This window comes from Bradyrhizobium sp. SZCCHNR1043, from assembly GCF_032489675.1.
GTDB lineage: Bacteria > Pseudomonadota > Alphaproteobacteria > Rhizobiales > Xanthobacteraceae > Bradyrhizobium.
Genome location: NZ_JAUEYN010000016.1, coordinates 225678 through 272430 on the forward strand (window position 1 = coordinate 225678; position 46753 = coordinate 272430).

52 protein-coding genes and 2 pseudogenes are annotated in these 46753 nt (G+C 65.5%); 23 read left to right on the forward strand and 31 right to left on the reverse strand.

All coding sequences use genetic code 11. The features are described from left to right. Positions 1–29: 29 nt before the first annotated feature. Positions 30–764: a TetR/AcrR family transcriptional regulator gene (locus QX039_RS27320; protein ID WP_315739921.1), complete on the reverse strand. Its 735-nt coding sequence runs from the start codon at positions 762–764 to the stop codon at positions 30–32. Positions 765–873: 109 nt separating this feature from the next. Here QX039_RS27320 and QX039_RS27325 point away from each other — a divergent pair, with 109 nt between their 5' ends. The 4 genes from QX039_RS27325 to QX039_RS27340 all read left to right on the forward strand — a co-directional run bounded on the left by QX039_RS27325 (position 874) and on the right by QX039_RS27340 (position 3988). Beyond that, positions 874–2301, forward strand: a complete 1428-nt coding sequence (locus tag QX039_RS27325) for a carotenoid oxygenase family protein (RefSeq protein WP_315739922.1) — start codon at positions 874–876, stop codon at positions 2299–2301. Between the two features lie 116 nt (positions 2302–2417). After that, entirely contained in the window at positions 2418–3002 is a 585-nt protein-coding gene (locus QX039_RS27330; protein WP_315770669.1) for a hypothetical protein, read from the forward strand. Between the two features lie 25 nt (positions 3003–3027). After that, complete coding sequence (locus tag QX039_RS27335; protein WP_315739924.1) at positions 3028–3579, forward strand: septation protein IspZ; 552 nt, start codon at positions 3028–3030, stop codon at positions 3577–3579. A 112-nt stretch (positions 3580–3691) separates the two neighbouring features. Then, complete coding sequence (locus QX039_RS27340; RefSeq protein WP_315739925.1) at positions 3692–3988, forward strand: hypothetical protein; 297 nt, start codon at positions 3692–3694, stop codon at positions 3986–3988. A 921-nt stretch (positions 3989–4909) separates the two neighbouring features. Here the strand turns inward: QX039_RS27340 and QX039_RS27345 are convergent. Further along, the gene (locus QX039_RS27345) at positions 4910–5605 is read right to left on the reverse strand and encodes a DUF429 domain-containing protein (RefSeq protein ID WP_315770494.1); all 696 of its coding nucleotides are present in this window, start codon (positions 5603–5605) and stop codon (positions 4910–4912) included. Between the two features lie 537 nt (positions 5606–6142). On the opposite strand from QX039_RS27345, the gene QX039_RS27350 reads away from it, so the two are divergent. Continuing rightward, positions 6143–6415 (forward strand): hypothetical protein, encoded by a 273-nt coding sequence (locus QX039_RS27350; RefSeq protein WP_315770495.1) that lies wholly within the window; start codon positions 6143–6145, stop codon positions 6413–6415. A 107-nt stretch (positions 6416–6522) separates the two neighbouring features. Here the strand turns inward: QX039_RS27350 and QX039_RS27355 are convergent, their stop codons facing one another. Next, positions 6523–8178 (reverse strand): fumarate hydratase, encoded by a 1656-nt coding sequence (locus tag QX039_RS27355; protein WP_315738752.1) that lies wholly within the window; start codon positions 8176–8178, stop codon positions 6523–6525. 116 nt (positions 8179–8294) lie between these two features. Between QX039_RS27355 and QX039_RS27360 the strand changes: the two genes are divergently transcribed. The 4 genes from QX039_RS27360 (at position 8295) to QX039_RS27375 (ending at position 10413) form a co-directional block, all read left to right on the forward strand. Continuing rightward, positions 8295–8978 (forward strand): alpha/beta hydrolase, encoded by a 684-nt coding sequence (locus tag QX039_RS27360; protein ID WP_315770497.1) that lies wholly within the window; start codon positions 8295–8297, stop codon positions 8976–8978. Positions 8979–9085: 107 nt separating this feature from the next. Then, positions 9086–9403, forward strand: a complete 318-nt coding sequence (locus QX039_RS27365; protein ID WP_315770499.1) for a hypothetical protein — start codon at positions 9086–9088, stop codon at positions 9401–9403. A 143-nt stretch (positions 9404–9546) separates the two neighbouring features. Beyond that, the gene (locus tag QX039_RS27370) at positions 9547–10026 is read left to right on the forward strand and encodes a hypothetical protein (RefSeq protein WP_315770501.1); all 480 of its coding nucleotides are present in this window, start codon (positions 9547–9549) and stop codon (positions 10024–10026) included. Between the two features lie 162 nt (positions 10027–10188). After that, on the forward strand, positions 10189–10413 hold the full coding sequence (locus QX039_RS27375; RefSeq protein ID WP_315738755.1) for a hypothetical protein: 225 nt from the start codon (positions 10189–10191) through the stop codon (positions 10411–10413). A gap of 42 nt (positions 10414–10455) precedes the next feature. Here QX039_RS27375 and QX039_RS27380 read toward each other — a convergent pair whose 3' ends face one another. From QX039_RS27380 to flgB, 12 genes and pseudogenes are all read right to left on the reverse strand, one after another. Next, a complete protein-coding gene (locus QX039_RS27380; protein WP_315756547.1) occupies positions 10456–10896 on the reverse strand; it encodes an SRPBCC domain-containing protein in 441 nt (146 codons plus the stop codon). Next, positions 10896–11222, reverse strand: a complete 327-nt coding sequence (locus QX039_RS27385; protein ID WP_315756586.1) for a metalloregulator ArsR/SmtB family transcription factor — start codon at positions 11220–11222, stop codon at positions 10896–10898. Before QX039_RS27385 ends, QX039_RS27380 begins: the two co-directional genes overlap by 1 nt. Before the next feature lie 59 nt (positions 11223–11281). Continuing rightward, the gene (locus tag QX039_RS27390; RefSeq protein ID WP_315770502.1) at positions 11282–11986 is read right to left on the reverse strand and encodes a glutathione S-transferase; all 705 of its coding nucleotides are present in this window, start codon (positions 11984–11986) and stop codon (positions 11282–11284) included. Positions 11987–12046: 60 nt separating this feature from the next. Beyond that, a pseudogene (locus tag QX039_RS27395) lies at positions 12047–12149 on the reverse strand (lectin); the annotation flags it as partial. Positions 12150–12205: 56 nt separating this feature from the next. Beyond that, positions 12206–13177, reverse strand: a complete 972-nt coding sequence (locus QX039_RS27400; protein ID WP_315770671.1) for a Tim44 domain-containing protein — start codon at positions 13175–13177, stop codon at positions 12206–12208. A 167-nt stretch (positions 13178–13344) separates the two neighbouring features. Continuing rightward, on the reverse strand, positions 13345–15912 hold the full coding sequence (gene cckA, locus QX039_RS27405) for a cell cycle histidine kinase CckA (protein WP_315738758.1): 2568 nt from the start codon (positions 15910–15912) through the stop codon (positions 13345–13347). A gap of 155 nt (positions 15913–16067) precedes the next feature. Further along, a complete protein-coding gene (gene flhB, locus QX039_RS27410; RefSeq protein ID WP_315738759.1) occupies positions 16068–17147 on the reverse strand; it encodes a flagellar biosynthesis protein FlhB in 1080 nt (359 codons plus the stop codon). Positions 17148–17159: 12 nt separating this feature from the next. Then, the gene (fliR, locus tag QX039_RS27415; protein WP_315738760.1) at positions 17160–17927 is read right to left on the reverse strand and encodes a flagellar biosynthetic protein FliR; all 768 of its coding nucleotides are present in this window, start codon (positions 17925–17927) and stop codon (positions 17160–17162) included. Positions 17928–18130: 203 nt separating this feature from the next. Beyond that, positions 18131–18394 (reverse strand): flagellar biosynthesis protein FliQ, encoded by a 264-nt coding sequence (gene fliQ, locus QX039_RS27420; protein WP_008965881.1) that lies wholly within the window; start codon positions 18392–18394, stop codon positions 18131–18133. Between the two features lie 107 nt (positions 18395–18501). Then, positions 18502–18858: a flagellar hook-basal body complex protein FliE gene (gene fliE / locus QX039_RS27425; RefSeq protein WP_315738761.1), complete on the reverse strand. Its 357-nt coding sequence runs from the start codon at positions 18856–18858 to the stop codon at positions 18502–18504. A gap of 16 nt (positions 18859–18874) precedes the next feature. After that, the gene (gene flgC / locus QX039_RS27430) at positions 18875–19300 is read right to left on the reverse strand and encodes a flagellar basal body rod protein FlgC (protein ID WP_315738762.1); all 426 of its coding nucleotides are present in this window, start codon (positions 19298–19300) and stop codon (positions 18875–18877) included. Between the two features lie 29 nt (positions 19301–19329). Beyond that, positions 19330–19737 (reverse strand): flagellar basal body rod protein FlgB, encoded by a 408-nt coding sequence (gene flgB / locus QX039_RS27435; protein ID WP_315738763.1) that lies wholly within the window; start codon positions 19735–19737, stop codon positions 19330–19332. A gap of 356 nt (positions 19738–20093) precedes the next feature. Between flgB and QX039_RS27440 the strand changes: the two genes are divergently transcribed. Next, positions 20094–21158, forward strand: a complete 1065-nt coding sequence (locus QX039_RS27440) for a flagellar biosynthetic protein FliO (protein WP_315738764.1) — start codon at positions 20094–20096, stop codon at positions 21156–21158. Continuing rightward, a complete protein-coding gene (gene fliP / locus QX039_RS27445; RefSeq protein WP_315738765.1) occupies positions 21155–21907 on the forward strand; it encodes a flagellar type III secretion system pore protein FliP in 753 nt (250 codons plus the stop codon). The genes QX039_RS27440 and fliP overlap by 4 nt, the downstream gene beginning before the upstream one ends. Positions 21908–21971: 64 nt before the next feature. On the opposite strand, the gene QX039_RS27450 is transcribed toward fliP, so the two are convergent. Next, positions 21972–22634, reverse strand: a complete 663-nt coding sequence (locus QX039_RS27450) for a cation transporter (protein WP_315738766.1) — start codon at positions 22632–22634, stop codon at positions 21972–21974. A 66-nt stretch (positions 22635–22700) separates the two neighbouring features. Here QX039_RS27450 and QX039_RS27455 point away from each other — a divergent pair, with 66 nt between their 5' ends. Next, positions 22701–23108 carry a helix-turn-helix domain-containing protein gene (locus tag QX039_RS27455; RefSeq protein WP_315738767.1) on the forward strand — a complete coding sequence of 136 codons (408 nt, stop codon included), beginning with the start codon at positions 22701–22703 and terminating at the stop codon, positions 23106–23108. Positions 23109–23194: 86 nt separating this feature from the next. On the opposite strand, the gene QX039_RS27460 is transcribed toward QX039_RS27455, so the two are convergent. The 6 genes from QX039_RS27460 to fliL all read right to left on the reverse strand — a co-directional run bounded on the left by QX039_RS27460 (position 23195) and on the right by fliL (position 30296). Next, positions 23195–23428, reverse strand: coding sequence for a hypothetical protein (locus tag QX039_RS27460; protein ID WP_315738769.1), 234 nt, complete (start codon positions 23426–23428; stop codon positions 23195–23197). A 39-nt stretch (positions 23429–23467) separates the two neighbouring features. Further along, the gene (locus QX039_RS27465) at positions 23468–27232 is read right to left on the reverse strand and encodes a tetratricopeptide repeat protein (RefSeq protein ID WP_315738771.1); all 3765 of its coding nucleotides are present in this window, start codon (positions 27230–27232) and stop codon (positions 23468–23470) included. A gap of 103 nt (positions 27233–27335) precedes the next feature. Beyond that, positions 27336–28106, reverse strand: a complete 771-nt coding sequence (locus QX039_RS27470; protein ID WP_315716017.1) for a flagellar protein FlbB — start codon at positions 28104–28106, stop codon at positions 27336–27338. Further along, positions 28103–28582 (reverse strand): DUF6468 domain-containing protein, encoded by a 480-nt coding sequence (locus tag QX039_RS27475; RefSeq protein WP_315716016.1) that lies wholly within the window; start codon positions 28580–28582, stop codon positions 28103–28105. Before QX039_RS27475 ends, QX039_RS27470 begins: the two co-directional genes overlap by 4 nt. After that, positions 28579–29781, reverse strand: a complete 1203-nt coding sequence (gene fliM / locus QX039_RS27480) for a flagellar motor switch protein FliM (protein ID WP_315738772.1) — start codon at positions 29779–29781, stop codon at positions 28579–28581. Before fliM ends, QX039_RS27475 begins: the two co-directional genes overlap by 4 nt. 20 nt (positions 29782–29801) lie before the next feature. Beyond that, complete coding sequence (gene fliL, locus QX039_RS27485) at positions 29802–30296, reverse strand: flagellar basal body-associated protein FliL (RefSeq protein WP_315738773.1); 495 nt, start codon at positions 30294–30296, stop codon at positions 29802–29804. A gap of 377 nt (positions 30297–30673) precedes the next feature. On the opposite strand from fliL, the gene flgF reads away from it, so the two are divergent. From flgF to QX039_RS27515, 6 genes are all read left to right on the forward strand, one after another. Further along, entirely contained in the window at positions 30674–31438 is a 765-nt protein-coding gene (gene flgF, locus QX039_RS27490) for a flagellar basal-body rod protein FlgF (protein WP_315738774.1), read from the forward strand. 22 nt (positions 31439–31460) lie between these two features. Continuing rightward, positions 31461–32249, forward strand: a complete 789-nt coding sequence (gene flgG / locus QX039_RS27495; RefSeq protein WP_315738775.1) for a flagellar basal-body rod protein FlgG — start codon at positions 31461–31463, stop codon at positions 32247–32249. A gap of 19 nt (positions 32250–32268) precedes the next feature. Further along, the gene (gene flgA, locus QX039_RS27500) at positions 32269–33336 is read left to right on the forward strand and encodes a flagellar basal body P-ring formation chaperone FlgA (RefSeq protein WP_315739125.1); all 1068 of its coding nucleotides are present in this window, start codon (positions 32269–32271) and stop codon (positions 33334–33336) included. 5 nt (positions 33337–33341) lie between these two features. Beyond that, a complete protein-coding gene (gene flgH, locus QX039_RS27505) occupies positions 33342–34121 on the forward strand; it encodes a flagellar basal body L-ring protein FlgH (RefSeq protein WP_315738777.1) in 780 nt (259 codons plus the stop codon). 386 nt (positions 34122–34507) lie between these two features. Beyond that, positions 34508–34843, forward strand: coding sequence for a type II toxin-antitoxin system RelE/ParE family toxin (locus QX039_RS27510; protein ID WP_315738779.1), 336 nt, complete (start codon positions 34508–34510; stop codon positions 34841–34843). Further along, the gene (locus tag QX039_RS27515) at positions 34843–35136 is read left to right on the forward strand and encodes a helix-turn-helix transcriptional regulator (RefSeq protein ID WP_315738781.1); all 294 of its coding nucleotides are present in this window, start codon (positions 34843–34845) and stop codon (positions 35134–35136) included. The genes QX039_RS27510 and QX039_RS27515 overlap by 1 nt, the downstream gene beginning before the upstream one ends. A 54-nt stretch (positions 35137–35190) precedes the next feature. Here the strand turns inward: QX039_RS27515 and QX039_RS27520 are convergent, their stop codons facing one another. The 4 genes from QX039_RS27520 to QX039_RS27535 all read right to left on the reverse strand — a co-directional run bounded on the left by QX039_RS27520 (position 35191) and on the right by QX039_RS27535 (position 39785). Beyond that, a complete protein-coding gene (locus QX039_RS27520) occupies positions 35191–35982 on the reverse strand; it encodes a 2-keto-4-pentenoate hydratase (RefSeq protein ID WP_315738782.1) in 792 nt (263 codons plus the stop codon). A gap of 292 nt (positions 35983–36274) precedes the next feature. Beyond that, the gene (locus QX039_RS27525) at positions 36275–38374 is read right to left on the reverse strand and encodes a sensor histidine kinase (protein ID WP_315738783.1); all 2100 of its coding nucleotides are present in this window, start codon (positions 38372–38374) and stop codon (positions 36275–36277) included. 205 nt (positions 38375–38579) lie between these two features. After that, entirely contained in the window at positions 38580–38945 is a 366-nt protein-coding gene (gene dksA / locus QX039_RS27530) for an RNA polymerase-binding protein DksA (protein WP_170323279.1), read from the reverse strand. Between the two features lie 228 nt (positions 38946–39173). Continuing rightward, positions 39174–39785, reverse strand: a complete 612-nt coding sequence (locus tag QX039_RS27535; protein ID WP_315738784.1) for an NAD(P)-dependent oxidoreductase — start codon at positions 39783–39785, stop codon at positions 39174–39176. 143 nt (positions 39786–39928) lie between these two features. On the opposite strand from QX039_RS27535, the gene QX039_RS27540 reads away from it, so the two are divergent. Next, complete coding sequence (locus QX039_RS27540) at positions 39929–40303, forward strand: helix-turn-helix domain-containing protein (RefSeq protein ID WP_315716006.1); 375 nt, start codon at positions 39929–39931, stop codon at positions 40301–40303. Positions 40304–40317: 14 nt separating this feature from the next. Here QX039_RS27540 and QX039_RS27545 read toward each other — a convergent pair whose 3' ends face one another. Next, positions 40318–40731 carry a flagellar assembly protein FliX gene (locus QX039_RS27545; protein WP_315738785.1) on the reverse strand — a complete coding sequence of 138 codons (414 nt, stop codon included), beginning with the start codon at positions 40729–40731 and terminating at the stop codon, positions 40318–40320. A gap of 269 nt (positions 40732–41000) precedes the next feature. Here QX039_RS27545 and QX039_RS27550 point away from each other — a divergent pair, with 269 nt between their 5' ends. The 4 genes from QX039_RS27550 to QX039_RS27565 all read left to right on the forward strand — a co-directional run bounded on the left by QX039_RS27550 (position 41001) and on the right by QX039_RS27565 (position 43659). Beyond that, a complete protein-coding gene (locus QX039_RS27550) occupies positions 41001–42125 on the forward strand; it encodes a flagellar basal body P-ring protein FlgI (RefSeq protein ID WP_315738786.1) in 1125 nt (374 codons plus the stop codon). After that, a complete protein-coding gene (gene flgJ / locus QX039_RS27555; protein WP_315756568.1) occupies positions 42125–42511 on the forward strand; it encodes a flagellar assembly peptidoglycan hydrolase FlgJ in 387 nt (128 codons plus the stop codon). Before QX039_RS27550 ends, flgJ begins: the two co-directional genes overlap by 1 nt. Before the next feature lie 56 nt (positions 42512–42567). Beyond that, the gene (locus tag QX039_RS27560; RefSeq protein ID WP_315770503.1) at positions 42568–43053 is read left to right on the forward strand and encodes a hypothetical protein; all 486 of its coding nucleotides are present in this window, start codon (positions 42568–42570) and stop codon (positions 43051–43053) included. 219 nt (positions 43054–43272) lie between these two features. After that, on the forward strand, positions 43273–43659 hold the full coding sequence (locus QX039_RS27565; protein WP_315738790.1) for a hypothetical protein: 387 nt from the start codon (positions 43273–43275) through the stop codon (positions 43657–43659). 92 nt (positions 43660–43751) lie between these two features. Here the strand turns inward: QX039_RS27565 and QX039_RS27570 are convergent. From QX039_RS27570 to QX039_RS27585, 4 genes and pseudogenes are all read right to left on the reverse strand, one after another. Next, positions 43752–44119, reverse strand: a pseudogene (locus QX039_RS27570) (hypothetical protein). Positions 44120–44151: 32 nt separating this feature from the next. Beyond that, entirely contained in the window at positions 44152–44517 is a 366-nt protein-coding gene (flaF, locus tag QX039_RS27575; RefSeq protein ID WP_315738793.1) for a flagellar biosynthesis regulator FlaF, read from the reverse strand. Positions 44518–44882: 365 nt separating this feature from the next. Beyond that, positions 44883–46454 carry a flagellin gene (locus tag QX039_RS27580; protein WP_315738794.1) on the reverse strand — a complete coding sequence of 524 codons (1572 nt, stop codon included), beginning with the start codon at positions 46452–46454 and terminating at the stop codon, positions 44883–44885. A 51-nt stretch (positions 46455–46505) separates the two neighbouring features. Next, on the reverse strand, positions 46506–46753 hold a 248-nt coding region (locus tag QX039_RS27585; RefSeq protein WP_315799249.1), incomplete at its 5' end, for a hypothetical protein.

Consider the following 46753-nt stretch of genomic DNA (forward strand, 5'->3'; position numbering starts at 1 on the left):
CGAGCCGCTTTCTCTTGCATTCCTGGTCCTCATCCCGCGACTTGCGCGCCAGGCGGCAGCTTCGGCACGGTGGCCTTCAGCATCGCCTCGAGCAGCGATTCGGCGTTGGTGCCAGCAGGCGAGCGGCGCAGGATGTCGGCGAGACGGCCGTCGAGCAGCAGCATCGTGTAGCCGTGCACCAGCGACCAGGCGCGCGCGATCGCGGCGGCCTGATCGAGCGACAGCTCCTCGTTGCCGACCTGGCCTTCGCTGCGTGCGGCCACCGAGCCCGCCAGCCCGGCGAACGAGGCCTCGGCCGCCTCGTGCAGCGACGGCCGCGAATAGTCGAGCCGCTCGGTGCGGAACATCAGCCCGTACATGCCGGGATTGGCCTGCGCATAGGCGACATAGGCGCGGGCACGCGCCATCGCGCGCTCGATCGGCGTGCCCGGCTGCTCGCCCGCCGCCTTCATCGCGGCGTTGAAGCGCGTGAAGCCGATCGCGGCGAGCTCGCTGACGAGCCCGGTGAGATCCTTGAAATGATGCGTCGGCGCCGCATGCGACACGCCGGCCTCGCGCGCCACTGCGCGCAAGGTGAGTCCGGCGAGCCCGTCGCGCTCCAGCACGCGCTCGGCCGCCTCCAGCAGCGCATCACGCAGCGCGCCGTGATGATAGGGCGTCGCCGCCTCGCCCGCAGTGCCGGCCGCCCGCCGCACCCGCGCCCGTGCCGCCGATGTCGCGATGCGTCGAGGCTGCGCCCGGACTTTTTCAGTCTTGCTCGTCATGAGCCTCCTTATACAAGCAATTTTGACAGCGTAAAGATTTGGCTTGACCCCGCCATGTTCGCCCGCTAGCTTTATCTTTACAACGTAAAGATAAAGTGGAGGAACGACCATGAGCGACGCTACGTCGACGACCGCCCGGCAGACTCGGAAGGAGCGCAGCAATCTCGCGCCGATCCCGTTCGAATGCGACGCGCCGTTCCTCGCAATCACCGGCGAGCTGCCGCGTGAGCTGAACGGCACGCTCTATCGCAATGGCCCCAACCCGCAATTCGCTTCGCCCGGCTCGCACTGGTTCGTCGGCGACGGCATGCTGCACGCCTTCCATCTCGAGAACGGCCGCGCGTCCTATCGCAACCGCTGGATCCGCACGCCCAAATTCGAGGCCGAGCGCAAGGCCGGCCACGCCCTGTTCGGCGGCTTCGGCCGCCGGCTGGCGGACGCGCCCGCCGACGTCACCGATGGCGGCGTCGCCAACACCAACATCATCGCCCATGCCGGCCGCCTGCTCGCGCTCGAAGAGGCGCATCTGCCGACCGAGATCAAGCCGGGCACGCTCGCCACCCGCGGCTACCACGATTTCGGCGGCCGCCTGCGCGGCGCCTTCACCGCGCATCCGAAGACCGATCCGGTCACCGGCGAATTGCTGTTCTTCGGCTACAACGCCGCCGGTCCGCTGACGCCGGCGCTGTCCTACGGCACGGTCGATGCTGCCGGCAAGCTGACGCGCATCGATCGTTTCGAGGCGCCCTATGCCAGCATGGTGCACGACTTCATCGTCACGGCCAACCACGTGCTGTTTCCAATCCTGCCGCTCACCGGCAGCATCGAGCGCGCAATGTCCGGCAAGCCGCCTTATGCCTGGGAGCCCGACAAGGGCGCCTATGTCGGTGTGATGAAGCGCAGCGGCGACATCAAGGACATCGTCTGGTTTCGCGGTGACGCCTGCTACGTCTTCCACATCATGAACGCCTGGGAGGACGGCGGCCGCATCGTCGCCGACGTCATGCAGTTCGAGGAAGCGCCGCTGTTTCCGCATCCCGACGGGCGCCCGACAGATCCGGCAAAGTCGGTCGCGCGGCTGTGCCGCTGGAGCTTCGACCTCGCCGGCAGCACCGACCGCTTCACGCAAACCTATCTCGACGACCTCACCGGCGAATTCCCCCGCATCGACGACCGCCGCGCCGGGCTCAAGAGCCGTCACGGCTGGTACGCCTGCGCCAATCCGGACGGGCCGCTGTTCGGCGCGCTGTCCGGGCTCGCCCATGTCGACGGCGCCGGCACGCGCCAGGCGACGCACCTGCTGCCCACCGGCGACACCCTGTCCGAGCCGGTGTTCGTGCCGCGCAGCCTCGATGCCGCCGAGGGCGACGGCTGGCTGCTGACCGTGGTCTGGCGCGCCGGCTCCAACACCAGCGACCTCGCCGTCTTCAACGCCACCGACATCGGCGGCGGTCCCGTCGCCCTGGTGCATCTCGGACACCGCGTGCCCGATGGATTCCACGGCAATTGGGTCGGCAGCGAAAATCCAAACCATTGATTAACTTGTATTAATTCGTGATCTCACGAAATTTTGACACTGTCAAGATTTGCTTGACGCGGCGCCGTCCGCGCCCTATCAATCTTGGCAGTGTAAAGATTGGCCAGACCAACGCCATGACGATCTTCCTTATCCTTGCGCCCTACGGCGTCTACGCGGCGCTGATGATGGTGGTCTCGGCCACGCTCAGCCTGGCCGTAGCCACGGTGATGTGCCTGGCCGTGATTGCGCTCGACGTCGCCAAGGGACGTTCGATCAAGATCCTCGGCCTGGGCTCGACGATCGTGTTCGCAAGCGTAGCCGCCTACCTCAGCCTCATCGACCCGACGCTGAGCGCCTCGGCGGTGCGCCTCGCGGTCGACTGCGGCATTTTCGCGCTGTCGCTCGGCTCGATGCTGCTGCGCACTCCGTTCACGCTGCAATATGCGCTCGAGGCGGTCCCGCCGGAAACCGTGGCGATTCCCGGCTTTCTGCGCGCCAATTACGTCATCACCGGCGCCTGGACGCTGTCGGCGCTGCTGATGATGGTCGGCAACCTGATGACGCTCTACGTCCCCGGCCTGCCCTATTGGACCGGCCTCGCCATCGCCTTTGCCGCACGCAACAGTGCACTTTATTTCACGCGCTGGTATCCTGAGTATCGTAAGACGAAAGACATCGCCGCACCGACTGCGGCCGCAATGTCCGGTCAGGATTCGTGACGGGGTGTGCCCCAGGGAGACGTGCGTGAAGGACGTGTTTGCCAAACTGACGGCCGACTTCCTGTCGGCTGCGGTCTTCTTCATCCTGTATATCGCTACCGATAACGTCGTGCTGGCCACGGCCGCCGCGGTCGCCGTCGCGGTGGTCCAGGTGGTCTACGCCCGCGTCAGGGGCGTGAGCCTCAGCTTCATGGCCTATGCCAGCGTCGGCCTCGTCATCGTGCTCGGCGGCGTCACGCTGCTGACCAACGACCCGCGCTTCATGTTCGCCAAGCCTGCGATCGGCCATTTCGCCATCGGCCTCATCATGCTCAAGCGCGGCTGGATGCTGCGCTACGTTCCGCCGATCGTGGCGGAGACCATTCCGGAATACGTCAACGTCGCCGGCTTCGCCTGGGCGGCGCTGATGTTCGCGCTCGGTCTCGGCACCATCGCGGTCGCCATGACCGGCGACATCAAGCTGTGGGTGCTCTACATCACCGTGGTCGCGGGCGGCGCCAAGGTCGCGGCTTTTGCACTGCAGTTCGTCGCCTTCCGCTTCGTGGTCGCCAACCGGTTGCGGGCCGCGCGCGCGTAACGCAACCGATCGCCGTATTGGGCTTATCAGCAAAGATGCGCTATAGGGGCGCCCCGAGGCTTCCTCGAACAGTGCTTCGGGGTGCGGGATGGCAACGCCAGGAGAACGATCGATGGCTGTGGACGGCAACTGGAATCTGACCTTGAATACGCCGATGGGCGAGCGCAGCGCGACGCTGAGCGTGAAGAGCTCGGGCGCGACGCTGACGGGGACCCAGGCCGCGGAGGGCGATTCCGCCGAGATCTTCGACGGCACCGTCAACGGCGACGACGTCGCCTGGAAGGTCTCCATCACCAGCCCGATGCCGCTGACGCTCGACTTCAAGGGCAAGGTCGCCGGCGACACCATCTCCGGCGAGATGGGCATCGGCTTCATGGGCAGCTTCCCGTTCACCGGCGCGAGGGCCTGATCACCGTTCTGAAGGGTGGGCAAAGGCACGCCACGCCGGCCGCCGCTTCGTGGCGGCCCCACGCGCGCCGTGCCCACCATTTAGCTCCGCAGTGCGCCAATCGACGGTGGGCACGCACCCGCCCCGCGGGCGGACGCTTTGCCCACCCTACGGCAGCGTTTGTCCGGCTCGTTCCGCTTCACATCTCAAACAGCCCGGACACGCGAACGCAGCCTCGCAGCGAACCTCGCCCGAGGGATGCATCGACATGTCCCTCTTCAAAATGCAGAGGGCGCAGGGAAGGCCAGGCGTCGGCTGACGCCTGCGGCCCGCCTGCGAGAAAAATGCAGGCGGCAGGTACCACAGGTGCAGCCGAGAAACGCCCGGCCTTCCCTGCGCGATGGCTTCACGCTTATACGCAGTCTCCCTGGTGCACCGGCTTGTTGGCCACCATGATCCGCGCGGCGCGTTAGCGCCGTCGCGAACGTAACACCGGCATCGGGGTGTCAGGACGCTGCGACTTCACGTCCGCGACACATCGTTCGTCCGCGCGCCCGAAGACACGCTGCGACATGATCGCGGCCACCGCTCCCCGCCCCGCGTGTCGTGACGATCGCGCGCTACGCCCCTCGGCTTGGGACGGGATGGCGGGAGGAAAACATGATTTCGAAAAAATAGCAAGATATTTATTTTTATCAGAATCACCCGCAAGCCTTGGCCCGGTGCGCTGGGGTGGCGCTCGCGCCAATTGCCCGAGGATCGTCATGCCCCGCGAAGGCAGGACATCCAGTACCCCGAGACGGCGTTGGTCAGCCGAGGTGCCAGTGTATACTGGATCGCCCGCGGACGGTGACGGCGGTGTGAAGGACTGGCCCCGAATTCGCCCCCCTGCCCCTTCAGGCAGAGGTTAGCTCGTCTCGATGGCCCAAGGGCAACGCCACATCAAAACCAGACCTGCATCGCCACGCCATGTGCATCCCGCGGCGCCTCGCCCTCCGGCACGCAGCCGGCGCAGTCGCGGGCAGCGAGCGCTACGGCGCAGGCGTCGAGGAGGTCGTCGGGCTTGGCGCCGGTGCCGAGACGGGCGCGGGTGACCCAGTCGTCGATCTCGACGAAGCCAGCCGCAACTAACAGGTCGCGCCGCAGCTTAGCGCCCTGCTCCGTCTTCTTCGACGGCAGCGGCGCACCGTTGAGGCGTAGGAACACCAGCTCCGGATGGGCCTCGCGGAGGTCGCAGTCGCGATGCGCGCGCACGAAGGCGTCGACCTCCATGATCTTGCGGCCGAGGTGCCAGAGCTGGCGCGACGCGCGTGTCTGGCCGCGCCGCGACGCCTCGATGTTCGCCTCGTCGGGATCGGTGTGGTCCTCCCACAGCCACCGCCGCGCGCCGGTGAAGACACGGGAGCGGTGCGGCGCGAGTTTGTCGCGCGCGAGCTTGTCACAGGCGCGCTCGCCGTCATCGGTCATGCCGATGGGGATGTCGATGGCGGCACGGGTGAAGGGGGCCGCGAGTGCGGTGGAGATGTCAGCAGGAAAGCTGATCGCGCGCCCGGCACCGTCGATCACGACCGCGACCCAACCATTGCGGAATCCATCAAGCCCTATGACGGGTTGGTTGCGTGTCACAGCTATCATCATCGACACTTCCCACGTAACACGCTATTGCTAGCATCCCCAACAGAGCGGATTATATTCTTGCACAAATACATGCTGAGATAGTAGCATCGGCACACTTTCCGAACTTAAGACTTTGCTAGACGGCTCTTCACATGCAGCCGCTTTCGCGCGTGAAACCTAGCTGCGCCGCTGAATGGGGCAGCAATTCAGTAATGCTCAAACGACCAAACGTTGGCATTAGAACAGCACAGTACATTGCGGAATGGTCGGAGATAGAGAGTCTTCTCGGACTATTTCTCGCAATGCTTCTTCACGCAAACCAAAAAGCGGTTCTCGCCATCTGGAGCGGATTAGAGAATCGATCGGCTCAGCTTCGAACAATAAGCTCGGCGGCACGAGCAACTTTAACGGAAGATCACTTCCATGTAGTAGAAGCGATCATGAAGATCGATATTCGCTCTTCCATGAAGTATAGGGACAAGCTAGCGCACTTGGGGATATTCTGATCAGTTAGAAGATGTCCTCCTAATTAGAGAACCGGCTGACAAGCTCACCAACATGACGCATTTCGTGAACCTCCAGCAAAGTTCCCAAGTCCTCTCGCGAGACATGCCAATCAACTTCGATACAATCTATGTAATTACCCAGCCCGACCTAGACCGGGCACTGACCAAGCTGGATACGGTTCAACAGCGGTTACTCACGCTTCATGGTACAATTTGGGAACGAAACGACACCAAGGTACGAGCTGATCTTCTGAATCAGCTAAAAGAAATTCCCGAGATTCGTGCAGCCATAAACAACCAAGCGGCCAGTCACGGCAATCCTTAGTCGCCGTGCTGGACTAACTCGTTTAGTTGATCCGACTTCCTCTAGACTGTCAAAATAAACGGCCGGGATTACTCCCGGCCGCTGCAACAAATATCGCGCACCTCACCTCAGCCGAGGTTCAGCTCCTTGAAGAAGTCGTTGCCCTTGTCGTCGATGATGATGAAGGCCGGGAAGTCGACGACCTCGATGCGCCAGATGGCTTCCATGCCCAGCTCGGGATATTCGACGACCTCGACCTTCTTGATGCAGTGCTCGGCGAGGTTGGCCGCGGCGCCGCCGATCGAGCCGAGATAGAAGCCGCCGTGCTTCTTGCAGGCCTCGCGCACCGCCGGCGCGCGGTTGCCCTTGGCGACCATCACCATCGAGCCGCCGGCCGCCTGGAACTGGTCGACGAAGGAATCCATGCGGCCCGCGGTGGTCGGGCCGAACGCGCCGGAGGCGTAGCCGTCCGGAGTCTTGGCCGGACCGGCGTAATACACCGGATGGTTCTTGAAGTAGTCCGGCAGCGGCTCGCCACGGTCGAGGCGCTCGCGCAGCTTGGCATGGGCGGCATCGCGCGCCACGATCATGGTGCCGGTCAGGGACAACCGCGTCTTGATCGGGTTCTTCGACAGAGTGGCGAGGATGTCCTTCATCGGCTGGTTGAGGTCGATCTTGACGACCTCGCCGCCGAGCGCCTGCTCGACCTCCGGCAAATACTGCGCCGGATGATGCTCGAGCTCCTCGAGATAGACGCCGTCCTTGGTGATCTTGCCGAGCACCTGGCGGTCGGCCGAGCAGGACACGCCGAGACCGATCGGCAAGCTCGCGCCGTGACGCGGCATGCGGATGACGCGGACGTCATGGCAGAAATACTTGCCGCCGAACTGCGCGCCGACGCCGAGCGACTGCGTCATCTTGTGGATTTCCTGCTCCATCTCGAGATCGCGGAAGGCGTTGCCGTCCGGGGAGCCCTGCGTCGGCAGCGCGTCGAGATAACGGGCGGAGGCGAGCTTCACCGTCTTCATGCACAATTCAGCCGAGGTGCCGCCGATCACGATGGCGAGGTGATAGGGCGGGCATGCCGCGGTGCCGAGCGTCAGGATCTTCTCCTTCAGGAACGCCAGCAGCCTGTCCTTGGTCAGCACCGAGGGCGTCGCCTGGAACAGGAAACTTTTGTTGGCCGAGCCGCCGCCCTTGGCCATGAACATGAACTTGTAGGCGTCCTCGCCCTCGGCGTAGATCTCGGTCTGCGCCGGCATGTTGTTGGCGGTGTTCTTCTCTTCATACATCGACAGCGGCGCGACCTGCGAGTAGCGCAGGTTCCGGCGCAAGTATGCGTCGCGCGCACCTTGGCTCAGCGCGGCCTCGTCGTCACCGTCGGTGATGACGTTGCAGCCCTTCTTGCCCATGATGATCGCGGTGCCAGTATCCTGGCACATCGGCAGCACGCCGCCAGCGGAGATGTTGGCATTCTTCAGGAAGTCGAGCGCGACGAACTTGTCGTTCGGGCTGGCCTCCGGATCCTCCAGGATGCTGCGCAGCTGCTTCAGATGGCCGGGGCGCAGGAAGTGGTTGATCTCGCCGAACGCGGCCTCGGACAGCGTCCGCAACGCGTCGCGCGACACCACCAGCATGTCGCGGCCCAAGACCTTCTCGACCCGCACGCCCTCGGCCGTGATCTTCTTGTAGGGCGTGGTGTCCGGGCCCAGCGGAAACAGCGGCGTGTGCTTGTAAGGCGGGACGGGCTTGGACTGGTCGGGGAAAGCGGTGGGCGCGTTCATGGCGAGCTCGTGGGGTTCTAGAAATGGCCGCCCAAAGCGGTCTTGACAGGTCTGATACGCTACCCGTCGGAAGCCTTGCAAGACATGTCTCGGCACAGCGGCAGAGGGGTACGATCATGGCAAGTTTTGTCCTGATTCCAGGAGGTTGGCACGGCGGCTGGATGTACGCTGCGCTCTCGGCCAGGCTCCAGCAGGCCGGCCATGACGCCTATGCGGTGACCTTGACTGGATTGGAGGAGACACCGGCCCGCGCCGCCCATGCCGTCAATCTCGACACCCACATCGCTGACGTCATTGATCTGCTGACGATCGAGGACCTGTCCGAGGTCATCCTGTGCGCGCACAGCTATGGCGGCATGGTCGCGACCGGCGTCGCCGACCGCGTGCCGGAAAGGCTCGCGGCACTGATCTATCTCGATGCCTTCGCACCCGAGAACGGTCAGTCATGGTGGGATCTCGCCGGCGACGCGTATCGCCGGTTCGTGATCGAACGTGCCGGGCATGACGGGCTGACGGCGCTGCCGCGCGAAGGCTCCGATCCGCGCCGCCGGCCGCATCCGCTCGGTACCTTCATCCAGGCCCTAAAGCTCCACAGTCCGGTGCCGGCGGCTCTGCAGCGCACCTTCGTGTACGCCAGCGGATGGAGCGCGACGCCGTTCACCGCGCAATATGAGCGGCTGCGCAGCGATCCCGCGTGGCGCGTGCACGCATTTGCGTGCGGGCACGATGTCGTGCAGCACGCGCCCGACGAGACGTTCGACCTGCTGATCGAGACGGCCCGCGAGGTCGCCGCAACATGACGCCGCGACCAGCGCAATGTCGATCGCGCGGCGAGATCGATTGCGATCGGTCGCCGCATTATGTAACCTTAGATTGTCTACCTAATCATTTTCCTCCTGGAGGCGTCATGAAACGAGGTCTCTTCGTTGCCATCACAATTGCTCTTGCCCTGACCACCATGCTCCCGAGCAGCGCCGGCGCGGTCGGTCCCGGTCGTGCGTGCGGCGGATTTGCCGGCATCTCCTGCAATGCCGGTCTTTATTGCGAATTCCCAGCCGGCCAGTGTGGCCGGTTCGACATGATGGGTGTCTGCCGCCGAAAGCCGACGTTCTGCAATCGCATCTACATGCCGGTGTGCGGCTGCAACTTCCAGACCTACGGCAATGACTGCGAGCGCCGCGCCGCGGGCGTATCGCTGTCGCATCCGGGCCGCTGCTGGTTCTGACGAAGCGATCGCGCCGCTGCCGCCGGCAGGTGACCGCGGCCCGTCAACACGCGGTCACGTCGGCCGACGATCTTGTGCGGCCGCGGCGCATCGCGCTTGCATGACCTCCGCGCGCAGGCTTCAATGGCGCGGGGGTATTTGGAATGCATTTCTATCACTGCTCATTTGGCCGCACGGCCGTCTTTGCCGTCCTCGTCGCACTCAGCACGTTGCTGCTGCCGCAGGCCGCGCAAGCGGATCGCTGCGACGACATCGCCAAGGAATTGAGGAACGGCATCGACGGCGTCCGGATCGGACAGACCGCGGCGGGCACGGTCTATCTCGCCCATCCCAAGGCGCGCGAGCTCACGCTCGGCTGCTCGTCTAAGAACGTCAGCAATCAATTGTTCGGAAAAACCGACCGCAAGCCGCCGCCGGCCTTCATCGACCTGATGGCGAGCGCGGCGGCGATCGTGTTCACCTTGCCGAAGGACGACATGCAGCGCGGCGTCACACGCTGTTACCGCCGGCTCGGGATCTTCCGCGGCGACGACGTCGCCAGCCGCTACCGCCGGCTCGACATGCGCTGTGCCCGGACCAAGACCGAGTCCTCGATCATCATCAGCCGCAGCAAGGACCAATAGGCCGGGGTGACGCGACAGCCCTGTCGTTTCTGCGCCGGCGGCAGCGACCCGTTCACTATTCGCCGCGCCACCGACAGTTGCAGACAATTCGAGCGATCTGGTTGACGAAGTTTTCGTCAGGGATGGCCACGCTCATCGCAACACCAAGCGAGGAGCTGGACCATGTCCGTTTCGAGCGTTTCGTCGTCATCACCGCCGCCCTCACCGCCGCCGGTCTCGACCGAGACGACCAAGCCGCAGACCCAAGACACGCAGACCCGGAATCAGACGCAGCAGAGCCAGGCCTTCAAGCCCGACAAGACCGGCGACGAAGCGGCCGCTGAAAAGCAGGCTTCCCGTCCGCCGCTGCCGCCCGGCCAGGGCACGCGCGTCGACATTCTCGCCTGACGATCCCACACCCTCAGGCCAACTTCGTATAGCGGCGGCGCCTCAGGCATCCGCCGCTATACGTGTGATGGCATCGCCGATCCGACTCCACCCCTGTCCCATGATGTCGAACTGAAACTTGTTGCCCGGGAAGACGAAGCCGTCATGGACCATCCGCAGATGCGTGCCGCCCTCGACCGGCGTCAACGTCCAGGTCACGACGCTGTCGAGCCGTAAGCCGTAGGCCGGGTTGGAGTCCGAACCGCCCTTCCAGGAATAGCTGAGCAGATGCGGCGGCTCACAGGCGAGCACCTCGCAATGAACGACGCCATCCCAGTCGCCCACCGGCTTGGTGCGGAAGGTGAAGCGATGCCCGGTGGCCGCGACGAAGTCGTTCGGCATCAACCATTTCGCGATCAGGTCGCTCGTGGTCAGCGTGCGCCAGATCTTGTCGGGCGAATGGGGCAGATGCTTCTCCACCACGATCGCATGCGTCTCACCCATCACTCGGTCTCCTTCAACAGTGCCTCGAGGCCGGCAATACGCTCATGCCAGAATGCGCGGTAATGACCGAGCCAGTCGACCAGCGGCGCCAGCCCTTTTGGCGCGACGCTATAATAGTTGTGGCGGCCGTCGCGCCGTTCGCTGACCAGCCCGGCGTCGCGCAGCGCCTTGAGATGCTGTGAGATCGCCGGCTGCGACACGCGCGAGCCCTGCACCAGGCCGGTGGCCGCCACCTCCCCCTCGCGCGCGATGCGCTCGAACACGGCCCGCCGCGTCGGGTCGGCAAGCGTCTTCATGACGGATGTCAGCTGGGCTTCGACGATCATGCCAGATGTATAAGCCAATGCTTATACATCGTCAAGCGCGGCGCCGCAGGGCTTCGCCTTCACGCATCCAGCGCCTTGTAGTGGCGGAAGATGCCGTCCTCGTTGAAGGCGATGCGGCGCTCGCTGGCGAGATAGGCTGAGATGTTCGGCCTGCTGGCGACGCGGTCATGCAGCGCGACGAGGCTCGGGATGTTGCGCTCGAACGCCATCATGCGCTTCGGGAACGCGTAGCGCAGGCCGGCGACGATCTGGAACAGCGACAGGTCGGCATAAGTGAGCCTGCGCCCGGTGACGTAGGCGCCACCGCTTTTCGACAGGAGCTGCTCGAAATAGCCGAGGAATTTCGGCACCCGCTCGCCCCAGAACTCGGCGGTGCGCTTCCTGGCCGGCGCGCGCTGGTCCTCGTAGTACAGCGTCGGCCCCAGCGGATGATGCGTGTCGTGGATCTCGACGACGAAGTCGGTCACGGTGAGCTGCAATTGATGCACCCAGAGCTGGCCGGCTTCGGCCTTGGGCGCGAGGCCATGGCGGCTGCCGAGAAACAGCAGGATGTTGGCGGTCTGGCCGATGACGCGGCGGCCCGCTCTCAGGAACGGTGGCGCGAAGGGCGGCGTGTCGCTGTCCGCCTCCATCATCGCCGTCATCGCACCGATGCCGTCCTCGCGCGCGACGTCGCGATAGGCGGCGCCCGCCTCCTCCAGCGCGAGACGCACATATTCGCCGCGGCCCTGGATCATGGGCCAGTAGTACAGCTCGTAACGCATGGGCCATCCTCGCAGTGATGCGCCCACACGTTCGGCTCGGACGACGCAACGGACGCGGTGTTAGTTCGCCGCGAAGCAGTATAGCAGCCCGTCGCCGCCCGTGCGCTTCAGATCGGCCTGGGAACAGCCGCCATCGGGCCCGCGAGAGATGGGAATTGTTCCACAAGCAAAGGCGCCGCGGATTGCTCCGCGGCGCCTGATGAGGGTCTCAAGTCAGGCTCAGCTGACCTGCTGGATTCCCGATAGCTGCCAATCGGCGCCGGCGTGGCGCAGGAAGGTCCAGATCTCGGTGACCTCCTGCGGCTGGTCGGAGCCGTCGACCACCCGGCCCGAGGCGCGCTCGATGGTCTTGTCGGCCAAGGTGAAGCGCATCGCGACCGTGGCGTAGTCCGCACCATTCTCGCGCCAGGCTTCGGCGAGGTCACCCTGCAGCAGCTTCACGGCGCTGACCTTGTTGACCACGCCGCGGGCCTGGTTCTGCTCGAGATCGCGCTCGAAATACGAGGCCATCTCCGGCGTCGACAGCAGCCGCAGGCGGCCGACATCCTCGTTCGACCAGGCGGACTGGATCTCGCCGAGCAGCCGCTCGAACGACTCGTAGTCGGCCGGCTGGATCTGCAGCGGCGGCGTGTTGCTGCCACCGCCGAAGCCACCGAAACCACCAAGGCCGCTCAGGCCCGAGCGGAGGCTCGGCTGGCCGTCGGTGGGCGACGGCGCCGGGCCGGCGGCATAGGCCGGCTGGTTGCGGCGCTGCCACCAGGCCATCGCCATGCGCACCAGGAACACCACCAGCAGGACCTGGAGGATCAGACCGATGATCGAGGCGAAGCCGCCGAGGCCGGAGAAGAGCCCGCCGCCGAACAGCATGCCGAACAGGCCGGCACCGAGGAAGCCGGCAGCGAGACCGCCGAGCAGGCCACCCGCGCGGCCGCCGAACAGCCCGCCACGCGACGGCGCAGCCGTGTTGAAGCCGCCGGGCTGGCCCGGCTGGGTGATGGTGCGGTTGAACTGCGACGCCGATCCCGGCGCGGTCGAGGTGGGAGGTGGCGCGGAGAAGGTGCGCGTGCCGCGGGAGCCCGAGCTGGAGCCGCCGCCGATCCGGGCGTCGGCCGCCGAGACGGCGAGCACCGTCGGCAGCGCCAGTGAAAGGGCCACGGCCATCGCCTTGAGGAGGCCGCTTTTGCGCTGCATGAAGCTCATCTGTGTTTCCCATAACTCCCCGGAATGGGGATGCCTGTAAGATGGGCACAACCGGCGAAAAGGGAAGGCGGCACGAGGCCGCGCGGCTGCGGCGCTGGGTCGCGGGATGAAGGCGCTCGGCCGCCTTGCCAAGGAACTTCCCAAGGAACTGCGGTAACCTATTGCGGCGCCATGGTTTCCTTGACCGCCGCCACGAGCTGGCTGAGCGTGAAGGGCTTCGGCAGGAACGCGAACTGCTGGTTCTCCGGCAGGCTCTTCTCGAACGCATCCTCGGCATAGCCCGAGACGAAGATGATCTTGATCTCCGGATTGCGCTCGCGCATCGCTTTAAGCAGCGTCGGCCCGTCCATCTCTGGCATCACCACGTCGGACACCACGAGATCGAGCACGCCATCGCACTCCTCCAGCGCCTCCATCGCCTCGACGCCATTCGACGCCTCGATGACGCTGTAGCCGCGCGAGCGCAGGCCGCGCGCGTTCAGCGCCCGCAGGCCCTCCTCGTCCTCGACCAGCAGGATGGTGCCCTGCCCGGTCAGGTCGGCGCGCGGCTTCGACGCTTCCGCTGCGGCCGGCTCCTTGGCGGCGCCGTTGACCGCGTGCGGCTCGGTCTGGACCTCCGGAACGACGATGTGCCGCGGCAGGAAGATCTGGAACGAGGTCCCCTTGCCGACCTCGCTGTCGACATAGATGAAGCCGCCGGTCTGCTTGATGATGCCGTAAACGGTCGACAGCCCGAGGCCGGTGCCCTTGCCGACCTCCTTGGTCGAGAAGAACGGCTCGAAGATCTTTTCGCGGATCTCGGCCGGAATGCCGGTGCCGGTGTCGCTGATCTCGATGCGGACGTAGTCGGCGACCGGCATGCCCTTGTAGGCGGCCTGCGCGACCTCGTCGGCCGAGACGTTGGCGGTGCGCACCGAGAGCTTGCCGCCGTCGGGCATCGCATCGCGGGCATTGACCGCGAGATTGACGACCACCTGCTCGAACTGCGAGACGTCGACCTTGACCGGCCACAGGTCGCGGCCATGCACGAGGTCGAGCTTGACCTTCTCGCCGATCAGCCGGCGCAGCAGCATCGTCAGGTCGGACAGCGCGTCGCCGAGATCGAGCACCTGCGGCCGCAGGGTCTGGCGGCGCGAGAACGCCAGCAGCTGCCGCACCAGGGTGGCAGCGCGGGTCGCGTTCTGCTTGATCTGCATGATGTCCTGGAACGACGGGTCGGTCGGCTTGTGCGCGTTCAGCAGGAAATCGTTGGCCATCATGATGGCCGAGAGCACGTTGTTGAAGTCGTGGGCGATGCCGCCGGCGAGCTGGCCGACCATCTCCATCTTCTGCGACTGGTTGATCTGGTTCTCCAGCGCGCGGCGCTCGGTGGTCTCGAGCAGATAGACGATCGCGGCCTCGGTCTCGCGCTCGTCCTCGTCGACCGCGGTGACGAAGAACTGGCCGAAGCGCTCCTTCGCGCCCTCCAGCATCACCTCGACCGGCGGAATGTCCGCCTGCCCTTCCGAGGCCTGGTTGATCGCGGCGATCAGGAGATGCCGGTCGCGCTGGCTGACGGTGCGGAAGATCGATTTCGCCGCGGCCACATCGCCGCTGACGCTCTGCGCGAGCTTGGCATAGCGCGCATTGGCCCTTACGACGGCGCCGCCGCGGTCGACGGTCGCGATCGCCATCGGCGTGTGGTCGAAGAAGCGCATGAAGCGCACCTCGGCGGCGCGCTCCGGATCGGAGCGCTCGTCGCGGGCGCGGCTGATGACCAGGGTGCGCGACGACCCGGGCTTGCCGTCGGCGCCGAAGGCGAGCTTGTGATAGAGCCGCGCCGGCATGGTCTTGCCGCCGCGCATCTTCAGGTCGATGTCGAACACCTCGGTGCGGACCTCGCCGGGCACCGCCACGATCGAACTCAGCAAGGACGCGCCGTCGCCGGAGACGACGTCGGCGAGCTTCAGCCCGCCCGAGCCGATCTCGGCGAGATCGTAGTCGAGCCAGTTGGCGAGCGTGGCATTGACGTAGACGAGGCTGCCTTCCGGATTGACCGAGAAGAAGCCGCACGGCGCGTGGTCGAGATATTCGATCGCATGCTGCAGCTCCTGGAACACGTCCTCCTGGCGCTCGCGATCCCTGGTGATGTCGGCGATCGACCACACTGCGTAGCGGGCATGGCGTTTGGTCTGGCCGAGCGGGCGCACGCGCATCCGCAGCCAGCGCCCCTGCGCGCCTTCAGCCGCAGTGATGCGCACCTCCTCCTGCTGCCGCTTGCCCTCGCGCGCCGCCTTGAGCAGGCGGAACACCGCTTCGGAGACATCGGGATTGCCGATGAAGACACGCTCGACGGGACGCGCCTCCTGCGCGGTCGCCGCTCCCGTCATGTTGAGATAGGCGGCGTTGGCGTAGACGACATGGCCGCGCGGATCGGTCACCGCGAGGCCATCGAAGGCGTGATCGGCGATCGCGCCCAACACCGGATCGTCGGTCGACTTGTCGGCGAAGCGGACGATGCCGGCGGCGAACGCGAACAGATTGAACAGGCCGACGGTGGCGAGCAGCGACAGCAGCCCGAGAATGTAGGGCTGCGCCTGGGCGCGGCCGATCGTCATCAACGCGATCGCGACCGCGACGAGACCGAACGCCACCAGCAGGATCAGCAGAATGCTGCCGCTGCGGCGCGGCCGCTCCGGCAGGCCCACCTGATCCTGTAACCCATCGTTGTCGGAATCGGCGCTCATGGCTCGGGGACGCGACCTGTCGGCTGGGAGCCCCAGCCCGTTCGCGCGGCTCCCCCTTCCACCTGCCTGAATCGACGGGTCAAGCGCAAGCCCGTCAAGCCGATATTCCATGATTTATCCGTATTTTGCGGTCCGTCCGTGGACCGAATCGGTTGTCATCGCGGGCGCCCCGAGAGGTTGCGCCGCAGCCCCATCACGTAGCCGATGATCTCAGCGACGGCGTGATAATGTTCCACCGGGATCTCCTCGTCGATCTCGACCGTGGCGTAGAGCGCGCGCGCCAGCGGCACGTTCTCGACGATCGGGATGTCGTGCGCCTTGGCGACCTCCCGGATCTTGAAGGCGATGTTGTCGACGCCCTTGGCGACGCAGACCGGGGCCGACATGCCGCGCTCGTAGGACAGCGCGACCGAGTAGTGGGTCGGGTTGGTGATGATCACGGAGGCCTTTGGAACCGCAGCCATCATGCGCTTCTTCATGCGCTGCTGCCGGATCTGCCGGATGCGTCCCTTGACGTGCGGGTCGCCTTCCGACTGCTTGAACTCCTCCTTCATCTCCTGCACCGACATCTTCTGCCGCTCGTACCATTGCCGATACTGGAACAGGTAGTCGCCGATCGCGACCAGGGCGAGGAGCGCGACCACCGAGCCCATCAGATGCGTGGTCAGCGACATCGTGACGCCGAGCAGCTCGCTGACGTCCATGTGCAGCAGCGATTCGAGGCGCAGCCGCTCCGGCCACAGGATCATGACCATGACCGTGCCGAGCAGCACGAGCTTGAAGAGACCCTTGGCGAAGTTGGCCGCGGCCTGCTTGCCGAACAGGCGCTTGGCGCCGGCCAAGGGCGAGATCTTGCTCAGGCTCGGCTTCATCGGCTCGCCCGACCAGACGAGGCGATGCTGCATCATGTTGCCGGCGATCGCCGCCAGCATCACCATCAGGATCGGCACGCCGATCGCCGCGATCACGGCGAACGACAGGCTGCGCGCCAGCGCCAGCAGGCCGGCGCCGTCGGTGTGGATCATCCAGGAATTGGCGATCAGGTTGCGCATCGGCACCAGCACCGCGGTGCCGATCGAGCCCGAGAAGGTCGACATCACCAAGGTCGCGGAGGCGATCACGAACCAGGTGTTGAGCTCCTGACTCTTGACGACGTCGCCGCGCTCAAGCGCCTGGTCCAGCCGCTTTTGCGTCGGGTCTTCTGTTTTGTCTTCGGAATCGGCCTCATCGGACATCGATCGGCCCCCTCACCGCGGCATCATCTCGTGCATGACGCCTTCGAAATAGCCGAGAAACGTTCCCATCATCGCGGTCAGGACCAGCGCGAAGATCAGGAAGCCGATCAGGATCGAGAGCGGCGCACCGACGAAATAGACCTGCATCTGCGGCATCAGCCGCGCCAGCACGCCGAGCCCGATGTTGAAGACCAGCCCGAACACCAGGAACGGCGCCGACAATTGCAGGCCGATCTTGAACGCCGTGGCAAAGGCCTTGGTCGCCAGCGAGGCGACGTCGCCGCTCGGGATCAATTCGCCCGGCGCGAAGATCTTGTAGCTGTCGCTGAGCGCCGCGATCACCAGGTGATGGCTGTCGGTCGAGAACAGCAGGGTCACGCCGAGCATGGTGAGGAAGTTGCCGATCAGGACGCCCTGCTGGCCCTGCGTCGGATCGACCGCGGTGACGAAACCGAGCCCCATCTGCTGCGCGATCACGGAGCCCGCGACCTGCAGCGCCGACAGCGTCACCCGCGCCGTCGCGCCGAGCACGATGCCGATCACGATCTCGTGCACCATCATCACCAAGAGCGGCGACAACGCCTGCAGGTCGACCTGATAGGCCTGACGGTGCAGCGGCAGCACGATCATCGTGAGCAGCAGCGCGGTCGCGAGCTTGATGCGGACGGGGATGTTGACCTCGCCGAGGCCCGGCAGCAGCATCACCATCGCGCCGACGCGCGCGAAGGCCAGCATGAACACGGCGGCCAGCGCCGGAAGGAAGGAAATATCGATGCGCATCGTCCGCCGTCACGGCCCTTTCGACCGCATGCTGGTGCGGCACGACGGTCTTTGAAGAGACAGCCTGCGACGAGACAGCTTGCGAAGAGTTGGCCCGAAAGGCCGCCAGCTCACGGCCGAAAGCAGCAGCGCCCCCCGCACTGCTCCTCGCGACCGCTCGCAGCGCCCTCACGCAGGCTAGCCCTGCTGCCCCGGACATTGCCTCATCCGCCGATGATTCGCGACGAGATCCGCATCATGTGCGAATGCAGGGCATCGGCCATGAACGGCAGCGCCAGCAGCAGCGTCACGAAGATCGCAATGATCTTCGGCACGAACACCAGAGTCTGCTCCTGGATCTGCGTCAGCGCCTGAAACAGGGAGACGACCACGCCGACGACGAGGCCGACCACCATCAGCGGCGAGGAGACCAGCACGATGGTCCAGATCGCATCGCGCGCCACATCGAGCGTTTCAGCTCCTGTCATGTCCTGTCGTTCCTCACTGTCGATCGGTTCCGGTCCGGCACCCGCCTCATCGCGCATCGCGCGCAGTCGCGGCAGACGGCAAATCCCTGATGCGTTACGAGTTGCGCCTAGATCGTCATCTTCATCACGTCTTCATAGGCCTGGATCACGCGGTCGCGCACCGACACCAGCGTCGACACCGCGACATCGGTTTCGGCGACCGCCGTGACGACATCCATGACGTTCGCCTTGCCCGCGGCCATCGCGACCGCCTGACTGTCCGACTTGCGTCCGGCCTCCATCACGCTGCCGATCGCATCCTTCAGCACCGCGCTGAACGACGGACCACCCTTGTCGGCGCCGTTGCCGCTGCCTAGCACGTCGCGCACGCGCCCGAGGCTGCCGAAGGCACCGCTCGAGCCGCCGGCGTCGAGCACGCGGGCGGAATTCGCATAGGCATTAGCTGCGGAGATTGGGGAGGCCATGACTTTCGTTCCTGTCCTAGGTCTTCAGAATGTCGAGTGTGCGTTGGATCATGCGGCGCGTGGCGCCGATGATGTTCAAATTCGCCTCGTAGGACCGCTGTGCATCGCGCATGTCGGTCATCTCGATGAGCGGATTGACGTTGGGGTACTTGACATTGCCGGACGCGTCCGCGGCCGGGTTACTGGGGTCGTATTTGACGCGGAACGACGATTGATCAGGCACCACCTTGCCGAGTGCCACCACCTTGGCGTCAAGCGCACGGTCGAGCGCCGAGGTGAATGTCGGGACCTTGCGGCGATACGGATCGCCACCCGATTTGGCGGCGGTCGAATCGGCATTGGCGATGTTCTCGGAAATGACGCGCATACGCCCCGCCTGCGCACGCAGGCCGGAGGTCGCAATGCTCATCGAGCGCAGGAAATCGCTGGAGTCGTTTGCCATGCTTGTCGGTCTCCGTCCTCAACTCCGGCTCAGGCCTTGCCGATCGCCGTCTTCAACAGATGCAGGCTCTTGCCGTACAACGAGGTTGCCGCGGCATAGTCCATCTGGTTGGCGGAGACCTTCAGCATCTCCTCTTCGAGGCTCACCGCGTTGCCGGCGGGCCTCGTCTGAAATCCGGCCTTGCGGTTCTGGTCGAAGCTCGCGCTCTCGCCCGACGACGGTGCGATGTGCGCGGTGCTGGTCCGGGTCAGCGACAGCGGCGCAAAGCCGCCGACCGCCTGGCCGGTTGAATCGAACCTCGGCTCAACCAGATCCTTCGGCTTGAAGTTGGGCGTATCCGAATTGGACACGTTCTCCGACAGCACGCGCTGGCGCTCCTGGTGCCATTGCATCTTGGTCCGCAACGCCGACAACACGGGGAGATCGTTGATGGACATGGCGCTGCTCGGTTATGTCCGGCTACCGGACGGTTTGGGTAGGTAGAAATTGCCGTGCATATGGTTAACAAGGAGTTAAGAAACGGTGCGATGCCCACCGGGACATTCCCGGGGTTTTGACGATTTCTTAGGAAAGTGCCGGGGTCCCAGCCGACCGATGCATCATTACGGGACGGCGCGGCTCGCCAAGAAGTCGTTTTGGCCCGGCCGATTCATGGGTTATTAAGAGGCCGAGCGGCAGTTCCTGCCGTCATGCGTTAACAGGTTGGTTCCGGTTCTGAAGCTCCGTTCGCTGCCGGCGATGCGTTGGACAGACGAGAGACTTCGAAAGGACGCGGTATTTGCCGGGGACAGAGATGCAGGCACTGACGTTCTTTTTTGCATTCGTGGCGGTGCTGGCTCTGATCGGCCTCGCCGCGTGGCTGGTCCGTCGATTCGCGGGCAATCGTCTCGGCACCAACCCGAATCGCGGCCGCATGCCCCGGCTTGCCGTAATCGATGCCGCCGCCGTCGATGGCCGCCGCCGTCTCGTGCTCGTGCGCCGTGACAACATAGAGCATCTTTTGATGATCGGCGGGCCGACCGACATCGTGGTCGAATCCAACATCGTGCGCGCCATGCCGGCGCGCGAGCAATTGCCGCAGCGGCCGGGCATCAATGAAGAGCGGCCGGCGGCGCGCATCGCGCCGCTGCCGGATGCGCCGTCCTGGGCCGACAACGAGCCGAAGACCGAGGCCGCCGAGCATGCCGAGCCGCAGATGCCGGAGCCGCCGCAGCGCCCGATGCGGCCGTCGTTCATCGATGAGGTTCGCCGCACGGGGCCGGCTGCTGCTGAGCGGCGTGAGCCGGCACCGGCATTCCCGCCGGAATCACCGCTCCCTCCGCGCCGTCCCGATCCCCGCCAGGACCTCCGGGCAGACGTCCGTGGAGAGACGCGCGGCGGCGACGAAGCCCGCCTGGAGCCGCGCCCCGAGCGGGCGCCCCGCGGTGAACCGGTGATGCCGCGCCCGCTGCGCCCCGCCGAGCCGCAACGGCCGGCAGAGGCGCCGCGCCCCTCCGAGGGGCCCCGGCTGCCGCCGGTGCGGAGCGCTGAACGCGCAGCCGAGCGCGTCGAACGCGTGGCGGCGCCGCCGCTGCCGCCGATTGCGCAGATGCCACCGCCACCGCCCCCGCCGCCGGTTGCGCCGCCGCCCGCAGCGGCCGATCAGAGCGCCGAAGCCAATCTGGCCGAGATGGCGCAACGGCTCGAGGCCGCGCTGCGGCGTCCATCGGCCGATCCGTCGGCTGCTCCAGCCTCGGGTCCCCGGGCGGCCGCACGCAGCGAGCCGGCTCCGGCGCAAGCCGCGCCGGTCAAGACCAGCTTCGAGAATCTGGAGGACGAGATGGCCTCGCTGCTCGGACGTCCGAAGTCGTCTCAGTGAGATCGCTGCTTCCCCCGCGTAGAGTTGTCTTCATCGCTGTTCTGACTGCCGCCGGTTTACTGGCGGGACGTGCTGCTGCGCAGGACATCAGCATCAATCTCGGCGCTGGCGGTGGCGGCGTCACCGAACGCGCGGTCCAACTGATCGCGCTGCTCACGGTGCTGTCGATCGCGCCGTCGATCCTGATCATGATGACGTCGTTCACGCGCATCGTGGTCGTGCTGTCGCTGCTACGCACGGCGATGGGCACTGCGACCGCCCCGCCCAACTCGGTCATCATCGCGCTCGCGATGTTCCTGACCGCGTTCGTGATGGGGCCGGTGTTGCAGAAATCCTATGAGGACGGCATCCGGCCGCTGGTCGAGAACCAGATCGGCGTCGAGGACGCGCTGCAGCGCGCCTCGGTGCCGCTGCGCGGCTTCATGCAGAAGAACGTGCGTGAGAAGGACCTGAAGCTGTTCATGGACCTCTCCGGCGAGCCGCCGCCGGCGACGCCCGACGACCTGTCGCTGCGCATCCTGGTGCCGGCCTTCATGATCTCCGAGCTCAAGCGCGCCTTCGAGATCGGTTTCCTGCTGTTCCTGCCCTTCCTGATCATCGACCTCGTGGTCGCCTCGGTCTTGATGTCGATGGGCATGATGATGCTGCCGCCGGTCGTGGTGTCGCTGCCGTTCAAGCTGATCTTCTTCGTGCTGGTCGACGGCTGGTCGCTAGTCGCCGGCAGCCTGGTGCAGAGCTACGGCGGGTAGGTTTCACCTGTCATGATGAGCGAGAGGCAGTAGGTTCGTGTCTCCCATTGACGCGTACCCTCGATCAGTTCGCCCGGATTGGGCTTGCGACGGGGCGCGATGTGGAGGAGCCGCGCAACTCGACGCGAGCTCGCTGTATGATGTGCCAGCCACCGCTCAAACCAAGCGCGGCCATGATCGCCGCCACAATGAGATCCGGCCACGCCGTGCCGGTGCCGAACACACCGGCTGCGGCCGCGAGCACGGCGATGTTGCCGAGCACATCGTTCCGGGAGCAGATCCAGACCGACCTCATATTCGCGTCGCCGACGCGGAAACGGTAGAGCATGACGGCCACGCCTGCATTGGCGACAAGAGCGAGCATGCCGACGACCCCCATCGTCCTCGCCTCCGGGAGGGTGCCTGCAATTGCGTGCCAGACAGTGGAGGCAAGGACAAGGACGCCAAGCAGGACGAGCGACCAGCCCTTCAGAAGGGCGGCGCGTGCTCGCCAGGTCAACGCGAGTCCCGCCACTCCGAGGCTGATCGCATAGTTGGCCGTATCACCGAGGAAGTCGATTGCGTCCGCCTGCAGCGAGGCCGACCCGGCCGCCACGCCTGCTGCGATCTCGGCCAAAAACATGGCTCCGTTGATGGCCAACGCAACCCAGAGCGCACGACGCCAGCGGGGGCTGTCCAGTTCCCTCGGAGGGGAAGACGAACAGCAGTCATCATGACAACCAGCCATATCGTCGCCTCTTACAAGATGATGCGACGTCCTATATGGACCCTGTAGCCACTACAGGGTCAAGCCATGTCACGACTGACCATCGGAGACCTCGCGAAGCGGACCGGTACCAAGGTCGAAACGATCCGGTATTATGAGCGGATCGGTCTGCTACCGGTTCCGGCGAGAACCGAGGGCAACTACCGAACCTATGACAACGACCAACTCGGACGACTGAGCTTCATTCGGCGTGCCCGCGACTTGGGCTTCTCCATCGACCAAGTCCGTGACCTGCTGGATCTCGCCGATCAGCGAGACCGCTCGTGCGAAGCGGTTGACGTCATCGCCGGCCAACACCTGGCAGAGATCGAGCGCAAGATCTCAGACCTCGTGGCGCTGCGTGACGAACTTGCCGATGTCATAGGGCGCTGCAAGCACGGCACCGTTGCCGACTGCCGCATCATCGAAGCGCTTGCGCCGCATCGCTCTGACTGAACGAACAAGACAATTACCGATCCACTGGCTTCGCAAAGCAGTCTCGAACTTTCGTCTTGGCGCGCTTCGGACGGATTCAGAATCGCTCACCCCGCGACGTCGTACTGCTTGCTCAGCTCGTCGCCGATCTTCGACATCGACACGCTCTCCGGATAGCCGGGGCGCGTCGCCGTGCCGGGATCGGCCTTGGCGCGGAGCTCCCATTTGGTGCCCCAGCGGAGCACCGAGATCGCCATGCCGTCGGCACAACCGACCCGCGCCTTCAGCTCCGCCTTGGCCATCGCGATGAGCTCGGCTTCGGTCTTGGTCGGCTTCGTCATGTCGCCATGTCCTCCGGCTCTACGCCTTGATGCACGACGTCATCGACCCGCGATCGCCTGCTTGACGCCCTGGATGCGCGGCAAGGCGCCGGTCGCCTCCGACGGGGCCTTCGCAGCATCCTTGCCGCCGTCCGGTCCTTTGCCGGTGGCATCCGGGAAGCGCGCCCGCATGTCGCGCAGGAAGCCGTCGAGCGTATCGACGCTCGACGCCATCTTCGCGATCTGGGCAAACTCGGCGCTGGAGCCGCTCGCCGGCTTGCTGGCGACGTCGAATGCGATCTTGTCGGCCTCGCCGGTCATCAGCGGCGCATATTTCTCGCGGAACCGGGCGAGACCGATGGCGTCGTCGGCGAGCGCATAGCCGACCACGGCGCGCAGGATGTCGCCGCGCTCGGCTGGATTGAGCGGGCGGAAATCGCGCCAGCGATCGCCGTAATAGAGCTCGATCTGCTCGGAGGCCTCGCGCCAGCGCCGCGACGCCCAATAGATGTCGGAGCGCAGCCGGATCGCCTCGCGGCCTGCGATATTGGTGATGATGTCGAGCCCGAGGTCGTGGCGCCCGATGTCGCTGTTGGCGCGGGCCTCCAGCAGCAGCCGCTGCTGGCGCAGCTCGCCCGCGAGATCGGCGATGCGCGTGGTGCGCAGCGCCTCGATGGCGCGTTCAGGCTTGCGGTTGGTGAGATAGACCATGGCGAGACGCGCGGCGACCTGGGCGCGCGCCGCGCCTTCGAGGCGGTGGTCGACCTGGTATTGCAGAAGCTCGGCGGCCTGGTCGAGCAGATCGATGCCGACCAGCCGGTCGGCGAGCTTGCGGATCATCTCGTCGCCGCGGCGGCCGATCGGGGTCAGCTCGCGAAAGCCGTAGAAGATGCTGAGCGCATCGACCGGTGGCAGCTCGTCGGCCTTGCCGTTCAGGAACAACTGCGAGAACAGGCGGGAGGCTGCATCCTGGGCCTGCCGCGCCAAATCGGAGTTGGGCATCAGGCGGGTGGCCTGACGCGCGGCCTCGAGCGAGTCCGCATAGCGCCCCGCCTCCTCGTAGAGCTGCGCCATCATCTGCAACGTCTGCACCTCGATGGCGTCGCCGCGCCAGATCGCCTGCAAGGTCTCCAGCTCCTTCAGCGCGTCCGGCGGCTTGATCTCGCCGCGCTTCTGCAGAAGCTTGATCTCCAGCAGCTTGGCCTCCGCGGCCGCAAGGCGGTCGTCGGAATTGACGGCGAAGCGATAGTCGTCGAGCGCATCCTTCTCCTGCGCCATCGCCTCGGCGAGCCGGCCGCGCAGCACGGCGATGTCGGGCTTCATGTCCGCGGGCACGCCGATCACGTCGAGCTCGGCGCGCCGCTTGGCGGCGCCGGCGAAATCCTTGATCTCGAGCGCCGACTTCATCGCATCCGCGATCACGACGCGCTGCAGGTCGAGCGGCAGCGAGGCGATGGCGAACTCGACGTTCTTCAGCTTCTCGCGCGCGTCGGCAAACTTGCCCTGGCGGGCGAAGGCGAGGCCCTTCCACATCTGCGAATCGAAATTATTGCCGATCGACGGAGTGGCGAGATCCTTGAGTCCCTGGTCCGGCCGGCCCATCAGGATGCTCGCCACCGCGTGGATCATCAGCATGGCGGTCTCGTCGGTGCGCGGGTCGGCGTCGGAGATCATCAGATTGGTGACGCCGCGCGCTTCCGGATACATCGCTCGCGCCATGTAGAAGCGCGCCAGCGCCAGCCGCGTCTGCGCCCGCCGCTCCGGCTCGGCGTTCGCCGCGGCCTTGATCAGCAGATCCTCGCGCGGCACGAACGGCTGGGTCTGGTTCTGCTGCCATTCGTCGATGTCGAACATCGGCCGTACGGCGGTCGGCGCCCGCTCCGGCGAGAAGCCGATCGACGACAGGGTCAGCCCGCCCGGCCGGCCGAGGATCACCTTGTCGGGCGCGATCTCGACGGCGACGTCATCCGAATTCGGACGCACCGCGATGCCGTGGATCGAATCGAGCAGCGACAGGTCGACGAAATCCTGGCGCTTGATGAAGCCGCGGATCGGCGGCGGCGCCGTCACGACCAGCAGCGTGTCGCCGGCATCCGGGTCGGTCAGCCGGTGCAGCATGCCGGCTCCGGGATTGGCGAGCGGCACCATGACATTGGCGAGCGCGGGATCGGTGACGTTGCGCATCACCATCAGCGGCTGCTGATTGGTCAGGCCCTTGTCGGCGAATGACAGGGTCCAGCTGCGCCCGCCATCGTCGCTGCCGAGCGAATGCATCTGCGGGCGGTTGAGGCGGATCCGGATCGCCTGCCCCTTGTCGAGCGGCATCCTGTTGACCTCGCCGATGATGGCGCCGCCCTTGGCGCGGATGGGCTCGACGTCGACGGGCTTGGTCGAATCGAACACCATCCATACCGTGTCGCCGCGGCGGAACAGCGCCGCCGGCGTGACCTGGCCGAAGCCGAAGGTGAGCCGCAGGCCCTCACTGTCGCGCAGGGCCTCCAGGGTGGCGGCTCCATTAGCTGCCTTCTCGGCCGGCTTGGTTTCGGCGGCCTTGGTTTCGGCAGACTTGGTCTCGGCAGACTTGGTCTCGATAGGCTTGGCGGCTTCGGCTTTGCCCGCCTCCGGCTTCATCGCCTCGGACTTCGCTGGCTCGGATTTGGCTGCTTCGGATTTGACAGCTTCAGGCGCAGCAGCTTCAGGCTTGGGGGCCTCGGGCGCGGCTTCGGCCTTCGCGGCGGCCGGCGCGGCAGCAGCCGCTGCCGACGGCGCAGGCTCGGCTGCGAGCTCGGTGGCTGGCGCCGCGACCGCAGGCGCCGGCTTGGTCTCCGTCTTCATCTCCTTGGCGATGGTGTCGGAGGTCGGCGGCACGATCTCGGGCTGCGCAGCCTGCTTCGGCTTGTCGCCATTGGGTTTGCTGCCGCTGGGCTTCTCGGCCGCGGCCGCCTTGGCGCCCGGCAGCGTGTCCGAGGAGACTGCGGAGACCTTCTTGTCCGGCTGCTGATAGGCGACGTCGATGTTGTAGTTCTTCTCCTCGCGGAAGGCGCGAACGTCGACCTCGCCGACCAGGCCGAGCTCGACGACGGTCCTGCTGCCGTCGATGCGCTGGTTGATCGCGGCGACGTTCGGCGGCGCGACGAGCTTGGCGTCGGCGAGATCGAAGGACAGCGGCGCGGTGAAGAACAGCGACAGCTTCTGGTCGTTGAGCACCGAGGAGATGCCGACACCGTCGGGGATCTCGAATACGAAGCGCACGAAGGTCGGCTGCACCAGCGCGCGCACGCGGATCGGCGGCCGCTTCTTCGATTCCGCCTCGGCGCGCTGCAGCCGCAGCGCCCGTTCGGCGGCGCGCGCTCGCTCGGCGAGCTCGCGCACGACCTCGGCCGGCAGCGGCGGCGGCGGGCCGGTCCAGCTGTCGGGCAACAGGTCGATGAAGACGCGTTCGCCCGCGGTCATGGTGTTGACGCGGACCTTGCGCGACAGCGACAACCGCAGCGCCGAGCCGTCGGGGTCGCCGCGGGCCGACGAGATGTAGTCGGGCGCCGCGTCCACCCAGCGGTCGATCGGAACGGTGGCGGCGCGATCGAACCTGATCAGCAGAATCGAGCCGGCGGTGGTGACGTCGGCGCTGATGTCCTCGGAGAATTTCAGCACCAGCCGCGCATAGCCGTCCTGAGCCGACAGGCTGGCCTCGCCCGGCACCGGCGCAGCGCCTGCCGCGACCGTGGACAGCACCAGGCCGATGACGATGGCCGACAGCAGGGCAAGGCCGGCGCGCGCCCGTGCGCGGGCCTTCGACCGCAATCCAATGGGAGTCGTGCGCACCATGGTCACAAGCTTCCGGTTCGACATCCGCAACTTGACGGATACGCCTGCCCCGCCACGCCGGAAATCTAGGTGCCGGCGTTTAAGGGCGCATTAAACATGCGGCTCAATTGCTCTTCACGGGCACGATCTTGCCTTCGATCTTCGGCAGCTCGGCGCTGGTCTCGGGCCTGTCGGCGCCGGCCCGGCGCGCCAGCTCGACGGTGAGCCGTTCGGCCGCCTCCGGCGTCATCAGTCCGAGAATGTCGGACATCTTGCGTGGCGCGATCTGCGAGGCGATCTCGATCAGGACGGACATCTCGAGCCGGTCGAACACCTTGGCGGCATCCTTCGGCTTCATGCCCTCGTACATCGTGACGATGCTCTTGAAGCGGGCGTTGTCGGCCTCGGTCTTGGCGGCCTGCGCGCCGGAGATGCGGCCCTCGATCGCCTTCATCTCCTCGGTCTTGGATTGGATGCGCTGCTCCGCGGCGCGCAACAGGCTCTCGCGGATGTCGATCTCTCTCGCACGCGCGTCGAGCTCCTGGCGACGCGACTGCAGCCGCTCGAGGATCGCCTTCTCCGCCGGCGACACCTGCTGCTGGTTCTCCTCGGGCTTGATCACCACGCCCTCGGGCTTGGTGTCCGGAGCGGCGGGCTTGGGCGCCTCCTCCTTCTTCTCCTTCGGTGCGCCGTGCGTGGAGCCGGTGACGATGTCATTGTCCTCGCGGCCCGGATAGCCCAGGTTCTCCTGGGCCCAGGACCGCTTGGTCGGGTGAGGGTCATAGTCGAAAACGTAGCCGCCATCGATCACGAGGCCGGCCACCTTCAGGACCGCAAGGCAGGCCACCGCGATCAGGACGACGGGAATGACGCGGATGTTACGAAACGCATTCATGCGGCAAGGCCACCAGTCCTTCGACGTTCGGAGAATGCCTGGGCCGCGGCGGCAACCGCCTTGGCACCGGAGACGCGCACCGGCTCGGTCGTGATCGCCGGCACCGGCGCAGGCGCCGGCTCGGGCGCGGCTTCAGGCGAGGTGATGGGTCGCGCGGCACTGGCGATGCGCGACAGCCGGCGCACCACGCCGTCGCTCTCGGCGAGCTGCTTGCGCAACTGGTCGGACATCTGCGTCGCGGCGGCGAGCTGATTGCCGAGATTGTCGTTGACGTCGCGCACGGCGAGCTTGAGGCCGCCAATCGCCCGCTCGGCGATCTCGGTCGCGGTGATCAGCTCCGCGATCACGGCTTTGAGCGAATGCTCATCCGCCTTCAACCGCTTCAGCCTGGAATTCAGCAGCATGCAATAGCCGATGGTCAGCACCAATAGGACCGCCACCAGGCTTTCGATGATCAATCCGAGGGAGTGGTTCATTGGGCCTCCATCAACTTGTTCTGGCCTTCGGAGCCTTCGAACATCGCAAGGGTCGTATTCGGCTTGCGCAAATTCTTGGTGACACGGATCGCGACGCGGTCGCCGACCCGGCCCATCCGCCCCTCCGTCAGCATGGTGCTGCCGCAGCGGACCGCGACCAGCGCATCGGGACGGATGTCGAGCGGCAGGGTGTCGCCGACCTTCAGCTTCATGAGCTGCTTCAGCGGCACGTCGGCCTCGTAGAGCACGGCGTCGACGGCGATCTCGGCCTTGGTGATCTCGGTGGCGAAGTGGCCTTCCCAGACGGGATCGCGGCCGAACTTCTCACCCATGAACATCTGCAACAGCACGGGCCGGATCGGCTCGATCGTCGCGTAGGGCAGCAGCAGCTCGATGTTGCCGCCGCGGTCTTCCATGTCGATCCGCAGCTTCACCAGGATCGCGGCGTTGGCGGGCCGGCTGATCGCGGCGAAGCGCGGATTGGTCTCGAGCCGATCGATGGTGAAGCGCACCGGCGACAGCGGCCGGAACGCCTGCTCGGCGTCGCTCAGCACCACCTCGATCAGGCGCTTGACCAGGTTGGTCTCGATCGTCGTGTAGGGGCGGCCCTCGACGCGGAGCTGGGTGTTGCCGCGGCGGCCGCCGAGCAGCACGTCGATGATCGAATAGATCAGGGTCGAGTCGACGGTGGCGAGCCCGAAATTCTCCCACTCCTCCGCCTTGAACACCGACAGCACGGCCGGCAGCGGGATCGAGTTCATGTAGTCGCCGAAGCGCACCGAGGTGATGCGGTCGAGCGAGACTTCGACGTTGTCGGAGGTGAAGTTGCGCAAGGAGGTCGTCATCAGCCGCACCAGACGGTCGAAGACGATTTCGAGCATCGGCAGACGCTCGTAGGAAACCATCGCCGAATCGATGATGGCGCGAATGCCGGAATGGTCGTCGAGGCTGACCTCGCCGGCGGTGAAGCCGAGGAGATTGTCGATCTCCTCCTGCGACAGCACCCGCTCGCCGCCGTTCTTGGTGGCGCCGAAATCGCGGCTGCCGTCCTCGACCATCGCGGCCCATTGCAGGGCCATCGATTCGGTGAGTTCATTGGCTGCTGCGGCTTCCGCGGCCTCCGTGGGATCCTCCGAGTCGAGCGAGGCTTCCCATTGCGCGGCTATCGCATCTTGGTCGACTTGATCGTTGCCCGCCATGATCGTTGAGCTTCTTTGCCTTACTGGACCACGATTTCCTTGAACAACACCGCGTTGACCTGGTTCGGCGCCAGCGCGACGTTGACCCGCTTGGTGAGCTCCTCCTTGAGCCTGAACAGGCCCGCCGAGCCGTTGAGGTCGCTCGGCCGGAGCTCGCGCAGATAGGTCTGGAAGATGTCGGTGACGCGCGGCAGCGTCGGCTTGATCGTCTCGACCTGCTTCTCCTCCTTCACCTCCAGCACGATCTTCACTTTCAGATATTGGACGCGGTCGCCGGGATTGCCGACCAGGTTGACGAGAAGGTCCGGCACCTCGACGAAGGCCGGCGGCTTCGGCGGCGGCGCCGCCTCGGCGTGATGCTCGTCGTTCTTGTGGCTGAAGAAGAAGAAATAGGCCGCACCACCGACGCCGAGCAGCGCCAGCGCGCCGACGACCATGATGATCAGCTTGAGCTTGCTCTTCGGCGAGCCTGCTTGCTCCTCGCCTTCGCCTGCTCCGGCGTCGTTCTCGGCCATGGCTTTCGGATCCTTCCGGAAAATCGAGCCGATGCCGCCAGAAAGCTTAATGACGCGAAACCAACGCTCCCAGCGCATCTGCGCTTTGTTGAGGGAACGCTACGGTAACAATGGTTAACGGAAGCTTTCTTTTGCCGAGGCGGTGGGAAAAACTTGCCGGGCAATTATGGTTAGCGAGACGTTATTGCCGGGCGTTCTGAACCCGGGTTTGAATCCAAATCGTTGATTTATCGATAGATTCAGAGTTGGCACGGCTTTCGCTGTACCCCTTGCGAACCCGCCGGCTTGGGAGAGCCGAACGGTTCGTTGAAGACCCGATCGAGACCGCCTTGGGAGAGGTGCCGCGAACGGGATTCGTTAAAAGGGGAGATCGACCGGTGGAGAATGCGCTTCTCATCGGATTGTCGCGGCAGATGGTGCTGGAGCGGCAGCTCGACGTCGTTGCCAACAACGTCGCCAACGTCAACACCAACGGCTTCAAGGCCGATCAGCAGCTGTTCGAGGAGTATCTCTCCTCCGGCGCGCATGAAGACAATTTTCCGGGCGCCGCCCGCAGGGTGTCCTATGTCCAGGACCGCGGCACCTATCGCGACTTCTCGCAGGGCTCGATGCAGCGCACCGGCAACGCGCTCGACGTCGCCGTCACGGGCGACGGCTTCCTGACGGTGCAGACCGCGGCCGGCGAGCGCTACACCCGCGACGGCAACCTGCACATGAACAATCTCGGCCAGCTCGTCACCTCCGCCGGTGACCTGGTGCTCGGCACCGGCGGTCCGATCGTGTTTCAGCCGACCGACCACGACGTCAACATCTCGCCCGACGGCACCGTGACGGTGGTCGAGGGCGTCAACCGCACCGACTCGATCCGCGGCAAGCTGCGCATCGTCAACTTCGCCGATCCGCAGGCCGCGCAGAAGCAAGGCAACAACCTCTACGCCGCCGCCGCCGGCGCCATCCCGCAGCAGGACACCAAGTCGACCATCCAGCAGGGCTACATCGAGAAGTCGAACGTCAGCGCGGTCGGCGAGATGAGCAAGATGGTCGAAGTGATGCGCGCCTACACCCAGGTCGCCAACATGCTGCAGGTCCAGAGCGACCTGCGCAAGAACGCGATCGAGAAACTCGCCGACGTTCCGGCCTGACAGATCTTGAAGGAGACGTGACATGCAGGCGCTTCACACCGCTGCGACCGGAATGGCGGCACAGGAACTCAACGTTCAGGTGATCTCCAACAACATCGCCAACCTGCGCACCACCGGCTTCAAGAAGCAGACGGTGGCGTTCCAGGACCTGATCTACGAGCATATGCGCCGCGTCGGCGCGCAGTCCTCCGACCAGGGCACGATCCTGCCCGTCGGCATCGACATCGGCGGCGGCGTCAAGACCGTCGGCACGCCGCGCTCGATGACGCAGGGCACGCTGTCGCAGACCGGCAACGATCTCGACCTCGCGATCTCGGGCGAGGGCTTCTTCAAGGTGCTGATGCCCGACGGCACCTTCCAATACACCCGCGACGGCACCTTCCAGATGGACAATCAGGGCCGCATCGTCACCGCGCAGGGCAACCCGGTGCAGCCGACGATCACGATCCCGCAGAACGCCTCGGGCATCACCGTCAACGCGCAGGGCCAGGTCTCCGTGACGCTGCCGGGCTCGACCACCTCGAACATCATCGGCCAGCTCCAGGTCACGCGTTTCATCAACAAGGCCGGCCTGCAGCCGGTCGGCAACAACCAGTTCACCGACACGCCGTCGTCGGGCGCACCGCAGGACGGCGTCGCCAACCAGGATGGCCTCGGCAGCATCACCCAGGGCAGCCTGGAGCAGGCCAACGTCGATGTCGTCAGCGAGATGAGCGAGCTGATCGCCGCCCAGCGCGCCTATGAGATGAACGCCAAGGTCATTTCGGCCGCCGACCAGATGCTGCAATCGACCACTGCGCTGTTCCGCTGAGGTTCGAAGGGAGATCGCCATCATGACCCGCACCGTCCGTCCCTTCCTGCTCGCAGCCGCCCTGCTCGCCTCGACCGCGCTGTCGGCGCTGGCCGGCGAGGCCGACGACCAGATCAAGGCGCCCGTGCTGCGCTCCACCGTCAACGTCACCGGCGACATCGTGCGCGTCGGCGACCTGATCGACAATGCGGGCGTCGCGGCCAACATCGCCGTCTACCGCGCGCCCGATCTCGGCACGACCGGCGTGCTGCCGGCCGCGCAGGTGATCGCGACCCTGCGCACCCACCAGGTCATCGGCGTCGAGGTCCGCGACATCAAGGAGGTTGCGGTCACGCGGCTGGCCCGCGCCATCGACGCCAAGGAGATCAGCACGGCAGTGGCCCAGGCGCTCGATCACCGCAACGGACTTGGCGATGCCGCGAACCTCAGCATCAGCTTCGACCAGCCGGTGCAGGATCTCAAATTCGAGGCCTCGACGTCGGGCACGCTGGCGCCGACCAGCGCCCGCTTCGACCCCCGCAGCGGCCGCTTCGACATCACCTTCGAGCTCGGCCATGCCAATGGCGCGAGCCCGACCAAGCTGCGCTACACCGGCACGGCGATCGAGACCGTCGAGGCCGTGGTGCTGACCCGCAACATCGATCGCAACGAGATGATCCGCTCAGGCGACCTGCAGACCGAGCGGCGGCCGCGCGCCGAGCTCGGCGGCGGCGAGCCTGCCTCGCGCGAGCTCGCAGTGGGCATGCAGATGCGCCGCGCGGTGCGCGCCGGCCAGGCGCTGAAGACCACCGACCTCGCCAAGCCCGACCTCGTGCAGCGCGACCAGGCGGTCACGCTGATCTACCAGACCGCCGGCATCTATCTCACCACGCGCGGCAAGGCGCTGGAGTCGGGCACCGAAGGCGACGTCGTCAGCGTGCTCAATCTGCAGTCCAAGCGCACCGTGACCGGCCGCGTCTCGGGTCGCGGCCAGGTCTCCGTCGACATCGCCGTCGCCAAGCCGGCGCAGACCTCCGAAGCCGACATCGCCGCGCCCGTCGCCGTCGCCAGCCGCCTTCCCACCTCCGCCACCCCGAAAGCCGAGTAAGTTTCATGTCGAAGTTCAAGTTTGATGATCGGGGCGCCTCGAGCCTGCGCCGGGTTGCGCTGGTCTCGGTCTCCTTCGCAGTGCTGTCGATCGCCGGCGGATGCTCCTCGATCGACCGGCTGTCGCAGATCGGCGAGCGGCCGAAGCTGACGGAGATCGACAACCCGACCACGCAGCCGGGCTACAAGCCGGTGCAGATGCCGATGCCCAAGCCCGAGACGGTGTCCTACGCGCCGAACTCGCTGTGGCGTAACGGCTCGCGCGCCTTCTTCAAGGACCAGCGCGCCCGTCAGGTCGGCGACCTCCTGACCGTCACGGTCAGCATCTCCGACAAGGCCAATTTCGCCAACGAGACCCAGCGCAGCCGCACCAACAAGGAGGATTCGGGCATCACCGACTTCATCGGCGCGAAGACGCTCGGCGTGCAGGCGCAGAAGGTGCTGCCCGGCCGCATCCTGACCGCCGACGGCACCTCGTCGTCCGACGGCAAGGGCACCATCCAGCGCTCGGAATCCCTGACCACCAGCGTCGCCGCGGTGGTGACGCAGGTGCTGCCGAACGGCAACCTCGTCGTCGAAGGCAAGCAGGAGATCCGGGTCAACTACGAGATCCGCGAGCTGATCGTGGCCGGCATCGTGCGGCCCGAGGACATCCAGAGCGACAACACCATCGACTCCACCAAGATCGCCCAGGCCCGTATCTCCTACGGCGGCCGCGGCCAGATCTCCGACGTCCAGCAGCCGCGCTACGGCCAGCAAGTGATGGACATCCTGCTGCCGTTCTGAGGCGAAGATCACATCGAAAGGCCGGGCGGATCCAACCACGCCCGGTCGCCGCGAAAGCTCCGACCTGAATGTCTTGGGTCGGCAATCGGACAAGGATGAAGAGACACGATGAAAATCCCTCCCCGGAGGGTCAGACAAGGACTTGGCCGAGCGCGACACTGGTCATGAGATGATCCGCAGCCGCCGCCCTTCTCTGAAAGCGAGCTCCCACATTGCCCAATGCGAACCTAGGCGCAGCGGGCGATGTATACACGGCCTCCGGTAGCTCCCCTGCCGGAGGCCGTGTTCGTTTACTTGCCTAGACAAGTGTCGTTCACTTGGCGATCAACTGAGAGCCTGCTCAGCATTTTCCCTGTTGCAGAACGTACCAAAAATGGTACATTTCAATGAAACGGCTACCGGCGTTCTTCTACGCGCTGCCATCCGGCCGCGAACCCGTCCGGGACTGGCTCAAGGAATTGCCTGCCGAGGATCGTCGGATCCTCGGCGAGGATATCAAGGACGTCGAGTTTGCTTGGCCGATCGGGCTTCCTCTGTGTCGGCCATTGAGTCATGGACTGTGGGAGGTTCGCAGCAGCCTCACGCAGGGCCGGATCGCCCGTGTGATCTTTTGCTTGCGAGACGGCCGGATGATCCTGCTCCATGCCTTCATCAAGAAGAGTCAGAAGACTCCGGCATCCGATATCGAATTGGCCGTCAAACGCATGAGAGACATTTCGTGATGCGCGCACCTAAGACTGCCGGCAAGGTCGGCTCTGCCTTCGACGACTTTCTGAAGGAGGACGGTCTCTACGAGACCGTGACGGCGCGCGCGATCAAGCGCGTGCTGGTACGGCAGCTCGAGGAGCTAATGAAGCGCGAGGCGATCTCCAAGACCGAGCTGGCGGCCCGCATGGAGACCAGCCGCGCCCAGCTCGACCGGCTGCTCGATCCCGACAATGAATCCGTCACGCTCGGCACGCTGGCGCGCGCCGCCAGAGCCGTAGGCCGTCATCTGCGCATGGAGCTCGTCTAGCTGGAGCGGAGCAACGCCCCGCTCAGAGATCGGCAGGTCTTCCTCGACGCGGGATCACATGAACGTCGCCTCGACCACACCGAGGCCGTCCAGCTCCATCCGCACCCGGTCGCCCGCGCTCAGCCATATCGTCTTGACCAGGCTGCCGGTCAGGACGAGCTGTCCGGCCTCGAGCCCGTCACCACCGGCGGCGAGATGATTGGCAAGCCAGGCCAGCGCGTGGACCGGATGTCCCAGCACATCCGCACCGGTGCCCTCGCCGACCAGGGTGCCGTTGACGATGGCACGGCCCTGCACCGCGGCCAAGTCCGCTACGGCAGCGCGCGGGAGCGCCGGGCCGAGGACGCAGCCGGCAGCAAAGAAATCGTCGGCGACGAGCGTCGGCACCCCCAGCGTCTGCCATTGCACATAACGGTCGTCGACGATCTCGATCGCCGCATGACAGTCGCCGATCGCCTCGACGACACGATCCATGGTGAACGGCGCGTCCAACGGCAGCAGGTCGTGCTTGAGCCGCACGGCGATCTCGCATTCGACGCCCACGCGGACGAAGTCGGCCGTGCGCAATCCGACCCCCGTCTGGTGAACGCCGCGCGCGAACACCCCGCCGGAGCAGGGATGCGGAATACCAAGATAGTCCTGCATCACCTTGCTGGTGCAGCCGATCTTGTAGCCGGCGAAGTCACCGGCCTGTTCGGCGAGCAGCCAATGGACTTCACGCTGGATCTCGTAGCCGGCAGCTTCATCCTTCGGCTGAAGCTGCGGCGGCAGAGCGCCCAAGGGCGCCCGCCGCTTGCGGGCATCTACAATCAGTTGCGCAGCGGCAAGGATCTCGTCTGCTCCCATGGCCCTTCAACTCCCCTGGCCCGCGGCCCGAACCGGCATCGCAGGATTTATGGTGAACGGATTGTTTATTAACGAGATTTTGGCTCCCATCTCAGCTTCATCAACAATTTGAGACGGCGCGGCCACGGGCGCAAGCAGCACTTTCAACCGACCAGCCGCCCATAACCAGTACCTCGCTCATCGGAATTGCCGTCTCTGCGCCGATATCCCGGACGCGGTATGGCAGAGCGCGATGGCGAGGCCATGTGAGGCCATGTCAGGACCAGCCGAGCGGCGCTTCGCGCGCTGACGCTCAACTCGCCTCGCCCGTTGCGGCCATCGAGCTCTCGTCACGTGTCGTGAGCCAGGGCAGCTCGAACTGGCAGGTCAGCCCGCTCTCGGCAAATGTGCGCTGCAGATGCCTGACCGTGCGGGTCAGCAGCCGGCTGCCGAAGCCGACCACCGGAGGCTCGCGCGCCGGCGGGCCGCCGCTCTCCTGCCAACGGACATGCAGCGCGTCCTGGGCCAACGACCAGCTGACATCGACGTGACCGTTGGGCGTGGTGAGCGCGCCATATTTGCTGGCGTTGCAGGCCATCTCGTGGATGACGAGAGCCAGCTGCGTCGTCAGCTCGACCGGGACCAGGATGGCGGGGCCGCTGGTGGCGAGTTGATCCGGTGTGCTGGCGAACGGCGCGACCTGACTCCTGATGAGGGCGGCGAGATCGGCGCCCTGCCAGTCGTTCTCGGCAAGGCTCGTGTGCGCCGTCGCCAGCGCATGCAGGCGTGAGGTGAAATCGCGGACCTTGGCGTCGTGCCGCGGCAGCAGCTGATGCGCCAGCGATTGCACCACGGCGAGGCTGTTCTTGACGCGATGGGCGAGCTCATGCACGAGCAGCTCGCGCTTGCGGTCGGCTTCCTTCGCGGCGGTGACGTCGATGTTGACGCCGATCATGTACGGATCGCCGCCGCCCTCGCCGCCCAGCATGCGGGCGCGCGCCTCGATCCACCGGATTGAGCCGTCGGGCAGCGCCACTCGCCACTCCGAATCGAGCTCGCCGGTGATCAGCGCCTGCTTGTTGTCCTGGTCGGCACGCGCCTGGTCCTCGGGATGCACCAGCGCCAGCCAGGCGTCATAGGTCCCTGGGAACGTGCCCGGCGCAAGCCCATAGAGTTCTTCGATCTCGTCGGACCAGTGGCTGGCGCCGGATCTGCCGTCCCAGGTAAAGGTGCCAAGCCGTCCATATTTCGCGGCGAGTTTGAGCTGCCCGGCCGTGCGCGACGCATCGTCCCTGGCTTGGGCGAGCATCCCGAAATTCTCCTGGATGACGCGCGCACTCTCCGCCTGCGCCTTTTCGGCCGCAGCCAGTCGGGCGTTGAGCGCCCGAACCTCCGGAGGATCGGAGGGCGCGGCCTCGCCTGGGATGGCGCTCTTGACGGCGATGCTTTCGAGCGGCCGGGCGATGCTTCGGCCGATGCCGGCCGCCAGCAGCAGCGCCAGGGCACAGATCGTCGTTGCCACGATGGTTGCGGTCTGCACCGTCGAGGAGATCGCCTGGGCGAAAGCCGCCTGCTTGATGCCGACCCCGACAGTCCAGTCGCTCAGTTGGGGACGCGCATTGGCGTTGATGACACGATCGCCCTCGATCGACGGAAACTCCGCGATCCCCTCGGCCTTGGCAGTCGCCCGCCAGCCGGCCGACGCCGGCTGCCCGATCGTGGTGGCGTTCTTCGGAATGCGCGAGATGTAGCGGCCCTGGCCGTCCATGATGCCGACCAGCCAGTCGGCCGGCAGTTGCTGCTGGGCCAGCAGCCGGGTGTAGTTCGCGGCCGGCATGGCGATCGACAGGCAACGGAACGGCTTGCCATCCTTGACGACAGGGACATCGACGGTCGCCACCCACGCGCCGGAATTGGGACCGGTGAAGATGTCGGAGATCGATGGCCTTCCTGACTGAAAAGCGCGCTCCTGCGAGTGCCGGCCTTCGGGCGTGCGCTCGCCGAGCGGCTTGCCCGGCGTCGCCCCGGTGTTGAGCAGGATGCGGCCGCTCGCGTCCGACACGATGATCCAGCCTTCGCCGCTGACCGCACCGACGCGGCGCGCCTCCGCCTCGAAGTCGCTGAGATCGGCCGCGCTGAGTTCAGGAGACTTCGCCAGCACCTCGGCGAGCGCGATATAGCGCCGCAATTCGGCGTCGACAGCTCCGGAGATCGTCTGCGCGGCATAGGACAGGCCGTGCCGAATTGAGGCGTCGGCGGATTGCGCCATCGACACGATGACATAGGCAATCAGTCCGACGCAGGGCAGGAACAGAATGCCGGCCAGCAGAAGGAGGCGTCCCTTGATGCTCAGGGCGCCGTAGGAGCGCTGCATCGTCGCCAGCGCGCCTCTGGCTATGTCCGGCTCGCCCATGATTCCCCGCGGCGTTCCGAGATGGAACCGCAGTTAATTCAGCAGGCGCGAAAAAGTTCCTGACGTTCGGAAAACCAAAGGCGCTTGCGCTCGCTCCCGCACAGCCTGTGCGGATCGCACAAGCACCGTCTCAGCCGTCAACAGATACTGCGGCCGCACCCGGCAGGCGGCCGCAATCCCCGCTCGTTCAGGTCAGTGTCGCGACCTACTCGTCGCGATAGACCTTTTCACGCTTCTCGTGGCGTTCCTGCGCCTCCACCGACAGCGTCGCAATGGGCCGGGCCTCGAGCCGCTTCAGCGAAATCGGCTCACCGGTCTCCTCGCAATAGCCGTAGGTGTTGTCCTCGATGCGCTGGAGCGCCGCGTCGATCTTGGAGATCAGCTTGCGCTGGCGGTCACGGGCGCGAAGCTCGATCGCCCGGTCGGTCTCCGACGACGCGCGGTCGGCGAGGTCCGGATGGTTCACGTTCTCCTCCTGCAGAGCCTGCAGGGTGAGCTTCGATTCGCGCAGGATCTCCTCCTTCCATGCCAGCAGCTTGGCGCGGAAATAGTCGCGCTGGCGTTCGTTCATGAAAGGCTCTTTTTCGGAAGGTTTGTAGTTCTTCAACTTTTCCAAGGTCAGCCCATCTGTACGTGCTGGCGCCGGTCTCGGCACCGGCGGACGGAATACGCCCGTTCGCGGCCGCGTTATATAGCGGCCTCATGTGACAGACAATATTTCCATCGGCACGGGCGCCCCGCCGTTCGGGCCGTTGCACAGGCAAATTCGGCCGCAGCCGGCGGGACGCCGTGGACGGCCTCAATAACCGACCGTGAAACGGGCCCGCCGGTGCGCCGGACGCTCGATTTCGTCGGCCATCGCGACCGCGAAGTCCTCGAAGGTGATGAAACTCTTGCCGTCGGCATCGACCAGCAACTGGTCCGTTCCGAGCCGGAACTTGGCCGTCCGGGCACCGAAATCGATCATCGCCGAGGGCGACAGGAAGGTCCAGTCGAGCTCCTTCTCCTGGCGCAGACGATCGAGGAACGCGGCGCCCTTCTCCGCTTCGGCCTTGTAGGCGGCCGGAAAGCCGGGCGTCGTCACCAGCCGCACACCCGGCGCGACCTCGAGCGAGCCGGCGCCGCCGACCACGAGGTAACGCGATACGCCCGAGTCCTTGGCCGCCCCGATCAGGGTCTCGACATCGCTGGCCGAGAAATGGATCGCGCTGATCGCGACGTCATGGCCGGCCCAGAGCTTTGCCAGCGCGGCGCGGTCGTTGGCATCGCCCCGCACCGCCTTGACGTTGGCGTGACCGGCGATCTTCTCCGGGTTGCGGGCGATGCCGGTGACCTGGTGGCCGCGGCTGGCCAGCTCGGCGGTAATGCGGGACCCGGCACGGCCGGACGCGCCGGCGACGGCGATCTTCATGGGAAGCTCCTATGTTCGAGATCACGAGGTCGGATCCGAGATCTGGACGAAGCCGCCTCGGTATCCGATAGTGACTAGATAGCGGAACGAATGCTGGTGTTAAGAGCGCACTTTAAGATCACCTGGTCACGCCGGAGTAACCGATGAGAGCCGCGAACGTCTATTCGGCCGACTGCCCAACGCGACAGATCCTCGATCGCGTCGGCGACAAATGGGCCGTGCTGATCCTGATCCTGCTGCGCAACGAACCCTTGCGCTTCAATCAGTTGCGGCGGTCGATCGAAGGGATTTCGCAGAAGATGCTGTCCCAGGTGCTGAAGAGCCTGGAGCGCGACGGCCTGGTGCGGCGGCGCGCGATCGCGACCGTCCCGGTCACCGTCGAATATTCGATCACGCCGCTCGGGCTGACGCTCGCCGCCGCGGTCGATCCGCTGCGCGACTGGGCCGAGCGTCATCTCAAGGAAGTCACCGCCGCGCAGCGGCGCTACGACGCGCAACAGCCGTCGAAGGCGGCTTGAACGCGCGAAGCGTCTCAGCTCCGCCCGGCCTTGGCGAGCTCGACCTCGACGCGCAGCTCGATCTCGGAGAGGATCGCATCCAGTCCCGGGTCGCCCGAGGTCTGTTTCAGGTCGGCCGCGGCATCGCGCAGCCGCAGCGCCATCGCGGTGTCGAGCTTGCCGGACAGCAGCGTCAGCTTGAGATCATCGAGCACGTCGAGCGCGCGCTTGCCGCGCTGGACCGAGCGCTTGCGGCGCTCCGCCGGCTCCTCCTCGATACCCTGCAGCGCCAGCAGCGCATCGATGTTCGCGGTCTGCTTCGGCGCGAGGGTCGCGCGCGTGTCCTGCGTGGTACCGACGTCAGGCAGCTTGAAGCCGCTGGACGAGGTCTTCCGCGTGCTGCTGGTCGACGAGCCCAGGGTCGTGCCGTTCGGTCCGTAGATGCGCATCGATGGCTCCCGCAAGCTTCGCGTGTCGAGCGGGAGATTGGCTCCGCCGTGGTTAACGGTGCGTAAACGGCCCGGCAAATTCTGCCGGGGCGGCAGCTTCGTTCCCCCGGAGTCCCCCTGGACCGCGACAAAGCTTCGAGTCGATTTCACACTCTTTCAATGAGTTAGCCCGGAGCATCGCCGTGGCACGACGCTCGCATAGTTAACGTCGATCATGCGGTCATGGGAGTGGCCGAGTGATCGCTTGAAGAGTTCGAGGGGAGCATAGGATGCGACGCGTCCGAACCACGCGCCTGTTTCAGGTCGCCTGCGCCGCCGTGCTGGCGCTGGCATCTACCGTCATGTCTGCGAACGCGACCTCGCGGATCAAGGATCTCGCCAATATCGAGGGCGTGCGCCAGAACCAGTTGATCGGCTATGGCCTCGTGGTCGGCCTCAACGGCACCGGCGACACGCTGAACAACATCCCCTTCACCAAGCAGTCGCTGCAGGCGATGCTCGAGCGCATGGGCGTCAACATCCGCGGCGCCACCATCCGCACCGGCAACGTCGCCGCTGTCATGGTCACCGGCAACCTGCCGCCATTCGCGACGCAAGGCACGCGCATGGACGTCACGGTGTCCGCGCTCGGCGACGCCAAGAACCTGCAGGGCGGCACCCTGCTCGTCACCCCCCTGCTCGGCGCCGACGGCAACGTCTATGCGGTGGCGCAGGGCTCGCTCGCGATCTCCGGCTTCCAGGCCGAGGGCGAGGCCGCCAAGATCGTGCGCGGCGTGCCGACGGTCGGCCGCATCGCCAATGGCGCCATCATCGAGCGCGAGATCGAGTTCGCGCTGAACCGGCTGCCGAACGTGCGGCTGGCGCTGCGCAACGCCGACTTCACCACCGCAAAGCGCATCGCCGCCGCCATCAACGATTTCCTCGGCGTCAAGACCGCCGAGCCGATCGACCCTTCGACGGTGCAGCTCAGCGTTCCCGCCGAGTTCAAGGGCAACGTCGTCGCCTTCCTGACCGAGATCGAGCAGTTGCAGGTCGATCCTGATCTCGCCGCCAAGATCGTCATCGACGAGCGCTCCGGCATCATCGTGATGGGCCGCGACGTGCGCGTGGCGACCGTCGCCGTGGCGCAAGGCAACCTCACCGTCACGATCTCCGAAAGTCCGCAGGTCAGCCAGCCCAATCCACTGTCGCGCGGCCGCACCGTGGTCACACCGCGCACCAGCGTCGGTGTCACCGAGGAAGGCAAGAAGTTCGCGGTCGTCAAGGACGGCGTGTCCTTGCAGCAGCTGGTCGACGGCCTCAACGGCCTCGGCATCGGTCCCCGCGACCTGATCAGCATCCTGCAGGCCATCAAGGCGGCGGGTGCGATCGAAGCCGACATCGAGGTGATGTGATGGCGACGTCCTTCATCGACTCCTATCATGGCCGCGTCGCTCTCAACATGCCGACGGCCGCGGCCGTCACCGCGCCGCGCACCGATCTCGATCTCGCCGAGGCCCTGACCAAGGTCTCGCCCAAGGCGCAGGCCAGGGCCAAGGCGACGGCGACCGACTTCGAAGCGATGTTCCTCAACAGCATGTTTTCGCAGATGACCAGCGGAGTGAAGGGCGAAGGGCCGTTCGGCGACACGCCGGGCACCGGCGTCTGGCGCTCGATGCTGACGGAGCAATATTCCAAGAACTTCGCCAAGGCCGGCGGCGTCGGCATCTCCAACGACGTCTTCCGCACTCTCATCCTGCAACAGGCCGGCAGCAGCTCCGGCGCCAACGGCAAAGCGTAGATGTTCGCGTGACAAGCGCGTGGGCGGCAAACGCTCACGCCGAAGGGAGTTATGAAATGACCGCACAGGGCCAAGCGAAGAAGACGACCTACACCGCCGCCACCAGCGCCGCAGAGGCACGCGCGCTCGCCGACGAGATGGTGAGCGTCATGAGCGAGCTGATCGCGGTCATCGAGCAGGAGACCGAGCTGGTTCGCGCCGGCAAGCTGCGCGAAGGCATGGCGTTCGGCCCGAAGAAGACCGAGCTGTCCCGCCACTACGTCACGACCGTGGGCCGCCTCAAGGCGAGCCAGGAGTTCATGAAGCAGACCGCGCCGGAGCTGCTCGCCACCCTGCACCGCCACCACGACACCTTCCGCGCCCTGCTGCAGGTGAACCTGACCGTGCTGGCGACTGCGCACGCGATCTCGGAAAAGATCGTGCGCGGCGTCAATGCCGAGGTTCAGCGCAAGAACATCCCCAGCACGTATACCGCCGGCGGCCGCCGCGCCGCCCCGGGCGCGCGGCACCTCACCCCGCTCGCCGTCAGCCGGACGCTCTGAGCCTCACCACCGGCACCCCCCCACTGCATTGCAGCGCCGCGCCGCGCCGCCTCGAGGGCCGCGCGGCCGTCGCCGTTTAACGCTCGGATAAGCTTAAAAGGCCCAGGCGAATCACAACGCGCCGTTCATCCTATTTCCTAACATAACGTTGATTGGTCATCGGCATAGTTGCAAGCGGGATGGGTTGGGAATTGACTCGATGGCCATGAGGAGGCTGCCATGAGTTCCGATTTCAGCGTAAGAGCGGTAGGGACGCCAGCGTCCGTTCCGATAATTCCGCCGTCGAGCCAGGCGGTGGTGAGCGCTGTTCCAACGGACCTTCCTCCCAGCCAGACCGTGACCGCGGCCGAGCCTGGCGCCTCCGTGCGCAACGACGTCCCGGTCAACGTCGCGAACGATCTGTCGGTGTCGCGGCAGGCCTATTACGATCGCGCCGCTGCCGCCCTGGTGTTCCAGGTGGTCAACCGCAAGACCGATCAGGTCGTGACCCAATATCCGGATGAGGCCGTGCTGCGCCGCCGGGCCTACTTCAACACGCTCGACCTTCAGAAGGATATGCAGAAGGCGGACGTGCCGCGCGTCGTGGCGACCGATCGCACCGCCTGAGCCCCCACGGGGCCTACCGCTTCATTCCGCCGCCGCCTGCACGCCGCCCCACCGGGCGGCGTTGCCGTATCGAGCGGCGCAGCTTTGGCGGATCAACTGCTCCGGGTCGCGTAGGCGGTGTCGAGATAGGTCTGGCCCGAGGCGGCGTCGGTGACCACGTTCTTGATCTGGGCCTTGCCGTTGCCGGTCAGCGTGAACTTCGTATCGCCGATCCCCAACGCATTATCCCTGATCAGCAGTCCTGATACTTGTTCACGCCCTCGCCCTGGTAGCGAACCTTGGCGTGAAAGCCCTCGACGTTGGAGACCGAGACCGTGAACGACTTCCCGTTGGCATATTTTCCGCTCCAGCCGCCCTGATAGAGCGTCGGATCGACGGCCACGTATTTGCTGTTGCTTCGCGCCGTACTGAGCAGGTTCGACTTGTAGGACGCAGACAGGATGCTGGTGATATCGGTCATCACGACGCGCCACCCGCCCCTGTCCCCGACGGTCAGCTCCGCCCCGACAATCCCGCGGCGATGTGGCAGTTGATGTCGATCAGCGACTTGAGCTTCGCCGGATCCGGATCCATCTGCATCTCGATCGTCTGCTTCATCACGAACACGCCGATGTTGGCGATGTTCTGGCGAATGTCGAGCGGATTCGGATTGTCGTCCGCCTCCATCGCGCTCATGAAGATCGTCCACAAGCGACGATTGAAGAGCAGAGCCTTGTACATGTTGCGATCAGGACCGCTCCAATTGGCCTGGACTTCCTGCAGCTGCCGCGCCGCTTTCAACAGAGCCTGAGCTTCGATCTCCCGTGGTGATGCCGTCGTCTGCGACGTGCGGGCATAGGCTTGAGCGGCATATGACATCAACTACTCCGGACTGACGCAGGGACACGACCAAACTGCTCAGGTTTTGTACTTTGCGTGCCTTTAAAATATGGTTAGCGGCCGTTAGCGGAATTCGTTTCGTAGCGTCACGGAGCACCGCAAATCGCCTTGTTTGGTGCACCTCTTAATTTCTTGCGAACGCGATGATTCAAAATGTCCGGACGAGGATCGTACGTTGTTCATCACGCCTCGGCGGCGCGAACTACACGAACAACGGCGCCTTCACGCAGCTCACCCACCGACATCGAACGGAGACCCGCGCTGCCACGCACGGCATAGCCAAAAGCAGAAGCGGCGGGCATGGCCCGCCGCTTCGATGAGATATCATTCCAGCGCGTTCGCGCTCAGCGCAGGAGCTGCAGCACGCTCGCCTGCGACTGATTGGCCAGCGCTAGCGCCGAGACCGCGATCGACTGGCGGGTCGACAGCGCCTGGCTGTTGGCCGCCTCCTCGTTGGTGTCGGCCAAGGTCAGGTTCGACGAGCCGGTCTGCAGCACGTTGATCAGGTTCTTGTTGAAGTCCTGACGGATCTGCACGATCGAGAGGTTCGAACCGAGCGACGACGCTTCAGAGCGGATCGCAGTCGATGCACTGTTCAAGGTCGTGAGCACCTTGTTGGCCGAGTTGCTGTCGAGGAAGTCGCTTCCGACCACCAGCGCCGACAGGCCGAGACCGGTGCTGTTGAAGGTCACGCCGGTGATGTTCAGCGTGGACCGTCCGGTCTCGTTGAACACCAACTTGAGCGTGTCGCCGTTGAGCAGGTTGATGCCGTTGAACGAGGCGTCCTGCGCCGTGGTGTTGATCTGCGCCAGGACGTTGTTGTACTGCGCGATCAGGCCGGCACGCGTCGTCTGGGAGTTGGTGTCGGCCACCGGGGTCGATGCCGTCACGCCGTTAAAGGCCATGCTGGCCGCGGTCGAAGAGCCGGCGACCGCGCCGATCGTCGACGATGCCGCTTCGTTGGTGGTGAGGATCGTAAGCTGACCCGTCGTGCTCAGGCTGGCCTGCAGGTTGTTGGTCGCGAGAGCCGTATTGAGCTGTGCCAGCGTCGAGATCTGCGAAGCACCTGTGCCGAACGTTATGTTCGTTGCGACGCCGCCCCCTGTCGAGGCAATTGTCAGCGTCTGTCCTGTCAAGGCTGGCGGATTTCGTGTGGTCGTGCCGGCGGTCAATCCGAGCTTGGCCAGGGCCGTGCCCGATACTGTCAGATCCTGCGCCGTGCCTGTCGCCAGCTGGATCTTGCCCGCTGCCACCGTGGACGGCGTTGCGGTGGCTCCGGTCACCGAATCGATGGCAGCCAGGAGGTTGCTGACGGTGTCGCCGACGCCGATGTTGGTACCGGCCGAGACCGAGCCGGCCACGAAGGTGAACACGACACCGTTGACCACGAGCGTATCGCCGGTGGTGACGCTGCTCGCCAGGTCGTTCGAGGTCGAGCTCGCCGTACCCGACAGCCTGGTGGATCCGGTGATCGCAACGGCCGAGCTGAGGTTGTCGTTGTTGACCGCGCTGCCGGTCACGAAATTGTTCGAGGAGCTGCCGAGCAGGTTGTTCGCCGTCGCCCCTGAGATGACCGCGGAGGTCACGCTCGACTTGGTGGTGTACCCCGTCGGGGCCTGGAGGACCTGGCTTGCGATCGACTTGGCGCTATCGACGAGCTTCTGAAGCGAGGTGAGACCGGTATTCGCAGCCTGGAGAACCTGGACACCGTTGCCGATGCTGTCGAGCAGATTCGCAATGTCGCTCGCGCGGTTGTTGAGCGATTGCGAGGTGAAGAATTCGGTGGGGTTATCGAGCGCCGTGTTGACCTTGTTGCCGGTGGCCAGGTTGTTTTGAGTCGTGGCCAGCAGCGATGCGGTGTTTTGCAGCGCCAGCAGGTTTTGGCGAACCGAAGCCGAGAGAACGATACCGGACATATGTGTGAAACCTTCCTAGTTATTCACCAGGAGGTTCTAGTCCAGCCACTTTTAAAACATGGTTAATGGCGCTTTAAATTTCTTGCTTAACGACTGGTTGCGATCCTGGGCTCCACTCGCGTCCGGTTCCGTGCCAGTATTGATACGGGCCGGACGGCCAAACCAGGCGAAAAAAAGCGGCGGGGTTTCCCCCGCCGCGTTGGTTGTCGAGATGCGATGCCTGCGGATCAGCGCAGCAGCTGCAGCACGCTCGCCTGCGACTGGTTGGCGAGCGACAGCGCGGACACCGCGATCGACTG

Excerpts from the sequence above, each read along its gene's own strand:
- QX039_RS27470 (WP_315716017.1), bottom strand. The coding sequence starts at position 28,106 with ATGAATGCGTTTCGTAACATCCGCGTCATTCCCGTCGTCCTGATCGCG.
- QX039_RS27475 (WP_315716016.1), bottom strand. The coding sequence starts at position 28,582 with ATGAACCACTCCCTCGGATTGATCATCGAAAGCCTGGTGGCGGTCCTA.
- QX039_RS27465 (WP_315738771.1), bottom strand. The coding sequence starts at position 27,232 with ATGGTGCGCACGACTCCCATTGGATTGCGGTCGAAGGCCCGCGCACGG.
- QX039_RS27365 (WP_315770499.1), top strand. The coding sequence starts at position 9,086 with ATGAAACGAGGTCTCTTCGTTGCCATCACAATTGCTCTTGCCCTGACC.
- flgC (WP_315738762.1), bottom strand. The coding sequence starts at position 19,300 with ATGGCAAACGACTCCAGCGATTTCCTGCGCTCGATGAGCATTGCGACC.
- QX039_RS27535 (WP_315738784.1), bottom strand. The coding sequence starts at position 39,785 with ATGAAGATCGCCGTCGCCGGCGCGTCCGGCCGTGCCGGGTCCCGCATT.
- dksA (WP_170323279.1), bottom strand. The coding sequence starts at position 38,945 with ATGAACGAACGCCAGCGCGACTATTTCCGCGCCAAGCTGCTGGCATGG.
- fliE (WP_315738761.1), bottom strand. The coding sequence starts at position 18,858 with ATGGCCTCCCCAATCTCCGCAGCTAATGCCTATGCGAATTCCGCCCGC.
- QX039_RS27450 (WP_315738766.1), bottom strand. The coding sequence starts at position 22,634 with ATGGCTGGTTGTCATGATGACTGCTGTTCGTCTTCCCCTCCGAGGGAA.
- QX039_RS27345 (WP_315770494.1), bottom strand. The coding sequence starts at position 5,605 with ATGATGATAGCTGTGACACGCAACCAACCCGTCATAGGGCTTGATGGA.
- QX039_RS27320 (WP_315739921.1), bottom strand. The coding sequence starts at position 764 with ATGACGAGCAAGACTGAAAAAGTCCGGGCGCAGCCTCGACGCATCGCG.
- QX039_RS27460 (WP_315738769.1), bottom strand. The coding sequence starts at position 23,428 with ATGACGAAGCCGACCAAGACCGAAGCCGAGCTCATCGCGATGGCCAAG.
- flgJ (WP_315756568.1), top strand. The coding sequence starts at position 42,125 with ATGGCGACGTCCTTCATCGACTCCTATCATGGCCGCGTCGCTCTCAAC.
- QX039_RS27565 (WP_315738790.1), top strand. The coding sequence starts at position 43,273 with ATGAGTTCCGATTTCAGCGTAAGAGCGGTAGGGACGCCAGCGTCCGTT.
- QX039_RS27545 (WP_315738785.1), bottom strand. The coding sequence starts at position 40,731 with ATGCGCATCTACGGACCGAACGGCACGACCCTGGGCTCGTCGACCAGC.
- flgB (WP_315738763.1), bottom strand. The coding sequence starts at position 19,737 with ATGTCCATCAACGATCTCCCCGTGTTGTCGGCGTTGCGGACCAAGATG.
- QX039_RS27400 (WP_315770671.1), bottom strand. The coding sequence starts at position 13,177 with ATGCAGCGCAAAAGCGGCCTCCTCAAGGCGATGGCCGTGGCCCTTTCA.
- fliL (WP_315738773.1), bottom strand. The coding sequence starts at position 30,296 with ATGGCCGAGAACGACGCCGGAGCAGGCGAAGGCGAGGAGCAAGCAGGC.
- QX039_RS27560 (WP_315770503.1), top strand. The coding sequence starts at position 42,568 with ATGACCGCACAGGGCCAAGCGAAGAAGACGACCTACACCGCCGCCACC.
- QX039_RS27390 (WP_315770502.1), bottom strand. The coding sequence starts at position 11,986 with ATGCGTTACGAGCTGTACTACTGGCCCATGATCCAGGGCCGCGGCGAA.
- QX039_RS27330 (WP_315770669.1), top strand. The coding sequence starts at position 2,418 with ATGACGATCTTCCTTATCCTTGCGCCCTACGGCGTCTACGCGGCGCTG.
- flaF (WP_315738793.1), bottom strand. The coding sequence starts at position 44,517 with ATGTCATATGCCGCTCAAGCCTATGCCCGCACGTCGCAGACGACGGCA.
- QX039_RS27380 (WP_315756547.1), bottom strand. The coding sequence starts at position 10,896 with ATGGGTGAGACGCATGCGATCGTGGTGGAGAAGCATCTGCCCCATTCG.
- fliM (WP_315738772.1), bottom strand. The coding sequence starts at position 29,781 with ATGGCGGGCAACGATCAAGTCGACCAAGATGCGATAGCCGCGCAATGG.
- QX039_RS27510 (WP_315738779.1), top strand. The coding sequence starts at position 34,508 with ATGAAACGGCTACCGGCGTTCTTCTACGCGCTGCCATCCGGCCGCGAA.
- QX039_RS27325 (WP_315739922.1), top strand. The coding sequence starts at position 874 with ATGAGCGACGCTACGTCGACGACCGCCCGGCAGACTCGGAAGGAGCGC.
- cckA (WP_315738758.1), bottom strand. The coding sequence starts at position 15,912 with ATGAGCGCCGATTCCGACAACGATGGGTTACAGGATCAGGTGGGCCTG.
- QX039_RS27515 (WP_315738781.1), top strand. The coding sequence starts at position 34,843 with ATGCGCGCACCTAAGACTGCCGGCAAGGTCGGCTCTGCCTTCGACGAC.
- QX039_RS27375 (WP_315738755.1), top strand. The coding sequence starts at position 10,189 with ATGTCCGTTTCGAGCGTTTCGTCGTCATCACCGCCGCCCTCACCGCCG.
- QX039_RS27540 (WP_315716006.1), top strand. The coding sequence starts at position 39,929 with ATGAGAGCCGCGAACGTCTATTCGGCCGACTGCCCAACGCGACAGATC.
- QX039_RS27370 (WP_315770501.1), top strand. The coding sequence starts at position 9,547 with ATGCATTTCTATCACTGCTCATTTGGCCGCACGGCCGTCTTTGCCGTC.
- QX039_RS27550 (WP_315738786.1), top strand. The coding sequence starts at position 41,001 with ATGCGACGCGTCCGAACCACGCGCCTGTTTCAGGTCGCCTGCGCCGCC.
- QX039_RS27520 (WP_315738782.1), bottom strand. The coding sequence starts at position 35,982 with ATGGGAGCAGACGAGATCCTTGCCGCTGCGCAACTGATTGTAGATGCC.
- QX039_RS27580 (WP_315738794.1), bottom strand. The coding sequence starts at position 46,454 with ATGTCCGGTATCGTTCTCTCGGCTTCGGTTCGCCAAAACCTGCTGGCG.
- QX039_RS27355 (WP_315738752.1), bottom strand. The coding sequence starts at position 8,178 with ATGAACGCGCCCACCGCTTTCCCCGACCAGTCCAAGCCCGTCCCGCCT.
- fliR (WP_315738760.1), bottom strand. The coding sequence starts at position 17,927 with ATGCGCATCGATATTTCCTTCCTTCCGGCGCTGGCCGCCGTGTTCATG.
- flgH (WP_315738777.1), top strand. The coding sequence starts at position 33,342 with ATGTCGAAGTTCAAGTTTGATGATCGGGGCGCCTCGAGCCTGCGCCGG.
- QX039_RS27440 (WP_315738764.1), top strand. The coding sequence starts at position 20,094 with ATGCAGGCACTGACGTTCTTTTTTGCATTCGTGGCGGTGCTGGCTCTG.
- QX039_RS27525 (WP_315738783.1), bottom strand. The coding sequence starts at position 38,374 with ATGGGCGAGCCGGACATAGCCAGAGGCGCGCTGGCGACGATGCAGCGC.
- QX039_RS27360 (WP_315770497.1), top strand. The coding sequence starts at position 8,295 with ATGGCAAGTTTTGTCCTGATTCCAGGAGGTTGGCACGGCGGCTGGATG.
- fliQ (WP_008965881.1), bottom strand. The coding sequence starts at position 18,394 with ATGACAGGAGCTGAAACGCTCGATGTGGCGCGCGATGCGATCTGGACC.
- QX039_RS27385 (WP_315756586.1), bottom strand. The coding sequence starts at position 11,222 with ATGATCGTCGAAGCCCAGCTGACATCCGTCATGAAGACGCTTGCCGAC.
- flhB (WP_315738759.1), bottom strand. The coding sequence starts at position 17,147 with ATGTCCGATGAGGCCGATTCCGAAGACAAAACAGAAGACCCGACGCAA.
- flgG (WP_315738775.1), top strand. The coding sequence starts at position 31,461 with ATGCAGGCGCTTCACACCGCTGCGACCGGAATGGCGGCACAGGAACTC.
- QX039_RS27340 (WP_315739925.1), top strand. The coding sequence starts at position 3,692 with ATGGCTGTGGACGGCAACTGGAATCTGACCTTGAATACGCCGATGGGC.
- QX039_RS27350 (WP_315770495.1), top strand. The coding sequence starts at position 6,143 with ATGACGCATTTCGTGAACCTCCAGCAAAGTTCCCAAGTCCTCTCGCGA.
- QX039_RS27455 (WP_315738767.1), top strand. The coding sequence starts at position 22,701 with ATGTCACGACTGACCATCGGAGACCTCGCGAAGCGGACCGGTACCAAG.